Raw genomic sequence first — 54,450 nt, 5'->3', positions numbered from 1 at the left:
GTTGTGTTTGCCGAGATCGATACCGATTAATGCTGACTCGCTCATGATGATGGCCTCCGAAAACAAAACACCCTGCGAAAGCGTAGCCCTCGCAGGGTGTTGGGGGTGACCATCTCATTAACCCGCCTCGCGGCGGGTTTTTTTATGAGACTAAAGCATTAAGGTCTTAGTTAACCTTAGCGTTCAACTCACCCTTCAGGTAACGCTGATACATCCCTTCCAGCGAGATCGGCTTGATCTTCGAAGCGTTGCCAGCAGTACCAAACGCTTCATAACGTGCGATACACACGTCACGCATTGCAGTCACGGTCGCACCGAAGAACTTGCGCGGGTCGAATTCGCTCGGGTTGGTGGCCATCAGGCGACGCATCGCACCGGTGGACGCCAGGCGCAGGTCGGTGTCGATGTTGACCTTGCGCACGCCGTGCTTGATGCCTTCGACGATTTCTTCAACCGGTACGCCGTAGGTTTCTTTGATGTCGCCACCGTACTGGTTGATGATCGCCAGCCAGTCTTGCGGCACCGAAGACGAACCGTGCATCACCAGGTGAGTGTTTGGGATGCGTTTGTGGATTTCCTTGATGCGGTCGATGGCCAGCACGTCACCGGTAGGTGGCTTGGTGAACTTGTAGGCGCCGTGGCTGGTGCCGATGGCGATGGCCAGGGCGTCGACCTGGGTGCGCTTGACGAAGTCAGCGGCTTCTTCCGGGTCGGTCAGCATCTGGCTGTGATCCAGGACGCCTTCGGCGCCGATGCCGTCTTCTTCACCGGCCATGCCGGTTTCCAGCGAACCCAGGCAGCCCAGCTCGCCTTCTACCGATACGCCGCAGGCGTGGGCCAGGGCTACAGTTTGTTGAGTGACGCGGACGTTGTAGTCGTAGTCGGTCGGGGTCTTGCCGTCTTCGCCCAGGGAACCGTCCATCATTACCGAGCTGAAGCCCAGTTGGATGGAGCGCTGGCAGACGTCAGGGCTGGTGCCGTGGTCCTGGTGCATGCACACCGGGATGTGCGGGAATTCTTCGATTGCCGCCAGGATCAGGTGACGCAGGAACGGTGCGCCGGCGTATTTGCGAGCACCGGCCGAAGCCTGGACGATCACCGGGGAGTCAGTCTTGTCAGCGGCTTCCATGATGGCGCGCATCTGCTCAAGGTTGTTGACGTTGAAGGCTGGAACGCCGTAGCCGAACTCGGCTGCGTGGTCCAGCATCTGGCGCATGCTGATAAGTGCCATTGTGTGTGTCTCTCCCGGTTGAGGGTCGTTAATCGTGCCAGCCTGCCGGAGCGGCGGCGGCTATTCAAGTTATTGCAGATCGGGGGTTGGCCCGGGCTGCGAATTCGGTATTACAAAAATCCTGAGAGCTCTCGATTCCCTGTAGGAGCGAAGCTTGCTCGCGAAAGCGGTTTAATCGCCAACACATGTGTTGCATGTGCGGGCCTCTTCGCGAGCAAGCTTCGCTCCTACAGGTTTGGCGCAAGCCTTCGATTACTCGGCTTTACAACCGCGGCCGATCAAATCATTGGTGGCGACCCAGTACACCAGGCCTTCCTCACCTTTTATGTGAAACGCCAGCATGTCGTTGCTGTACAGCGAACCTTCGGCGCCCGGTTCAAGTTTCAAACGGTAGACCTGATCGGCACCACCGAGACGCACGTCGACGTGCTGGCGGCTGGCGTCGGTGTAGCGCCAAATCACTTTGGCCTGGCTGTTGCAGGTCCAGGTGGTCCAGCTGTCCGTCGATTCGGCAGGCTTGAACGGGTTCAAACTGCTGCAACCTGCCAGCAGAGCCAGCGCCATAATGGCGATAAAACCTTTCATCCATGTTCCTCGACTGACGGCGCACGCCGCCAGCCCTGAGTAAAGGGTCAGACCCGTCAAGGGCAACCATGTTCCTTGGCCGGGGTCTGGGTCTCGTATTTTTCCAGGCCATCGGGCCCGGAACGCTTGTTGATCACCGGGTTGGTTTCGGCCTGCCAGTCGGCCTGGTAGCAGCCTTTGTCCTGTTCAGGCGTCTCGGGCACCGGCGGGGCTTTCGGGTTACTCCCACAAGCCGCCAGCATAGCCGCAGCGGTCAACAGCGCCAGGGTCTTGACCATCTGAACACTCCTTTGCCTGGTCAAATGGGCGGCCTCAGGCCTTGGCCCGGCTTTCCAGGACTTCAACGGCTGGCAGAACCTTGCCTTCGACGAACTCGAGAAACGCACCGCCGCCGGTAGAAATGTAGGAGATCTGATCGGCAACGCCATATTTATCGATGGCCGCCAGGGTGTCGCCGCCGCCCGCGATGGAGAACGCCGGGCTTTCTGCGATGGCCTGGGCCAGGACTTTGGTGCCGTTGCCGAACTGATCGAATTCGAATACACCCACCGGGCCGTTCCACAGGATGGTCTTGGACGACTTCAGCAGCTCGGCGAAATTCGCCGCGGTCTGTGGGCCGATGTCCAGGATCATGTCGTCTGCGGCCACGTCGGCAATCAGCTTGACGGTAGCGGTGGCGCTTTCAGCGAATTCCTTGGCAACGACGACGTCGACCGGCAGTGGCACGCTGACTTTGGCAGCGATTTCGCGCGCGGTGTCGAGCAGGTCCGGCTCGTACAGGGACTTGCCGACCGGGTGGCCGGCAGCCGCCAGGAAGGTGTTGGCAATGCCGCCGCCGACGATCAGCTGGTTGCAGATCTGGCTCAGGCTGTTGAGTACGTCGAGTTTGGTCGAGACCTTGGAGCCGGCCACGATAGCAGCCATTGGTTGAGCCGGGGCGCCGAGGGCTTTGCCCAGTGCATCCAGTTCAGCGGCCAGCAACGGACCAGCGGCGGCGACTTTGGCGAACTTGGCCACGCCGTGGGTCGAACCCTCGGCACGGTGAGCGGTGCCGAAGGCATCCATCACGAACACGTCGCACAGGGCGGCGTATTGCTGGGCCAGTTCGTCAGCGTTCTTTTTCTCGCCTTTGTTGAAGCGCACGTTTTCGAACAGCACGACGTCGCCGGCCTTGACGTCTACGCCGCCCAGGTAATCGGCCACCAGCGGCACTTCGCGGCCCAAGGCTTTGCTCAGGTAGTCAGCGACTGGCTTGAGGCTGTTCTCGGCCGAGAACTCGCCTTCGGTCGGACGGCCAAGGTGCGAGCAGACCATCACCGCCGCGCCTTTTTCCAGGGCCAGCTTGATGGTCGGCAGCGAGGCCAGGATTCGCGCATCGCTGGTGACTACACCGTCCTTGACTGGGACGTTGAGGTCTTCGCGGATCAGTACGCGCTTACCTTGCAGATCGAGGTCGGTCATCTTCAACACGGTCATGGGTCGCAATTCCTGGATAGCTGTTTTAGAGAGCAGGTTTTGGTTGTGGTGCAGCTGTTTGCAAATAGTGTTCTGCAACATCCAGCATTCGATTGGCAAAACCCCATTCGTTGTCGAACCAGGCCAGGATGTTCACCAGCCGCGGGCCGGAAACACGGGTCTGACTGGCATCGACGATGGCCGAATGTGGGTCATGATTGAAATCACAGCTTGCGTGAGGTAGCTCGGTGTAGGCCAGAAGGCCTTTGAGCGGACCGCTGGTAGCGGCCTCGCGCAGAATCCGGTTGACCTCGGTGGCGTCGGTATCGCTCACGGTCTGCATCGTAATATCGAGGCAAGACACGTTCACCGTCGGCACCCGCACGGCTTTGGCCTGAATTCTCCCGGCAAGTTCCGGCAACAGGCGTTCGATGCCACGCGCCAGACCAGTGGACACCGGGATCACCGACTGGAACGCCGATCGGGTGCGGCGCAGGTCTTCGTGATGATAGGCGTCGATCACCGGTTGGTCGTTCATCGCCGAGTGGATGGTGGTGATCGATACGTATTCCAGACCAATGGCCTGATCCAGCAGGCGCAACAGCGGCACGCCGCAGTTGGTGGTACAGGATGCGTTGGACACCAGCAACTCGTCGCCGGTCAGGCAATCCTGGTTCACGCCATAGACGATGGTGGCGTCGACATCCGCCTCGCTGGCCATCGGCTGGGAAAACAGCACTCGCGGCGCGCCGGCGTCGAGGAAACGCTGGCCATCTTCACGGGTGTGGTAAGCGCCGGAGCACTCCAGCACCAGATCGACGCCCAGGGACGCCCAATCGATGCCTTCAGGGGTGGCGCTGCGCAGGACTTTCACGCATTCGCCATTAATATGCAGACAATCTCCCTCGATTCTCACTTCACCGGGAAAACGCCCGTGGGTGGAGTCGAAGCGTGTCAGGTATTCGATGCTGGCCATGTCGGCCAGATCGTTGATCGCGACAATTTCAAACCCGGCCTTTGCCCCTCGCTCGAACAACGCACGCAAGACGCAACGACCAATCCGGCCGTAGCCGTTGAGTGCAACTTTGTAGGGACGCGGTTGAGGCATGGGGTTCTCGATGACGCTTGGGAATTTAGCCGCCAGGTCTGCCGCCTTCGCGGGCAAGCCTCGCTCCTACAAGGATCGCGTTGTGTGCGGGATTGGGATTACCCCGATCCCGCATTACAAAGAAAATCTGTAGGAGCGAGGCTTGCCCGCGAAGACGTCAGCCCCGATATCGCAACTTCTGGATCAGTCTTCCAGCAACTCTTCAGCCTGACCCAGGATGTTTTCCAGGGTAAAGCCGAACTCTTCGAACAAGGCTGGCGCAGGCGCCGACTCGCCGTAGGTGGTCATGCCGATCACGCGGCCTTCCAGGCCCACGTACTTGTACCAGTAGTCCGCATGGGCGGCTTCGATGGCGATACGCGCACTGACCTGCAACGGCAGAACCGCTTGCTTGTAGCCGGCGTCCTGGGCATCGAACACGCTGGTGCAAGGCATCGAAACAACTCGCACCTTGCGGCCTTGCTCGGTCAGCTTGTCGTAGGCTTGAACCGCCAGGCCGACTTCCGAACCGGTGGAGATCAGGATCAGCTCAGGCTCGCCTGCGCAGTCCTTCAACACGTAACCGCCACGCGCGATCTCTTCGATCTGAATCGCATTGCGGGTCTGGTGCTGCAGGTTCTGACGGGAGAAGATCAAGGCCGAAGGACCGTCGTTACGCTCCAGGGCGAGCTTCCAGGCCACAGCCGACTCTACGGCATCGGCTGGACGCCAGGTGTCGAGGTTCGGCGTACTGCGCAGGCTGGTCAATTGCTCGATCGGCTGGTGAGTCGGGCCGTCTTCGCCCAGGCCGATGGAGTCGTGGGTGTAGACGAACACCACGCGCTGCTTCATCAGCGAGGCCATGCGTACCGCGTTGCGGGCGTATTCCATGAACATCAGGAAGGTCGCGCCGTAAGGTACCAGACCGCCGTGCAGCGTCACGCCGTTCATGATCGCGCTCATGCCGAACTCGCGAACGCCGTAGTACATGTAGTTGCCGCTGGCATCTTCAGCCGTGACACCTTTGCAGCCTTTCCACAGGGTCAGGTTGGAACCGGCCAGGTCAGCCGAACCACCCAGCAATTCCGGCAACAGCGGGCCGTAGGCATTCAATGCGTTCTGGCTGGCTTTGCGGCTGGCGATGGTTTCGCCCTTGGCCGCCACTTCGGCGATGTAGGCATCGGCCTTCTCGGCGAAGTCAGCCGGCAGCTCACCGCTCAGACGGCGAACCAGCTCGTTGGCCAGCTCAGGGAAGGCTGCGGAGTAGGCCGCGAAACGCTGGTCCCATTCGGCTTCGGTCGCGCGACCGGCTTCCTTGGCGTCCCATTCGGCGTAGATGTCGGCCGGGATTTCGAAAGGACCGTGGTTCCAGTTCAGCGCCGTGCGGGTCAGGGCGATTTCCGCGTCACCCAGGGGGGCGCCGTGGCAGTCTTCCTTGCCTTGCTTGTTCGGCGAACCGAAACCGATGGTGGTCTTGCAGCAGATCAGGGTCGGTTGCTCGCTCTTGCGCGCGGTCTCGATCGCGGTCTTGATTTCTTCCGGGTCGTGACCGTCGACATTGCGGATCACCTGCCAGTTGTAGGCTTCGAAACGCTTGGGCGTGTCGTCGGTGAACCAGCCTTCGACTTCGCCGTCGATGGAAATGCCGTTGTCATCGTAGAACGCGATCAATTTACCCAGGCCCAGCGTACCGGCCAGGGAGCTGACTTCGTGGGAGATGCCTTCCATCATGCAGCCATCACCGAGGAACACGTAGGTGTGGTGATCGACAACGTTGTGGCCTGGACGGTTGAACTGGGCCGCCAGGACTTTTTCTGCCAGGGCGAAACCCACGGCATTGGCCAGACCCTGGCCCAGTGGACCGGTGGTGGTTTCCACGCCAGGGGTATAACCGAATTCCGGGTGACCCGGGGTGCGGCTGTGCAGTTGACGGAACTGCTTGAGGTCATCGATCGACAGGTCGTAGCCGGTCAGGTGCAGCAACGAGTAGATCAACATCGAGCCGTGACCGTTGGACATGATGAAGCGGTCACGGTCGGCGAACGATGGATTGCTCGGATTGTGCTTGAGGTAGTCACGCCAAAGTACTTCGGCGATATCCGCCATACCCATAGGGGCACCGGGATGGCCGCTGTTGGCTTTTTGCACGGCATCCATGCTGAGGGCACGAATGGCGTTGGCACGCTCACGACGGCTGGGCATCGCTGTTCTCCTGCGGGTTCTGAATCGAGAGTGAATAAAACGAAACGGAAAAAAGGCGAGCATTTTCCCTCACCGACACGCCCCGGGGCAATGACAGAAAGTCATCTGAGGGCGTTTTTCCGGTGGATAAATTCTCATTCGCCTGGTGAAACCTTTCCGCTGACGATTTGTAGAGTGATCCTTTCCCCGAGAAGTGCCATCTATCGAGCAATATCAAAACTTTTTGATATTGCCCTTGCGATGCTTTCTGAGCGTCACTAGACTGCTGCCCCTATGAATTTACGCGCGCGCTCCATACGACATGATCATTGCGATGAGCTGTCGGCCCTGTGCAAGGCCGGTGGCGATCCTCTGCGCCTGACGGTATTGCGCGCGCTGGCCAACGACTCGTTTGGCGTGTTGGAACTGGCGCAGATCTTCGGCATTGGCCAGTCGGGCATGAGTCATCACCTCAAGGTATTGGCCCAGGCCGATCTGGTGGCGACCCGCCGTGAGGGCAACGCGATTTTCTACCGTCGCGCCCTGCCCCACACCGACCTGCCGGGAGGCAAGCTGCATGCCGCGCTGCTGGAAGAAGTGGATAACCTGACCTTGCCTGCCGACGTGCAGTCACGCATCGCTCAGGTCCATGGACAACGAGCCGCCGCCAGTCAGGACTTTTTCTCACGGGTAGCGGAGAAGTTTCGCGCCCAGCAAGACTTGATCGCCGGTCTGTCGCAATACCGTGAAAGCGTGGTGGCTTTGCTCGACAAGCTGAGTTTCAACCAAGGCGCCACAGCCATTGAAGTCGGCCCCGGCGACGGCGCCTTTCTGCCGGAACTGGCGCGCCGCTTCACCCAGGTCACGGCGCTGGACAACAGCCCGGCCATGCTCGAACTGGCGCGCCAGGTCTGTGAGCGCGAGTCACTGCTTAATGTCAGCCTGCAACTGGCCGATGCATTGAATGGTGTGAGCCTCAAGGCCGACTGCGTTGTGCTGAACATGGTGCTGCACCACTTTGCCGCGCCGGCCGATGCGCTCAAGCACATGGCCGGCCTGCTGCACCCAGGCGGCAGCCTGTTAGTAACAGAGTTATGTAGCCACAACCAGAGTTGGGCCAAGGAGGCCTGCGGTGATCTCTGGTTGGGGTTTGAACAGGACGATCTCGCCCGTTGGGCCACCGCCGCGGGACTCGTTCCCGGGGAAAGCCTCTATGTAGGCTTACGTAATGGTTTCCAGATTCAGGTCCGCCACTTTCAGCGACCGACTGGCGACACTCACCATCGGTAAATTCAGGAAAAAATCGAGATGAGCGAATACTCCCTCTTCACCTCCGAGTCCGTGTCTGAAGGGCATCCGGACAAAATCGCCGACCAGATTTCCGATGCAGTGCTGGACGCCATCATTGCTGAAGACAAGTTCGCCCGCGTGGCGTGCGAAACCCTGGTGAAAACCGGCGTTGCAATCATTGCCGGTGAAGTCACCACCTCGGCCTGGGTTGACCTGGAGCAGATCGTTCGTGACGTCATCATCGACATCGGCTACAACAGCTCCGACGTCGGGTTCGACGGTGCAACCTGCGGCGTGATGAACATCATCGGCAAGCAGTCTCCCGACATCAATCAGGGCGTCGACCGTGCCAAGCCTGAAGATCAGGGTGCCGGTGACCAGGGCCTGATGTTCGGCTACGCCAGCAACGAAACCGACGTGCTGATGCCAGCACCGATCACCTTCTCGCATCAACTGGTGCAGCGCCAGGCCGAGGCCCGTAAATCCGGCCTGCTGCCGTGGCTGCGTCCGGACGCCAAGTCCCAGGTCACCTGCCGTTACGAAAACGGCAAAGTCGTGGGCATCGACGCGGTTGTCCTGTCGACCCAGCACAACCCTGAAGTGTCGTACAAAGACCTGCGCGAAGGCGTGATGGAGCTTATCGTCAAGCACGTACTGCCTGCCGACCTGCTGCACAAGGACACCCAGTTCCACATCAACCCGACCGGCCAATTCATCATCGGCGGCCCGGTAGGCGACTGCGGCCTGACCGGTCGCAAGATCATCGTCGACACCTACGGCGGCATGGCTCGCCACGGTGGCGGTGCGTTCTCCGGTAAAGATCCATCGAAGGTCGACCGTTCGGCCGCCTACGCCGGTCGTTACGTGGCCAAGAACATCGTCGCAGCCGGCCTGGCCGAGCGCTGCGAGATTCAGGTCTCCTACGCCATCGGTGTTGCCCAGCCAACGTCGATTTCGTTGAACACCTTCGGCACCGGCAAGATCAGCGATGAGAAAATCATCAACCTGGTCCGCGAAGTCTTCGACCTGCGTCCATACGCAATCACCACCATGCTCGACCTGCTGCACCCGATGTACCAGGAAACCGCTGCGTACGGCCACTTCGGTCGCACCCCGGATACCAAGACCGTGGGTGACGATACGTTCACCACCTTCACCTGGGAAAAAACCGATCGCGTCGACGCCCTGCGTTCGGCTGCCGGTCTGTAAGACTTCCCTGGCAGTACAAAAAGCCCCGCCCGGTTCGCCGTGCGGGGCTTTTTATTGTCTTTCGCTTTACACCGTGTCGCCGACGAAGAGGCCACCCTAATCACCACAGAAACACCAGGCAAAACACCCACCCTGCTCGCCAGACAATACTGACTAACCTTCGAGCACCCCCAACGAGCAAAGACGCTCACGATGCCCCTCGACCTGCGTGCATTAGTCGGTTTTGTACTGAGTTTTCTCTGCCTGACCACCCACGCCACCCAGTGCCCGGACTGGCCGCCTGCCCGCGCGCTCGACGAAATCAGCGCACTGCAAAAACAAATCGACCTCTGGGACGACAGCTATCATCGCGACGGCCGCTCATTGGTCGCCGACGAACTCTACGACCAAGCCCGTTTGCGGCTGAGCGAATGGCAAGAATGCTTCGCCACCGGTCCCTCCCCCGAACCGTTGCGCACGGCAGGTGGCACCGTTGCTCACCCCATCGCGCACACCGGCCTGGGTAAACTCCAAGACAGTCACGCCGTCGACACCTGGCTCAAAGGTCGAAACGATGTCTGGATTCAGCCCAAGGTCGACGGTGTGGCGGTGACGCTGGTCTACCGCAAAGGCCTGCTGGTTCAGGCGATCAGTCGCGGCGACGGGGTCACTGGCCAGGACTGGACCACCCCGGCGCGACTGATTGCCGGCATCCCCCAGCAACTGTCACAGCCGCTGGACCTGGTGGTGCAAGGCGAACTCTATTGGCGTGTGACTGACCATGTACAAGCCCAGTCCGGCAGCCTCAATGCCCGCGGCACCGTCGCCGGCCTGATGGCCCGCAAGGCACTGAGTGCCGAGCATGCTGGGCAGATCGGCCTGTTCGTCTGGGACTGGCCCCAAGGCCCTGCCAGCTTGCCCGCGCGCGTGGCGGCGCTGGATGAATTGGGATTCTCGAGCACTGCACCCTACAGTCAGCCGATCAAGACATTCGCCGATGCCGAACGCTGGCGCGATCACTGGTATCACTCCCCCCTGCCCTTTGCCAGCGATGGCATCGTGATGCGCCAGGAGCAACGTCCACCCGCCGAACGCTGGCAGGCCAAAGCACCCTATTGGATCGTCGCCTGGAAATACCCTTTTGCCCAGGCGCTGGCCGAGGTGCGCAGGGTCGACTTCAAGATCGGCCGGACCGGGCGCATCACGCCGGTGCTGGAACTGACGCCGCTGAGGCTTGATGACCGGCAGATCAAGCGAGTCAGTGTGAGCTCTCTGCAACGCTGGGAAGCAATGGACATCCGGCCCGGTGATCAGGTCGCCATCAGCCTGGCGGGCCTGACCATTCCCAGGCTCGATGGTGTCGTCCTGCGCAGCACCGAACGCACTGAATTGAACGTGCCGCTGGCAACAGATTTTCATCCGCTCAGTTGTTGGCAGCCGACACCAGGATGCGAAAGTCAATTTCTTGCACGCCTGGCCTGGCTTGGTGGCAGTCAGGGGCTGGCCTTGCCCCATGTCGGTCCTGGCACTTGGGAGAAACTTTTCGAAACAGGCCACCTGAACGGGCTGCTGGATTGGTTGACCCTCGATGCCCAAGAGCTTGCTAACATTGATGGCTTCGGCGAGCGTAGCAGTGCTCGTCTTTTCAATAGTTTCAACGTCGCCCGGCAACGCCCGTTCGCCCGCTGGCTCAAGGCCCTGGGCATGCCGCCGACCGGCCAGGCACGCCTCGGCGCTTCATGGCAGGAACTGGCGCAACGCAACACCGGACAATGGCAGGCCGAAACAGGTATCGGCCCGGAACGCGCGGCGCAATTGAGCGCATTTTTCCGCGACCCGCAGGTCCTGGCCTTGAGTGAAACATTACGTGTGGCGGGGATTGACGGTTTCTAGCGGCCGTTGATGCCTGCCCCGCTGGAACCCAATGATGTCGACGGGCTCAAACAACCCATCGCCACATCGACCCGATTGCCTTCACATGGAGCTTTTATGAAATTTCTTTCACCCCTCGCCCTGTTGACCCTTTGCAGTGTGATGGCCGCTCCCCTGATGGCCGTCGAAGAAGCTCCGGGCCTGAGCGGATGCGCCGCCAAGAAGCAGGGCATCATCAACCAGATCGAACTGGCCAAGTCCCGCGGCAACGCCGATCAACAGGCTGGCCTGGAAACGGCTCTGAGCGAAGTCACCGCCCATTGCACCGATGCGTCACTGAAAAAAGAGCGGGAAAACAAGGTGCTCGATGCCAAGCACGAAGTCAGCAAGCGTCAGACCGACCTCGACAAGGCGATGAAAAAGGGCGATGCCGAGAGAATCAACAAGCGCAAAGACAAACTCGCCGAGTCCCGCAAGGAGTTGCAGGAAGCGCTCGACGAACTGGATAAGTGACCCCTTGTAGGAGCGAGCGATGCGGTCATAAGCACCCTCAGATCAATGATCCCGAAACTCTTTATGGCAAGCACTGCAGGCATCTTCGACTTTCTGCACCGCCGGCCCCAGGTTACTGGCCTTGTAGGGCTGAACCTTGCTGGCAATCACCAGGTCACTGGTGGCGGCTTCAAGGCTGCGGGCCAATTCCTGGAAGCGTGCCTGCTGCTGCCAGACATCATCCTTTGCGCTGGTGTGATCTTCTTCGCGCACCTGCGGGAAATGTTTCCACGGCTCACGGGACAGCGCATCAAGTTTCACGGCACCGTCAGCGAATCGCCCGCCGTCGAACGGAATACGGCCACGCAACATGCCGCCAAGGTCTTCACTGGTCTTGAGCATTTGCTTGAAGATCGCCTTGCGCTGGCCCAGCGGCGAGTTGGGGTCCACTGCGCCACAAGCGGACAAGGCCAGGCAGGCCAGCAATACAATGGAAAGTCTTTTAAAAGTCATGGTGGCTTCAGGTCACTGGAAACGGCGGCCAGTATCCTCGCGTCACCCGCAAACACCAATAGCCCTATTATCGATACGGTTTGCATGAGCGCATGGGGCACTCAGGCAACCGGCAAAGGAATTATTTCATGAACAGCCGTTACAAGGCATGGCGTCACAGCCTGGCCTGGACCCTTCCAATGGTTGCCGTGCTTGCGGGCTGCACCGGCGGCGAACCCGAAAAACCGAAAACCCACGCCCTGGCGACCTACTCCAGCGCCACATGGGAAGCGCTTCCCGTGGTGTCCGACAACGATCTGGTGGCCGGCTTCGGTTCGTGGCGCAGCGCATGCACCCGGCTCAAGGCCGACCCGATCTGGGGTTCGACCTGCGCCGCTGCGGCCAGCGTGCCACAAACCGCCCATGAGATTCGCGGGTTCCTCAAGCAGAACCTCGACGTCTATGGCCTGCGCGCGGCCAACGACAACCCCAACGGCTTGATCACCGGCTACTACGAACCGGTCTACCCGGGCAGCCTGACCCAGACCGAAATGGCGAATATCCCGGTGTACGGCGTACCCGAAGACATGATCATCGTCTCCCTGGACAGCCTCTACCCGGAGCTGAAAGGTAAACGCCTGCGCGGCCGGCTCGAAGGTCGCGTGCTCAAGCCCTACGACGATGCGGCAACGATCGAGACCAAAGGCGTCAAGGCACCGGTCGTTGCCTGGCTGACTGATCCAATGAACCTGCAATTCCTGCAAATCCAGGGTTCGGGACGCATCCAGCTCGACAGTGGCCGGCAGTTGCGCATTGCGTATGCCGACCAGAATGGTCATCCCTATCGGCCCATCGGTCGTTGGCTCGTAGAACAGGGCGAGCTGAAGAAAGAAGACGTGACCATGGGCGCCATCAGCAGCTGGGCCAAGGCCAACCCGACGCGCATTCCCGAACTGCTCGCCAGTAATCCAAGCTACGTGTTCTTCACCCGCAACCCGGACAGCAACGAAGGACCTCGCGGCTCGCTGAACGTACCGCTGACCGCCGGCTACAGCGCGGCAGTGGATCGTAAAGTGATCCCCTTGGGCAGTCTGTTGTGGTTATCGACCACCAAACCGGACGGTTCGGCACTGGTTCGTCCGGTAGCGGCTCAGGACACCGGCGGCGCGATCGCGGGTGAAGTCCGGGCGGATCTGTTCTGGGGCACTGGCGAAGCGGCCGGGCAGTTGGCCGGTGACATGAAGCAGCAGGGGCAGATCTGGATGCTTTGGCCCAAAGGCGCGGCGTTGCCGCAAGTGCCGCAGGTGGCGGATGCGGCCAAAGCCAGTCCTTGAGTTCTGCTGTGGCTGATAGATAGCTTTCGCGAGCAAGCCCGCTCCCACATTTGATCTATGGCGCACCCAAACAGTGTGTTCACCGAATAAATGTGGGAGCGGGCTTGCTCGCGAAGGGGCCGGCACAATCACCAACGTATTTTCAGACAGACACCACAAAAAAGCTGACGATCAACCCCATCCCCACAAACCACACCAACGATCTCAGAGTCGCCCAGTCCGCCAGGTAGCAAATGATGTACAGCAGCCGGCTGGTGATGAACAACACCGCCAGCACATTGATCGTCACCAGCTCGGCATTGCCGGCCAGGTGTGCCACGATCACGGCCGCGGCGAATGCCGGGGTGACTTCAAAACTGTTCAGTTGCGCCGCATGCGCGCGCCTGCCCAATCCGTCCAGCGAATCGAGGAAATCCCGGGGATCATGGTTGTCTTTCAACCCGAACCCGCCACTGATCTTGGCCACGCCCGTGCACAGATAAGGCAGGAAAATAGCGATCAAAATGCACCATAGAGCAACCGTCATAAAGCAATCCCTTCTTCAAGTTTGATGCGTCGATGCTTGCGTCGACAGTGAGCCAGTCAAAATTTCATCACCAGCATGCCGATCAACACCAGCCCACAGGCTAGGAGCCGCGGTCTGCCGAAAGGTTCTTTCAGGTAACGCATGCCGAACAACACCACCAGAATCACACTGATCTCGCGCAATGCCGCCGCTTCGGCAATCGAGCCCAGTTGCATCGCCCACAGCACCAAAGCGTAGCTGAACAACACGCAGAACCCGACCGCCAACCCCAGTCGCCATTGTTGCCGCCAGAACAACATGAACGCCGGCCGCTTGCGCACCCATGCCAGCAATGGAAATGGCCAGGCGCTGAGTAACGTAACCCAGACCAGGTAGTCCAGCGGATGGGACCAGCGCCGCAAAGCCTGGCCATCGATGAAGGTGTAGCAGCCGATGCACAGGCCGATCAATGCCACCACCGGCAGCATCGACCACGGCAGCCGTGCACCGCCACCGCCCTGCCAAAGCAGGCAAAGCATGCCGAGCGGAATCAGCAGGATTCCGAAAATCTGCTGGTTCGTCAGCACCTCGCCGGCAAATATCAGCGTCAGCGCCAGCACCACCAATGGCGACAAGCCACGCATCAACGGATAAACAAGCCCGAGGTCGCCCACCCGATAAGCCTGGATCAGCAAATAGCGATAGAGCAGTTCGAACGCCGCCGATGCCAGGATCCACGGCCAGATGTCCAGGGGCGGCCATTCCACGAACGGCAGCATCAGCGCGACGAAGAGCATTGCCACACTGTCCATGCAGGCCACCACCAGCAGGCGTTCCGCACTGAATTTGATCAGGGTATTCCACGTCGCGTGCAACAGCGCCGCCACCAACACCAAAGCCGTCGCAAGCACGGCACACTCCTTTTGTTGTCCCCGCCCCCCCTGTAGGAGCTGGCTTGTCCGATCGCCGCATCGCAGCGAAAAACGCCAGGACACCGCGTTTAAGCAGAAAAACACGCGTTATCGTTGACGTCCATCGCGAGCAAGCTTGCTCCTACAGGGTTCGGGCGGAGTGATTCGCCATATGTCCACAGCTGTTTATACTGCAAGCGACCACGCCGCACTCAGTTGCGCACAGACTAATTCCAATAATTCCTGCCACCGCCCGCTCTCGTCGAGAACGGTCATCGGCATGCGTATGCCTGATCAAAGCGTCAAGACCTATTTTGCAGGACATCACCGGCGTCAGCCCCCATGGGGTGACGATCATGCTGCTGTTGTTTGGGGTCGGTCTGACGGCGGGCGGCACTTTTCTTCATCCATCTGCAACGTCGGGGTGCGGCTGCGGTCAATGTGTCCGGCTGAATCGTTGCGTCGCCAATGACATTGCTTTCGCGGGCAAGCCTCGCTCCTACAGTTGATCTTCAGCGAATACAAGATTTGTAAACGACCGAGATCATAGGTGGGAGCGAGACCGGCTTGCCGGCGAAGAAGCTCACACGGTGCAACTGCCAAAAAAACCAATCCACCTCCCATCCAAGGACCCCGGATGCTTGAACTCGTCGCTGCGTTTATCTGCCTCACCTCGCTCCTCACCTACGTGAATTTCCGCTTCATCGGCCTGCCCCCGACCATCGGGGTCATGGTCACTGCGCTGATGTTCTCCCTGTTGCTGCAAGGCCTGAGCCTTATCGGCTATCCGGGTCTGGAAGAACGAGTGCAACAGTTGATCGGCCAGATCGACTTCGGCGATCTGTTGATGAACTGGATGCTGTCCTTCCTGCTGTTCGCCGGTGCCCTGCACGTCAACTTGAATGACCTGCGCAGCTACCGCTGGCCGATCGGCCTGCTGGCGACTTTCGGTGTGTTGATTGCCACCGCCGTGATCGGCAGCCTGGCTTACTACATTTTTGCCCTGTTTGGCTGGCACGTAAGCTTTCTCTATTGCCTGTTGTTCGGTGCGTTGATCTCCCCCACCGATCCGATCGCGGTACTCGGTGTGCTACGGACCGCCAATGCGTCCAAACCACTGAAAACCACCATCGTCGGCGAGTCGCTGTTCAACGATGGCACGGCAGTGGTGGTGTTCACCGTGCTGTTGGGCATCGCGCAACTGGGCGAAACCCCGACCATCGGCGCCACAGCCATGCTGTTCGCCCACGAGGCGATTGGCGGCGTGCTGTTTGGTGGGCTGATCGGCTATCTGGTGTACCTGATGATCAAGAGCATCGAGCAGCACCAGATCGAGGTCATGCTGACCCTGGCGCTGGTGATCGGTGGCTCGGCCATGGCTTCGGAGCTGCACGTTTCGGCGCCGATCGCGATGGTGGTCGCCGGGCTGATCATCGGTAACCTGGGCCGCAACCTGGCGATGAACGACATGACCCGCAAATACCTGGACGGTTTCTGGGAACTGCTCGACGACATGCTCAACGCCCTGCTGTTCGCCCTGATCGGCATGGAGCTGCTGCTGTTGCCGTTCAACTGGCTGCATGTGCTGGCCGCGAGTCTGCTGGCATTGGCGATTCTGCTGTCGCGCCTGCTGACCGTGGCGCCGGCCATCGTATTGCTGCGACGCTGGCGCACCGTGCCGCGCGGAACAATCCGGATCCTGACCTGGGGTGGTTTGCGCGGGGGTGTTTCGGTGGCGCTGGCCCTGGCCCTGCCGCTGGGTCCCGAGCGCGATTTGCTGCTGAGCATTACCTACATCGTGGTGCTGTCGTCGATCCTGTTGCAGGGCTTGAGCATCGGCAAGCTGGTCAAACATGTCACCCGTGACGAGCCTGCGCCAACGGCACAGGCCGGGCATCACTGATTATTTTCTGGTCTTGCGCGGATCAGGCTCCTGGCCTTGATCCGCAGGTTCCTTCGGCGGCCCGCTCTCGCTGCGAATCTGCGCGTGGCTGATCAGCGCGAAGATAAAGCTGCCGCCGATGATATTGCCCACCAGCGTCGGCCCGGCGAATATCAGCCAGAAATCCTTCCACGGCAACTCGCCGGCAAACACCAGATACGACACCTCGGCCGAACCGACCACGATGTGGGTGAAGTCCCCCAGCGCCATCAGGTAGGTGATGAGGATGATGATCCACATCTTGGCACTCTCCATGGACGGGATCATCCAGACCATGGTCGCGATCATCCACCCCGAAACAATGCCCTTGGCGAACATCTGGCTGGCGTCGTTCTCCATGATCTTGCGACCGATATCGAGGAAGGCCAGATCGGTCTTGCTGTCGAAAATCGGCAGGTGCAGCATCACATACGCCACCAGTATCGTGCCGCAGAGGTTGCCCACCAGCACCACCGACCACAGACGCAGCAATCGCCCGAAATTGTTCAATGTGGGCTTGGTCATGACCGGCAGCACAGCGGTCAGGGTGTTCTCGGTGAACAATTGCTGACGGGCGAGAATCACTGCCAGGAAGCCTGCGCAGTAACCGAAACTGGCAATCACCTTGAAGCCTTCGCCATCCGGCAGGCGGGAGTTGAGCAAGCCCATGGCCATCAGCGACAGACCCATGGTCAAGCCGGCGGCCAGGGCCGACCACCACAGGGCGGCGACGCTGCGCTCGAGCTCCAGGTCGCCCTGGGTTCGGATGATTTCGTGCAGTACCGCGGCGCGGGGTGGCTGGCTCTTGTCGACTTCCTTCTTCTCTTGCGCCGAGAGGTTCGGGGTCTTGCCGTCTTTTTGCGTGTCCATAGGGCTCCGGAACCGGTGGCGTGTCATGTAGGTACGACATGCTGGGTTCGGAGCTGTTCACTGTTCGCGCAAACAAGCCGGATTCTGTAGGAGCCGGCTTGCTGGCGATGATAGCAACTGGGTTTTGCGGTGACGCTGATGACGCTTTCGCGGGCAAGCCTCGCTCCTACGGACTCGCATTACTCATCGTTAAACTGATCTTTGACGTACTTGATCTCGGTCTGGCCGTGGGGCGCGGGCAAGCCGTCTTCACCCAGATTGACGAAGACGATCTTGTCCACCGTCAGGATGCTTTTGCGGGTGATCTTGTTCCGCACTTCGCACTGCAGGGTGATCGAGGTGCGACCGAATTCGGTGGCGGTAATGCCCAGTTCGATGATGTCGCCCTGGCGCGAGGCGCTGACGAAGTTGATTTCGGAAATGTACTTGGTGACCACGCGCTGATTGCCCAGCTGAACGATGGCGTAGATCGCCGCTTCTTCGTCGAGCCAGCGCAACAGGCTGCCGCCGAACAGCGTGCCGTTGGGGTTGAGGTCTTCGGGTTTTACCCATTTGCGGGTGTGGAAATTCATATTCACTCCTGACCGTCTTGCCGATTGATGCCAGCCATCATCGCAGAGCCCGGGCCAGGGCTCTATTGAGCATCGCCTATGGCCTCGATTACCGTTCAGACATTGACCAACAGAAAGGCTTTGGAAGATCAGCATAGCCCGCTATAATCGCCCCCGTTTCAAAACGGTAACTTTCACTCGCTACCGTTTTCCCGCCACCTGTCCGAGGGGCGCTGCAGCAGGCTAGACCTGTCAGGCTCGGATGGGGCGTTGCCTGGCCTTCACTGGCTGGACACTAAACGCACAACGGCGCCCATTCGCATACATTACGAATGGAGGCTCATCATGAGCGCTGTTATCACGCCTGCAGATTTTAACGATTACAAAGTCGCCGACATGTCCCTGGCTGCCTGGGGCCGTCGCGAAACCATCATCGCCGAATCCGAAATGCCAGCCCTGATGGGTCTGCGCCGCAAGTACGCCGGTGAGCAGCCGCTCAAAGGCGCGAAGATCCTCGGCTGCATCCACATGACCATTCAGACTGCCGTGCTGATCGAAACCCTGGTTGCCCTGGGTGCCGAAGTGCGTTGGTCGTCCTGCAACATTTTCTCGACTCAGGACCAGGCCGCTGCCGCTATCGCTGCGGCCGGCATCGCGGTTTTCGCCTGGAAAGGCGAGACAGAAGCAGAGTACGAGTGGTGCCTGGAGCAAACCATCCTCAAGGATGGCGCGCCTTGGGATGCCAACATGATCCTCGACGACGGCGGCGACCTGACCGAGCTGCTGCACAAGAAGTACCCGGCGATCCTGGACCGCGTCCACGGCGTGACCGAAGAAACCACCACTGGCGTCCACCGCCTGCTGGACATGCTGGCCAAGGGCGAGCTGAAAATCCCGGCCATCAACGTCAACGACTCGGTGACCAAGAGCAAGAACGACAACAAGTACGGCTGCCGTCACAGCCTGAACGACGCGATCAAGCGAGGCACCGACCACCTGTTGTCCGGCAAGCAAGCGCTGGTCATTGGTTACGGTGACGTGGGCAAGGGTTCGGCCCAGTCCCTGCGTCAGGAAGGCATGATCGTTAAAGTCTCCGAAGTCGACCCGATCTGCGCCATGCAGGCCTGCATGGACGGTTACGAGCTGGTTTCGCCGTTCATCGACGGGATCAACAACGGCACCGAAGCCAGCATCGACAAAGCACTGCTGGGCAAGATCGACCTGATCGTGACCACCACCGGCAACGTCAATGTTTGCGATGCAAACATGCTCAAGGCCCTGAAGAAGCGCGCCGTTGTCTGCAACATCGGTCACTTCGACAACGAAATCGACACCGCTTTCATGCGCAAGAACTGGGCATGGGAAGAAGTGAAGCCTCAGGTTCACAAGATCCACCGTACCGGTCCTGGCGCATTCGATGCCCAGAACGACGACTACCTGATCCTGCTGGCCGAAGGCCGCCTGGTTAACCTGGGCAACGCCACTGGCCACCCGAGCCGCATCATGGACGGTTCGTTCGCCAACCAGGTGCTGGCGCAGATCTTCCTGTTCGGCCAGAAGTACGCCGACCTGTCGCCAGCCCAGAAAGCCGAGCGCCTGACGGTTGAAGTACTGCCGAAGAAACTCGACGAAGAAGTGGCCCTGGAAATGGTCCGCGGTTTCGGCGGCGTGGTTACTCAACTGACCAAGACCCAGGCCGACTACATCGGCGTGACCGTCGAAGGCCCGTTCAAGCCGCACGCTTACCGCTACTGATCGGACCTGCTGCCTGCTCTCCCTTGTGGGAGCGGGCTTGCTCGCGAAGGCGATTTATCATTCAACATTAATGTTGACTGACCCACCGCTTTCGCGAGCAAGCCCGCTCCCACATTGGGATGCGCAAGCCTGCAAGGCTTATGTGCTTCCAAGGATATGACCATGTCCCAAGACCGTCGCTACAGCTTCGAATTCTTCCCTACGAAGACCGATGCTGGGCATGAAAAGCTGCTCGCCACTGCTCGCCAGCTGGCTACGTACAACCCCGATTTCTTCTCCTGCACCTATGGCGCTGGCGGTTCGACCCGTGATCGAACGCTCAACACCGTGCTGCAGCTCGAAAGCGAAGTCAAAGTGCCTGCCGCACCGCATCTGTCCTGCGTTGGCGACAGCAAGGACGACCTGCGCGGCCTGCTCAAGCAATACAAGGCAGCCGGCATCACCCGTATCGTTGCCCTGCGCGGTGACCTGCCTTCGGGCATGGGCATGGCCAGCGGTGAAATGCGCCACGCCAATGACCTGGTTGAATTCATTCGTGAAGAGACCGGCGATCATTTCCACATCGAAGTCGCCGCCTACCCGGAAATGCACCCGCAAGCGCGCAATTTCGAAGACGATCTGAACAACTTCGTGCGCAAGGCCAATGCCGGCGCCGACAGTGCGATCACCCAGTACTTCTTCAACGCCGACAGCTACTTCTACTTCGTCGAGCGTGTACGGGCGATGGGTGTGAACATTCCGATCGTGCCGGGGATCATGCCGATCACCAACTACAGCAAGCTGGCGCGGTTCTCCGATGCCTGCGGTGCGGAAATCCCGCGCTGGATCCGCAAGCAACTGGAAGCCTATGGTGACGACACCGCAAGCATTCAGCGTTTCGGCGAACAGGTTATCACTGAAATGTGTGAACGTTTATTGCAGGGCGGGGCACCGGGGCTGCATTTCTATACCCTTAACCAGGCCGAGGCGAGCCTGGCCGTGTGGAACAATCTGAAGCTACCGCGCTGATAGTATCCACGCCACACCCAAAGGCCCTCTTCTGAGGGTCTTTTACATTCAACAGCCCATGGAATGTTGTTCCCCATGACTGAGCCATCCCCACCACGCCCGCAACTGGTTTATCTGGCTTTCGGCGCCGAGACTTATCACCAGGAAGCGCTGTTCAGCATTGCCAGTGCCCTGGCCTGGCTGCGTGAGACGCCCCACGCAGCGCTCGACATCCAGGTGTTCAGCGACAATCCCCTGCCCTACGCGAGACTGCCGGTGCGCGTGCGCATGCTCGACGCGGCGACTCGCCAACGCTGGAACGAACCCCACGGTTATCACTTTCGAGCCAAGCATGTTGCATTGCGCAAGGTACTCGAGGAGTCGCCAGTCGCCTTGCTGATCGACACCGACACCTTCTTTCATCGTTCACCGCTCGAATTGTTCGATCGCGTGCAGCCCGGCACCCTGCTGTGCAACGATTTCTACACCCGATACGGCACCAATAAAGAAAATGTGCTCTACAGCGCACTATCGACCACGCTCAGGGACAGAGGCCTGGCAGACGATCAGATGATGCTGCTCAACTCCGGCGTGATCGGTTTGCATCAGCAGGATGCTCAAGTGCTTGACCACTCCATTGCCCTGATCGACGAATTGTTTCCCATGGCTCGCGGGGCTTATACCCTTGAGGAGTTCTGCCTGTCGGTCGCGGCGTATCGCAGGCTGCAGGTCAGAAAGTGTCCGGACCTGATCCATCACTACTGGAGCCGCAAGCAACTGTTCAGGGCCAAAGTCAAAGCCTGGGTTGCCAAACACGCCAGGAACCCGACCAGCCAGGCGGCACTGGATGACACTCGCCGGGTGACGATGCACCTGCCGCGACCGCCCCGGACCCAGCGGTTGCTCTACAAGCTCATCACCCTGGCATTGCCCGCACACCTGCGTCAGTTCATCCGCGAAATCCTCTATGGCTGCTATGAACACCCCAACGAGTTCGACCAGGCTTGTGGACCGGTATGGTGGGAAAAAGCGTTGCAGAACCAGGAAGAACGCCTCGGCAAGCCGGTCACTCAGCACTTGCTCGAACGCTGGTTCGACAGGGAACTGGTACGGCTGATCCTGGGCAGCCGATGCCAAGCCATCCACGACCACTTGCTCAATTCGGCTTACAAATAGAGGCCTTGCGCACAATTCCCTGAAGGTCAGCGTTAAACATGCATGCCAGAGCTTCTCATTACGCCTTGAGCGTACTAACCTCAGGCCATGCCCCTTTTCTCCCAGTTGCTGACAGTCATGCTTTGTACTTGCCTGAGCTTTACCGCCCGGGGCGAGAAACTGCGCATTGTCACCGAACCCTGGGCGCCTTACGTGTACGAGGAAAACGGCAAAGCCCTGGGCCTGGACTACGAAACCACGGCGATTGTCTTCAAGCGCCTGGGGATAGAAGTCGACTGGCAGTTCCTGCCGTGGAAACGCTGCCTGTCGATGCTCGAGCAAGGTCAGGCGGACGGCGCGCTGGATATCTTCCACAGCGATGAACGCGACGCGACCCTCCTGTACCCCAGCGAACCCCTCTCGGAAGTCGAGTTCGTGATGTTCTATGCCAACGAACGGCCCTATCCGTTCCGGACCCTGGAAGCATTGCGCGGCCTGACCATCGGCACCTCGCCGGGTTATCTGTACAGCAAGGATTTTCGCGAATCGTCGCTATTCACCCGGGAACCGGCAGCCAGTCATGGGGCCAACTTCGGCAAACTGGTGCGCGGGCGGATCGACCTGCTGATTACTGACCGCCGGGTCGGCCAGCATTTGCTCGACGAGTTGAACATTCGCGACAAGATCACCGAAAACCCGCTCGTCATCAGCCAGCAAAGCCAGTTCCTGGCGCTGCGTCGCAACGCGGGCATGGACTTGCTGGTACAGCGCTTCAGCGCCGAGCTCAAGCGCTTCAAGCGCGAGCCCGCCTACGCAGAATTGAGCGCCCGATACGGTGCCGACCCGGCGAACGGTGCGAAGGCCGCCAAGGCTGCGGCCATGACCCGCAAAACCGTTGAGCAGCAGGAAAGCGGCGCGCAGTGATTGCTCTGTTATACTCCGGCCTTCCCGCCAGGCTCACGCCCGGACGCTCGGACTCGTTCAAGGCATCTCGACCCCGCTACAGCGCAGCTTTCAGCCCGCGCGAGCGCTCCAGATGAGCCTTCGAGGCCCAGCAGGACCGGACGGGATTGCGTCCCCTTAAACGCCATTCGCGCCAGGCAAGACTCCCATTGGGCCAAGCCCTAACTAAAACAGGATTACTCATGTCCTTTGCTTCCCTCGGTCTCTCCGAGGCTTTAGTCCGCGCCATCGAGGCAGCGGGCTATACCGAGCCTACTCCGGTGCAACAGCGGGCCATTCCCGCCGTGTTGCAAGGTCGCGACCTGATGGTCGCGGCACAGACAGGTACGGGTAAAACCGGCGGCTTCGCCCTTCCGATCCTGGAGCGGTTGTTCCCCAATGGTCATCCGGACAAGTCCCAGCGTCACGGTCCGCGTCAACCACGGGTACTGGTCCTGACCCCTACCCGCGAGCTCGCGGCTCAAGTGCATGAAAGTTTCAAGGTCTATGCCCGCGACCTGAAGTTCGTCAGTGCCTGCATCTTCGGCGGCGTTGGCATGAACCCGCAGGTTCAGGCCATGTCCCGCGGTGTCGACGTGCTGGTGGCCTGCCCCGGCCGTCTGCTCGACCTCGCCGGCCAAGGCAGCGTCGACCTGTCCCACGTGGAAATCCTCGTGCTGGACGAAGCCGACCGCATGCTCGACATGGGTTTTGTCCATGACGTGAAAAAGGTCCTGGCCCGTCTGCCGAGCAAACGTCAGAACCTGCTGTTCTCGGCGACCTTCTCCAAAGACATCACCGACCTCGCCGGCAAGCTGCTGCACAACCCGGAACGCATCGAAGTCACGCCGCCAAACACCACGGTCGAGCGTATCGAACAGCGCGTGTTCCGTCTGCCAGCCAATCACAAGCGTTCATTGCTGGCGCACCTGATCACCGCAGGCGCCTGGGAACAGGTGCTGGTGTTCACTCGCACCAAGCATGGCGCCAACCGCCTGGCCGAATACCTGGACAAACACGGTCTTACCGCCGTCGCCATCCACGGCAACAAGAGCCAGAACGCCCGCACCAAAGCCCTGGCCGACTTCAAGGCCGGTGAAGTGCGCATCCTGGTCGCCACCGACATCGCCGCTCGCGGCCTCGACATCGATCAGTTGCCACACGTGGTCAACTTCGAACTGCCGAACGTTGACGAAGACTATGTGCACCGTATCGGCCGTACTGGCCGCGCCGGTCGTTCGGGCGAGGCGATCTCGCTGGTGGCGCCGGACGAAGAAAAACTGCTGAAAAGCATTGAGCGCATGACCCGGCAGAAAATTGCCGACGGCGACCTGATGGGCTTCGATTCCAGCGCTGTGGAAGCCGAGAAGCCTGAAGTGCGCGAGCGTCCGGACGTGCGTAACCCACGCAATCCACGTGGCCCTCGCGGCGACGGGCCGAACGGCACTGGTGGCGGCGGCGGTCGTAAAGACAAAGGCAAGGACAAGGGCGGCAAGGAAAAACCTGCCGCCGCTGGCCGTGGCGAGCGTCCGGCCCGTGAACACAAGCCGCGCGAAGGCACCCCGGCTCGCGAACAACAGCGCCCGGCTCCTCGCGCCGCTGCTGATCGTGCTCCCGATGAGTTCCTGGACGACGATATCGATAACTTCGGTAACCGCGTCGACTACGTACCTCAAGCCAAACCGGCTCAAGGTCGCGGCCGCCGTCCGGGTGCTCCGGCGCAAGGCACGGCAACCACTGGCACCGGCGCTCCGCGCAGCGGCAAGCCACAAGGTCGCCAGAGCGGTCCGCGCAGCAGCGACGGCGCCACCACCGGCACTCCACCGGCCAAGCGCAGCGGCCCGCGCAATGGTGCTCCTCGTGACGGCCAGGCCCGTCGCGAAGAGTCCCGCAACCGCCGTCCGGCCCGTAGCGACGACCAGCCGCGCTCGGAACCGGCCGTGCAGAACCCGCGCGGTCCGGCACCGAAGATCATTCACAAGGAGTCGAAAACCGACCGTTTCCCGACTCCTGAGCAGCTTGATCAACTGCCAGGCCGTCCGCGTGGTGAGAAACCAGCGTTGCTGACCCGCAATCGCTGATTTAGCGCTGCAATAAAAAATGCCCCGGATCGCAAGACCGGGGCATTTTTTATGCGTCAACATAACCCTGTAGGAGCGAGGCTTGCCCGCGATGGATGCACCTCGGTTTCTGTTATGTCGCTGATGACGCCTTCGCGGGCAAGCCTCGCTCCTACGGGGGGTGGCGTCCACGAAGATTGTGTTCGGCAATAAAAAACGCCCCCAATCGCGAGATCGGGGGCGTTTTTGTGTCAGGCGCGAATGTTATTTCGCTTTCACACCTTCAAACGAAACGTACAGCTCGACCGCATCGGACTGTGGGCCCAAATCTTTCTGCTTGCCGAAATCCGAACGCTTGATGCTGGTGGTGCCTTCGAAGCCGGCACGGTAGCCGCCCCATGGATCCTTGCCTTCACCCAGGAAAGTGGCCTTGACCACGATCGGCTTGGTCACACCGGCCAGGGTCAGGTTGCCACTCACGTCAGCCGTGTCTTTGCCCGCGGCGTTTTTGCCGGTGGATTTGACGCCGGTGGAAACAAACGTGGCTTTGCCGAACTTGCTCGCGTTCAGGAAATCACCGCTGGCGATGTGCTTGTCGCGCTCGGCATGATTGGTGAACACGCTGGCGGTATTCACGTTGAACTCGATCTTGCTGTCTTCCGGCTTGGTAGCGTCGAAGCTGAACTTGCCGTCGATATCCTTGAAGGTACCGGTGATGTAGCTGTAGCCCAGGTGGCTGATCTTGAAGTCGACGAAAGCGTGCTGGCCTTCCTTGTCGACGACATAGTCAGCAGCCATTGCATTGCCGGCGGACAGCAGGGCAGAACCGATTGCCAGAGCGGCGAGCGTCTTTTTCAACATGCTTTCTATTCCTTTGGAGTCGAGATTGAACATCAGGCTTTGCGCCCCAGCATTCGCGTCAGGGTCGCATCACGATCGATAAAGTGGTGCTTCAATGCTGCCAACGCATGGAGAGCGGAAAAAATTACCAGCACCCACGCCAGGTAGAAATGAATCACACCGGCGGTATCTGCCTGGTCCGGTAGTCCGGACACCAGCGCAGGCACTTCAAACAGGCCAAACACCGGAATCCCGACACCGTCCGCGGTGGAAATCAGGTAACCGGCAATCATCACGGCAAACAGACTGAGGTAGAGGAACCCATGGCCAAAGCTGGCGCCGATGCGCGTCATCCGGCTGTAGCTTTTCAGCGCCGGTGGCGGCGGGCTGATAAAGCGCCAGAGCACCCTCAGGACCATGGCGGCCAACAGCACCAGGCCAATGCTCTTGTGCAGGTCCGGCGCGTCTTTGCGCCAGCTGCTGTAGTAGTCGAGACCGACCATCCACAAGCCCGACGCAAACAGACCGAAGACAACCAGCGCCACAGCCCAGTGCATGAAGATGCTGACCCAACCGTAGCGCGAAGAGGAATTACGTAGCTGCATTGCCCAAATCCTGTGAGAACTGCGACCAAGACTATCGAGTTATCTATCGATTTAAAGCGGAAAATTTCGCTTTGAAATATCGAGAAATACGATAAAGAGTTTGAAATAGAGGAGTTAAGGAAAGATTAAAGAAACATTTGTGGCGGGATGTTAGTGGCCAGCAGGAGTTTTGATAGTGACTGAACAGACGCTTTCGCGGGCAAGCCCGCTCCCACAGTGGGCGCAGACATTCTCAAACTTAATGTACGACGCCGATCCCTGTGGGAGCGGGCTTGCTCCGGGCGGCGATCCGACGAAAGCGATAGTGCAGCCAATAAAAAAGCGCGGCATGAAAGCCGCGCTTCAGCTCACCCCAAAAGGCTTAGTGCGCCTTGGTCATGGTCACTGCCGGTGTCGTCGCAGCAGGCTTGGCCGCTGGCTTCTTCGCCGCTTCAGCTTTCTTGGCTGGATCTTTTGCCGGAGCCTTTTTAGCCTCGGTTTTCGCTGCAGGTTTCTTCACCGGCGCCTTGGCCGGAGCTTTTTTGGCGGGCTCCGCTTTCACAGGCACCACAGGCTTCGGCGCTTCAACCGGTGCTGGCGCAGGAGTCGGAGCTGGCGCCGGTGCGGCCGGTGCTACTGGTTCAGGCGCCTTGACCGGTGCTGGCTTGTCATCCGAGCCTCCAAACAGGTTGCTGAAGAAGTTGCCCTTCTTCGCCGCCACCGCGCCGGCCGCCACAGCGGCCGCCGCCGGAACAACCTTCGCTGGTTCAAACGACTTGCCAGCCGCCAGGTCTTCCACTTGACTGGCCGCCCGCTGCCCCGTGCGCAAGGCTCCTTCCAGAGTGCCCGGGTACAAGGTGTCCGTGTGTTCGCCAGCGAACGCTACACGCTGAACCGGACGCTCCCACAGGCGCCAGTACTTGCTGATCTGCCCCGGACCGAAAGCCAGGTAAGCGCCGCCCATCGACGGGTCGGTGCTGTAGCGGCGGATTTCATAACCGGTGAACGAACCGCGCGCCTGTGGATAAAAAGCGTGCAAGCGGATCAATACCTGATCGGCCATCTGTTTGTCGCCGAAGGCCTGCATCACCCGCGCGTTGTCGCCGGACAGGTTGATCACCACATTGGCACCACCCTTCAGCGCCGGCTCGACCCACAACATGCCCAGACCGGTGTTGCTGTAGATTTCGCCGGACATGCGCGCCTTGCTTTCCCACACCGGCGTCTTGAACTTGAGCAGGATCTGGTCATGCCAGCCGTAGTTGGTGCCTTTGATTGCGGCCATGTGCTGGGCATCCAGCGCCGGGGTCATCTGGATCTTGTTCAGCGCGCGCAACGGCACGGCCACGACCACGTAGTCAGCCTGATAACCGACGCTGCCGACTTTGACGGTCACGCCGTCCTTGTCCTGGATAATGGCCGAGACCGGAGCGCTGGTCTTGATGGTCTTCAGTTGCTTGACGAAAGCCTGGGCCAATACCGGGCTGCCACCGAGCAGGCGCGAGGCGCGCAGGTCACGGTCGGAGACGCCACGGTACACCCGGCTCTGCTGGGCGAAGTACAGCAGCGACAGGCGCGAAGGTTCGTCATAGCGGGTACGGATCTGCTGGTTCACCAGCTGACGGGCAGTGGCTGGCAACGACAAACGGTCGAGCCAGTTGGAGACGTTGATCTGGTCCAGGGCATGCAGCGTACTGTTCGCTGCCGGGTTCTGCGGATCTTCGATCGAACGCGCCAGATCGTCCAGGGTCTTCTCGTAGCGCTTGAGCGCTTCGGCGGTGGCGGGTTCCTTGGTAGCCAGATCGGCCGCGGTGTAATACACGCCGTCGATCAGGTAACCCGGCGTGCGCACGAACTCGGGGGCCGGCGTGATGCCCAGCTTGAAGGTCGAGACGTACTTGTTCAACACCGGCTGAGTCTTGTCGTTGCCGATCCATTCGCTGGTGGCCATGCCGGAGCGGCCGCCCAGACTCGGCTTGGCTTCCAGCAGAGTGACCTGCCAGCCCTTGTTCTGCAGCTCATAAGCAGCCGTGAGGCCCGACAGGCCACCGCCGATCACGATCGCCGTTTTATCCTTGGCCAGCGCGGACACGCTGAACAGCCCCAACATCACCAGCGCACAGGCGCGCAGCCAACCAGCAGACATTCAGCGAACTCCGGAAATACATGAGGAAATAGCGGTTTTACGAGTCAGACGACCCCAAGAACCGCGAAGAATACGTTAGCCATCAAAACGCCGCCAGCGACGTCTATCGTCCTATACAAAGTAGCTCAAACGGCGCAATGGGTTGTCCCGAGGACGCGCATTGCATAGGCTTGCCCGATTGTTTGCCCGCGCATGTCGCGAGCCGCCTCGAGGAGACTGAACATGGGCTTGAATAATCAGTGGATGCAACGCGATCTCGCGGTGTTGTGGCATCCCTGCACCCAGATGAAAGACCACGAACAGCTGCCGCTGATCCCGATCAAGCGCGGTGAAGGCGTGTGGCTGGAAGACTTCGAGGGCAAACGCTACCTCGACGCTGTCAGCTCCTGGTGGGTCAATGTGTTTGGCCACGCCAACCCGCGGATCAACCAGCGCATCAAGGATCAGGTCGATCAGCTGGAACACGTGATCCTCGCCGGTTTCAGCCATCAGCCCGTGATCGAGCTGTCCGAGCGTCTGGTGAAGATGACGCCGGACGGCCTGACGCGGTGCTTCTATGCCGATAACGGTTCGTCCTGCATCGAAGTTGCGCTGAAAATGAGCTTTCACTATTGGCTCAACCGCGGCGCGCCTGCCAAGAAGCGCTTTGTCACCCTGACCAACAGCTACCACGGCGAAACCATGGCGGCGATGTCGGTGGGCGATGTGCCGCTGTTCACCGAAACCTACAAGGCCTTGCTGCTGGACACCATCAAGGTGCCGAGCCCGGATTGCTACCTGCGCCCGGAAGGCATGGGCTGGGAAGAGCACTCGCGCAATATGTTCGCCGCCATGGAACAGACCCTGGCCGAGAACCACGACACCGTGGCTGCGGTGATCGTCGAGCCGCTGATCCAGGGCGCCGGTGGCATGCGCATGTACCATCCGGTGTACCTCAAATTGCTGCGCGAAGCCTGCGATCGCTATGGCGTGCACCTGATTCATGACGAAATCGCCGTCGGCTTCGGTCGCACCGGGACGATGTTCGCCTGCGAACAGGCCGGCATTCGCCCGGACTTCCTCTGCCTGTCCAAGGCCCTGACCGGCGGTTACCTGCCGCTGGCGGCTTGCGTGACGACGGAAGATGTCTACAGCGCGTTCTACGACGACTACCCGACCCTGCGCGCCTTTCTGCACTCGCACAGCTACACGGGTAATCCGCTGGCCTGCGCGGCAGCCCTGGCGACGCTGGATATCTTCGAAGAAGACAACGTCATCGAGAACAACAAGGCTCTCGCTCAACGCATGGCCTCCTCCACCGCCCATCTGGTGGATCACCCGAACGTTGCCGAAGTGCGTCAGACCGGCATGGTACTGGCCATCGAGATGGTCAAGGACAAGGCCACCAAGGAAGCCTATCCGTGGCAGGAGCGACGTGGTTTGAAGGTGTTCCAGCACGCGCTGGAGCGAGGTGCTTTACTTCGACCGTTGGGCAGCGTGGTGTATTTCCTGCCGCCGTATGTGATCACTCCGGACCAGATCGACTTTCTGGCTGAAGTGGCCAGCGAAGGCATCGACATCGCGACTCGTGACAACATCAGTGTTTCGGTGCCGAAAGACTTCCACCCGGGCTTCCGTGATCCGGGCTAGGTTATTTGGGATTCTGTGGTGTCCGGGCCGCCGCCTTCGCGAGCAAGCCCGCTCCCACAGTTGATCGCACTCCAATGTGGGAGCGGCGGTGCGACGATTCGACTTGCTCGCGAATGAAGTCGACACCGATTCAGATGATTAACACTTTCCAGAGAACCAGCATGAGACTGTCCCGCTTCTTTATCGACGCCCCCCTGAGCACTGGCGAGCACGAACTGCCCGAAGCCCAGGCCCATTACATCAGCCGCGTGCTGCGCATGGCCGAGGGCGATGCGTTGCAACTGTTCGATGGCTCGGGCCACGAGTTTCGCGCCACCCTGGTAGACGTCGGCAAGAAGCGCGTCGTGGTGCAGATCGATGAAAGCTTCACCGGGCAAGTCGAGTCACCGCTGCAGATCCATCTCGGGCAGGGTCTGTCCCGTGGCGAGCGGATGGACTGGGCGATCCAGAAAGCCACCGAACTGGGCGTGACTGAAATCACTCCGATCTTCAGCGACCGCTGCGAAGTCCGGCTGAAGGACGAGCGCGCCGACAAACGCCTGATGCACTGGCGCCAGGTTGCGATCAGCGCTTGCGAGCAATGCGGGCGTTCACGGGTGCCGGTGATTCATCCGCCGCTGCTGTTGGCTGATTGGTTGAAACAGACCGAGGCCGAGCTGAAGCTGGTGCTGCACCCGGTGGCTGAACCGATGGTGAGCCATGCCAAACCTGAGACGTTGGCGTTTCTGATCGGGCCGGAAGGCGGGTTGTCCGACGCTGAAGTCGAGCAGGCCAAGGCTGGCGGTTTTCACGCAGCCCGCCTCGGCCCTCGCGTGTTGCGCACCGAAACCGCGCCCGTCGTGGCACTGGCGGTGGCACAACAACTGTGGGGCGACTTCTAGGGCCTCTTCGCGAGCAAGCCCGCTCCCACATTTGATCTCTGAACGACACAGATCAAGTGTGGGAGCGGGCTTGCTCGCGAAGGCCGGCGACGCGATCTACAAGACACAAAACAGAATCTGATCGTTCAGAAACTATTGCACCGGATCACTCACCGGCTTGGCAATGATCGCCTTGAGTTCGCTGGTCATTGGGAATTCCAGGTTCAGGCCTTTGGGCGGAATCGGCTGCTGGAACCAGCGGTTGTAGATGCCATTGATCTCGCCCGAACTGTACAGATCGGCGAGTGTCGAGTTCACCAACTCAAGAAACTGCGGATCACCCTTGCGCACCATGCAGCTGTAGATTTCCCGCGACTGCTCCTCGCCCACCACAACCCAGTTATGCGGATCCCGGGCCTTGGCACGCTCACCGTAAAGCAGCGCGTCATCCATATAGAACGCCGCTGCCCGACCCGACTGCAACATCTGGAAGGCTTCGCCGTGGTCTTTGGCACTGATCACGAACATATCGATCTTGTGATCGATGTTGTAGCTCTTCAGAAACCGCTCGTTGGTGGTGCCGGCGGTGGTTACGACGTTCTTGCCGCGCAGGTCGGCGAAGCGCTTGATGCCGCTGTCCTTCGCCGTGAGCAACTGACCCTTCACGTAGATGAACCCGTAGGAAAACGCCACTTGCTGCATGCGCTCGGCGGTCACGCCGGTGGAGCCGCACTCAAGGTCGACTGTGCCGTTCTGCACCAGCGGAATGCGCGTTTGCGAGGTCACCAGGTTGTACTTCACCTGCAGATCCGGCAGCTCAAGCTTTTGCTTGATGCGCTCGACAATCTTGCTCGCCAGGTCCACCGAATAGCCCATCGGCTGCCCCGTGTGATCACCCACGTAGGAGAACGGCACCGACGCGTCGCGATAGCCCAGCGTGATGCTCTTGGCATTGGCGACCTTGTTCAGTGTGCCGGTCAGTGGCGCTTCGTTGGCCTGGACCTGACTGGCGAGCAGCAGGCCGAGGGTGCAGCCGATCAACGTGATTTTTTGCATTGTTATTCTCCGTTGTGGGTAAGGCGATTAGCGGCGGGCGGCGATCACGGTGATTTCCACCAAAACCTCTGGACGGGCCAGTTGCGCCTGCAAAGTAGTGCGGGTCGGCGCGTTGCCCGGTGACAGCCACTGCGACCAGACCTCGTTCATGGCGGCGAAATCGCGGCCAATGTCGTTCAGGTAAATGGTCGCGTTGAGCAGATGATCCTTGTCGCTGCCAGCTTCGGCCAACAACGCATCGATCTTCGCCAGCACCTCGGCGGTTTGGCCGGTGACGTCGGGGCTGTCACCCGGAACCTGTCCCGAGAGAAACACCAGATCACCAAAGGTCACCGCGCCAGAGAGGCGGCTGTTGCTGTTGATACGGTCGATGCTCATCGGTTTTTCCTTTTCAAGTCAGGCGACGCGGGGGGCGAGGCCCTGCATTTCGATTGAAGGTGGGCGCCGGGCGATCAACTCGCTGAGCAACCGGGCGCTGCCACAGGCCAGGGTAAAACCCAAGGCGCCATGACCGAGGTTGAGCCACAGGTTGCGGTACGCCGTGGCCCCGATCAACGGCACGCCGCTGGGGGTGGCCGGGCGCATGCCGGCCCATTCGATGGCGGCGGTGTAATCGCCGGCATTGGGCAAGGTTTCCTGCGCCTGGCGTTTGATCAGCGCCAGGCGTTTGGGGTCGAGCGCCGGGTCGAAACCGACAATGTCGACCATCGCCGCCACGCGCAGTTGCTCACCGATGCGGGCGTAAACGATCTTGCGGTTGTAATCGGTAATGCTCAGCTCCGGCGCGCGATGTTCGGCGCGGATGGGCAAGGTCAGGCTGTAGCCCTTGAGCGGATACAGCGGCAGGTTCATGCCCGGCAGCGCCAGCGCCGGACTGCGATGACCGGCGGCAATCACCAGCTGCTCGACCGGCAGCACCTGCGAACCCATTTCTACGGCCTGCACCGCGCCGTCCGCGTGACGAATGCCGGTGACCTTGCGCCCGAGTAAAAACTCGCAACGCCCCGACGCCTGGAGTCGAGCCAGCAGTTGCTGGCAGAAAGCATGGCAATCGGCGACTTCTTCGTCGGGGGTATAAATCGCACCCACAAACGGAGCCTCGGCGAGTGCAGGCTCCAGCTGCGCACATTCGGCCCGCGACAACACGTGCTGTTGTCGCGGATCGGCCAGACCATGGCGAGCATGCTCAAAACTCGCGGTTTCACGAAACGTCACCAGTTTGCCGTTGCGTCGCCAGTCGAAGCCGTCGAGGTGGTCTTCGTCGCGCCAGCCTTGCAGCGTGGACTGGCTCAGCAGCGCCAGGCGCAGCAGGTGCGCACCGTTGCGCTGATTCACCGAACGACGGCAGGCCGCCAGGAAAGATGCCATCCAGCGCCATTGCGCCGGGTCCAGGCGCGGGCGCAGCTTCAACGGCGAGTCACCGCGCAGCATCCAGCCAATCGCCTGAAGCGGTACGCCGGCATCGGCCAGTGGCGCGACGTAACGGTAGGACAACTGGCCGCCGTTGGCGAAACTGGTCTCGCTGCCCAGCGAATCCCGGCCCTCGATCAGCGTCACGTCGATGCCGTCACGAACCAGTGCGTAAGCCGTCGTCAGCCCGATGACGCCACCACCGATGATGCAAACCCGCTGAGCCATGTCTGTCCTTAACCGTTGTTGAAACAGGCCTCAGGATAGGACCAGGTGACAACCGTTGAACAATGTCTAAAGATGTCTGCCCCATAAACAAAGGTTATGGACTTGCCATGCGACTGCGACACATCGAGATTTTCCAGGCCATTCGCCAGACCGGTTCGGTCAGTGGCGCCGCGCAGTTGCTGCACGTATCGCAACCGGCGGTGAGCAAAGTGCTGCAACACGCCGAGCAGCAACTGGGCTTTGCGTTGTTCCTGCGGGTGCGCGGTAAATTGCAGGCTACGCCCGAAGCGCTGGAGCTCGAGCGCGAGGTCGACAAGGTCACCGAAAGCCTGCAAGGCGTGCGACGTCTGGCCCAGAGCCTGCGGCGCGAGCCGGGTCGCAGCGTACGGATCGGCGCGATCCCGGCCCTGGCCCTGTCGCTGCTGCCGCCGGCCATCAATGAGTGGACGCAACGCTACCCGGACATTGTGTGCGAGCTGTCCAGCGCACACAGTCGTGAGCTGATGCAGAATTTGTTGATGCGCGAAGTGGATGTCGCGCTGACTTTGCAGCCGCCGGATCATCCGGGGTTGAAGGCGCAGGTGTTGGCCTGCGGGGTTTTGGTGGCGCTGGCGCCGTTGGGTTATTGGGCCGACGACGCCTTGGGCCAACCGTTGCCGTTGAGCGAACTGGCCGGTGCGCCGCTGATCGGCCTGTCCAGCGCCGACCCGCTGGCGGTCAGGCTCGACAGCTACCTTGAGGCGGTCGATCCGCCGCCACGGGTTCGCATCGCCGTGCAGACCTATTCGCTGGCGCGGGCGATGGTTGAATCCGGTGCAGGACTGGCGGTGATCGATCCGTTTACCGCGCTCGGCGCGTCCCCCGTCGCCACGGCGATTCGACCTCTGGCGCCAGCACTGCCTATCACCCTGTACGCGGTCACCCGCGCCGACGAACCGCCGCCCCATACCCTGAGCGACTTGTTGCAGGTATTCAGCCGACGGGCGCAGGCGCAACTGGATCACCTGTGTCCCTGAGGGAGCGAACCTGCTCGCGATCCCCTGTAGGAGCGAGCGGTGCGGCGATCCGACTTGCCCGCGAAGAACGATGACGCGGTGTACCTGATATACCGCGGGGCCTTGTTCGCGGGCAAGTCGGATCGCCGCACCGCTCGCTCCTACAGGTTTTGAGTTGCAGTGCGATCTACAAGACATAAAACAGGATCGCCACAAAGTGCAGCAAACTCCCGGCGATCACGAACAGGTGCCAGATCCCGTGGGCATGGCGCAAACGACTGTCCAGCGCAAAAAAAACAATGCCCACGGTGTACAGCACGCCGCCAGATGCCAGCCAGGCGAAACCCGTACTGCCCAGCGCCGCCAGTAACGGTTTGACCGCCACCAGTACGATCCAGCCCATCACCGCATAGATGACGATCGACAGAATCCGCGCTTCCGAACGCGGTTTGATTTCTTGCAGGATGCCGATCAGCGCCAGCCCCCAGACAATCCCGAACAGCGTCCAGCCCCACGGCCCGCGCAATGTCACCAGACAAAAAGGCGTGTAGCTGCCAGCAATCAGCAGATAGATCGAATAGTGATCGACCTTCTGCATGATCTCTTTCTTGCGCCCGCGCACGCTGTGGTAAACGGTCGACGCGCTGTAGAGCACGAGCAAGGTGAATCCATAGATCGCCACGCTGACGATCTTCCACGGGTTGCCGTCCATACCGGCGATCACCAGCATCCACACCACCCCGACAACCGCTGCCACCGCCCCGACCAGATGCGTCCAGGCGTTCAATCTTTCCCCGTGATACATGTGTTGCTCACCTCGAAATTCATTGCAACATAGCGCAAGGCTCAAGCCTTGAGACTAAAAGCGCGATGTTTCAGAACGCAATCCCCCCTGTAGGAGCCGGCTTGCTGGCGATAGGCCCTCAAGACTTGCGGTGTTCTTCAGGACGCCTTCGCTGCGATGCGGCGACCCGACAAGCCAGCTCCTACAAAAGGCCTGCGTACCCCCTGGTAATTGGGCACAATCGAGCCATTCGAACAAGAGCCACGCCCATGCTGATCGATGAAGAGTTGACCCTGAAAAAACTCGAGGTATTCCTGGCCTTCATGCGCACCGGCAACCTGGCCCGGGCTGCCGCCGAATTGCAGACCAGCAACGTCAGCGTGCACCGGGCGATCCATTCCCTGGAAAGCGCCCTGCGCTGCCCGCTGTTCAAGCACGAAGGCCGCAATCTCACACCGCTGGAAAGCGCTTATGTGTTGGAAGAACGGGCGCAGAAGCTGATTCAGGACGTGGTCGAAACCGTGCGCCTGACCCGCGAAGCCGCCGGGTTCTCCGCCGAGCGCTTCAAGCTCGGCTCGCTGTATTCGCTGACGGTGAAAACGGTGCCGCAGCTGATCATGGGCCTGAAGATCCGTCGCAGCGAGCTCAACATCGACCTGATTCTCGGCTCGAACTTCGACCTGTTGTACAAACTCAAGAACATGGAGGTCGACGCGATCCTGGTGTCGCTGGACGAGAGCATCAACGATCCGGACTGCGAGCAGATCCCGCTGTTTTCCGACGATATCTTCCTCGCCACCCCGGCGGATTCGAAGTTCGCCCAACGGACCGAAGTGGATCTGGCCGAAGTGCGCGACGAGACGTTCATTACCCTGACCCAAGGCTTCGCCACGCATCAGGATGGGAAACGGGTCTTCCAGCAGGCGGGGTTCGAACCCAAGGTGGCGATGCAGGTCAACGACATCTTCACCTTGCTGAGCATGGTCAGTTCGGGGGTGGGTTATGCGTTGCTGCCGGGGCGGATTGCGGCGGTGTATGAGAACCGGGTGAAGTTGATTCCGTTGCAGGCAAAGTATCGGTTGCAGCAGCACATCGGGGTGGTGTTTCTGAAGGCCAAGGAGAGGGATCCGAATTTGCTGGCGTTGCTGGCGGAGTGTCGGATGTATGCCAATCGGCAGGCTTGAGACCGCGTCGCTCCCTTCGCGAGCAAGCCCGCTCCCACAGGGGAATGCATTCCAATGTGGGAGCGGGCTTGCCCGCGAAGGCGTCGGTACAGTCAAAGATGATCTACCGGCTTAACCGACAATCCCGCGAACAATGAAGTACAGCAACGAAGGCCCGAGCAAGCACCCAAGCCCGGTATGAAAGGTCGCGGTCAACGCGCCATAGGGCACCAACCGCCGATCCGTCGCCGCCAGCCCGGCCGTCACGCCACTGACGGTACCCGCCAAGCCACCGAACACCATCGCCGAGCGCGGGTTATCCAGCCCCATCCAGCGCGCCGCCATCGGTGTGCCGACCATCACCAGAATCGCCTTGATCAACCCGGTCGCAATGGACAGCGCCATCACATCGGAGCTGGCCCCAATCGCCGCGCCCGTCACCGGCCCGACGATGTAGGTGACTGCACCCGCGCCGATGGTGGTCATGCTGACCGCATCGCGATAGCCGAACGCCCAGGCAATGCTCGCCCCGACAATGAACGGCAGAATCGTGCCGAGCAGCAGGGCGATGACGCCGATCAACCCGGCTTTTTTCGCTTCGGTGGCCTGCACTTCAAAGGCCGTGGCGACGATTGCAAAGTCACGCAGCATGGCACCGCCCATCAAACCGATACCGGAAAACAGGGTCAAATCCGCCAGACCTTTTTGCCCGCCCGTCATGGTGCCGCCGACCCAGGCCAGCACCAGGCCGATCACGATGGCAATCGCCGAACCATGGATGCGTCCGAACGTCAGACGTTTGGACAATATCACCGACACCCACATGATCACGCCAACAAAGGCGAACGCTGTCACCAGACCGTTATGTTCCAGACCTTTTTCGATGAGATCCCACATATCAGCGGCCTCCAACGGGTGCGCCAACCGGCGTTATTTCTGCCGGTTCATCGGGCAAGGGTTCGCCTTTATGAGTCCGGCTGATCAACGCAATGGTGCAACCGCAGATCACCACCGAACCGATCGCCGCGAGTACCGCCACCGGGCCGCCGTGCAGCGCGGTGACGACGTTCTGTTGCGCCGCCATCGCGACCACCACCGGAATGTACATGGCGCCCCAGAAACCGACGCCCAGCTCGCAATCTTTGGTCATGCCGCCGCGCTTGTGCATCCACAACCGCGCGCAGATCAGCAGGATCATCGCGATCCCGACGCCGCCGACGTTGGACTTCACACCCAGCAACACGCCAAGCATGTCACCCATGATCACCCCTGCCAGCGTACAGATCGCCAACAGCGCCACACCGTAAATAATCATTGTTGTAGTCCTCAAAGTGCATCGTCGAATGTTGTTTTTGTTGTTCGAAGGCCTGAGACGGTGATCTAGGGTTGGCTTCCCTCCTCACGCAACAGCGCCTGCAAGGTATCGAGCCGTGCACCGTCGAAGGCAATCACCGTGCCCTGCTCGAACACCCGGCGCGCCAGCCCGGTCAGCACCGCACCGGGCGGCAGTTCGATCTGTAGCCGTACGCCGCGCTCGTAGGCGCTTTGCACTGTGCCGCGCCAATCCACCACGCGGCACATGTTGAAAGCCAGGTCGTCGCGCAAGGCTTCAGTGTCGATGACGGGCCGGGCGCGACTGCCGCTCAGGTAGCCCAGGGTCGGTGTTTTCAACTGCACCTTGGCGAAGGCTTCGGCCAGGGTTTTCGCAGGTGCTTCCAGCAGTGGGCAATGGGACGGCACGCTGACAGCCAGACGTTTGGCCAGGCCCGCACCGCGACCTTTCGCCAACTCGGCCACCGCTCTCATCGCGCCATCGCTGCCGGCAATCACCACCTGGTTATCGGCGTTGTTATTGGCCAGGTAAACCGGTGTTGCGTCGCTGTGAACCTGCACAAGCAACTCTTCCACCGTGGCCAGGTCCAGACCGATGATCGCGGTCATGCCATAGCCCTGCGGATAAGCCTGTTGCATCAACTCACCGCGCAGGCTCACCAGATGCAGCGCATCGCTGAAGCTCAAGGCACCGGCAACCACTGCCGCCGGGTAAGCACCGATGGACAATCCCGCCACGTAATCCGCCGTCATTAACAACTGGCGTGAAGCCGCGACGCCAGCGATCAGCAGGCAGAGCTGAACCGCTCTTGTCGACTTCAGCGCTTCGGCAGAATCCAGAAGAAAAGCGTCTTCCCCGAGGACTTCACTTGCTTCGATCACTGTTTCCACAGGCAAACGATGCAGCATGCCCGGCTGCTGCGCGCCCTGGCCGGGGAACACCAGCAAGCTGCTCACGCTGCTTGCTCCTGCGGGTTCCAGGGATTGGTGACCAGGCAGGCTTCACTGGCGTTTTTCAGCAGGACCCGTTGCGAGGGACCGGCCCATTCGCGCAGGGCGACAGCGCCGTTTGGCGTTTGCAGTTGCATGTCCACCCGGCACACCGCGGCATCGAGAAGCTTCACCAGTGCCTGCGCCTGAGTGCGCTCCAACGATTGCGGTGTACGCAGGATAAGATCGAGGTCGCTGTGCTCGTGCAAGGCGGTAAACCCGCTGGCCAATTCAAACCCGGCACTGCCGCTGACACCCCACACCCACTCACAGGAATCGAGCATCGACCGCAGTTGATTGAGGGCGCGCACTGCCGGCAAATCCCGATCATTCGAGACATGGCAAAGCGCTTCCGGCTGTACCCGACGCTGAATCGCATCGACCGACATTACCGTTGCATAACGCTGCTCACGCAAGCGTCCACGCACGCCGACCGCGACTTGATCCGCCGCGCTCAACGCACGCCGAACCACCACCGGTTGCCCCGCACCGAGCGACTCGATCACCCACGAAGGTGCATCCGCAGGCAACTGCTCCGGGGTCAGCCCCCAGAGCAGGTCGTGGGCCAGTAGCGTGTTCACCACTGTTCTCTCAACAGTTGGCGAACCTGACTCGACGCCGCGCGATTGCTCGCGCCCAAGCGGCTGCTCAGGTCTCGGCCACTGGTGGCGACATCGCCAATCGCCTGGGTCAGGCATTCAGTTACCCGCGTCAGATCCGCCGCCGTCGGTTGCTCGATCTGTTCCACCGACAAGGTTTCCCAAAGCAAACCCAGGCTGGCATAGCTGTCGATGTCATAGGCCATTGGCGGCACACTGGCGGCCAGGGCTTCGAGTTCTTCGACACTGCGCAAAGTCACCCGCGCCGCCGACGCCTTGCCCATCGCATGCACCATCACGCCCGGATCGCGCAGGGCGATCAGCCGATTGGCCTGATACCCATGAGCGAGAAACGCCCCGGACATGGCCTTTCCCACCAGCAAACCGATCACGGCATGGCCGGCCAGGCGCGCACGGGCATAACTGTCTGCCGCACCGGCCAATGCCTGATGAATACCCAGCGCTTCTTCGCGTCGACCGTAAGCCTGACTGGGCACATCGACGATGGCGATCAACGCGCGTTTGTGCGGTTGATCCAGATCGGCTGCGATGACTTCATCCACCGCCTTGGCCAGGCCCCAACCTTCCAGTAAACCGACCTCGCCATTGCGGGCGCGGACGAAGCGGTTGTCGGGATCAGCCACCACCGCGATAAAGCGAACGGGCCGGTCACCCAATACACCGTCGGCAACCTTCAATGAAGCGGGCAAACCATCAACCGGTTTCGCGCCCGCACTCAAGGCGTTGAACCAGTTCAAACCTCTCAGGGAATACGAACTCATGAGCGCTCTCCTTGATACAGATCGCGAACCGTCGCCGGCTCGATTTGCGGCTCGGCGTCCAGACGGGCCAGCCGTTGCAGGAACAGTTCGGCCTGACGGCTGCGTTGTTGCGCAGGCAAACCCTGTTGCAGCAATTCACTGACCTGCTGCTGAACCTGCGCCACATCGTCAGCGACATAACGGTCCACCAGACCACTGGCGAAACGTTGCTCGCCACCGGTCAGACTCCAGATGAAGGGACGGTCGCGAGAGTCATATTCCTCAAGCCCGGCTTCCTGTTCGATCACTTGCGGACCGTTCAGGCCAAGCCGCGCTTCCTGAGTCACCAGCAAATAACTGCACAACCCGGCGGCAATCGACATTCCGCCAAAACATCCAACGCTGCCCGCCACCACGCCAACCACAGGCTGGTACTGGCGCAGATCGACAATCGCCGCATGAATATCGGCGATTGCCGCCAGCCCAAGATTGGCCTCCTGCAAACGCACGCCACCGGTTTCCAGCAGCAACACGGCGCGAGTGGGAATGCCGTTGCGGTTGTCTTCGGCGGCCAGTTCCAGCGCGCCGGCAATCTTCGCCCCGCCGACCTCACCGAGGCTGCCGCCCTGAAATGCACCTTCGATGGCAGCGATCACCACCGGCAAACCGCCGATGCTGCCCTTGGCGATCACCACACCGTCATCGGCTTGCGGCACCACGCCCTGGCGCGACAGCCACGGCGACATGACGCGCTGAAACGGGTCGAGTAATTCGCGGAAGGTGCCAGCGTCGAGCAAGGCTTTCGCCCGTTGCCGGGCACCGAGTTCGACGAAGCTATGCTTGTGCAACAACGCGGCGCTGTCAGTCATGGCCGATCTCCTCAAAGCCTTGCTCCAGACGCAAGCGCACTACGCCCGGCGTCGCGCCGAAATCGTGGATATCGATCGCCATCGCCGGCGGTGTCTGGCCGTCGAACATCCGCGCGAACAGATGCTGCCAGCGTTGTTCCGCGCCATTGACCGAGGTCTGCACCTTGATCGTCAGCGTGCCGGCCTGACCCGGTTCGATCAGCACTTCCAGGTCGCCCGAACCGACACAGCCCACCAGCGTCCGGCTCCGGGGCGGCTGCCCGGCGGGGAATTCAAAAGATAAGGTTTCCATCAAAAAGCTCCCTGGATGAGGCCATCGCCAGATTCGATGCGGTCGATGAGCAAGCAGGCTGCAAGCAAGTCGGCAGCACCGCCGGGCGAGGCATTCAACGCGATGAGGTGTTGGTCCAGCTCATGCAGGCGGCGGCGTCCGGCGAGGCTGGCACTGCCGCCTGCGTCGAGCACGGCTTGAGCGCCGAGTTGCATGGCTTGCAGCCCTTGCTCGCCCGCGCGGTACAGCACGCAGGTGTCGGCCAGGCTGGTCATGATCGCCACCAAGGCATCGAGTCGGGCGTTCTGCTCGCCATGGCCGGCGGCGCGGCTGCGTTTGAGCTGTGGCAGCGCCCGTTGCGTCACTGCCGGGAACCCCAGTTGTGCTTCTTCACGAGCGCCGCGGGCGCCATAACGCTGGGCGACTTGAGCGCCGTGGCTGAAAGGGCGCGGCGCGTAGCGGTCATCGAGTAACGCCAGGCGTGCGGCGCGCAAGGTGACGCTGCTTGCGGCACTGGATTCAGGTTCAAGCGCTGCGGCCGTGACTAACAAACCCAAAGCCCAGATGGCGCCCCGATGGGTATTCACGCCGTTGGTGGTGGCGAGCATCTCTTGTTCACCTTCGCGACCAATCCGCCCGATGGCCTCGCGCAGCGGCAATCCGACTTCGCCAGACTCGATAGCCACTTGCGCCATTTCCTTGAACGCCGGCCACAGCGACAGCGCCGAGGCGTGCATCAGCCCGAGGCGCAGATCGGTATGAGCGCCGTTGCCACGACGGTCGACCAGCGCCGGTTTCGGCGACAGGTCGGCTTCGTCGATCAGCGCGTCCACCGCCAGGTCCGCCAGCCGTTCGGCCAGTGATAGAGGTTTGGGTTGCAGGTTGAATGCGTGCATTACCAGCTCCTGAATTTGGCGGGCGGGTTGTACAGGCCACCGGACCACTCCACCAGATCAGCCACGCTTTTGGCGGCGAGCAATTCGCGGGTGGCGTCGGTGCGGCGGATGCCGAGGTCTTCGGGCAAGGCGATCAAGCCTTCGCGGCGCATGCGCGCGGTGTCTTTCGGATTGTGGCGCAAGCCGATGACGGTCACCCCGGCGACCGCGGCGATCATGGCCTGGCGCTCTTCCAGCGAGCGCGCCTTGTACAGATAGGCAATGCCTTCTTCAGTCAGCAGGTGGGTGACGTCGTCGCCGTAGATCATGATCGGCGCCAGCGGCATGCCGCTTTTCTTCGCCACCTCCACCGCGTCGAGGGTTTCGACGAAGGTCGGTTTGCCGCCCTCCTGGAAGGTCTCGACCATTTGCACCACCAGTTTTTTGCCGCGTTCGAGCAGCGCTTCGGGCGCATCGTCGTGGCGCATGTCGAGCCAGGCTGGTGTACCGTGGCGGCGACCGCGTGGGTCGTGGCCCATGTTCGGCGCACCGCCGAAACCGGCCAGGCGGCCGCGGGTCACGGTGGAGGAATGGCCGTCGCCGTCGACTTGCAGGGTCGCGCCGATGAACAGGTCTACCGCATATTGCCCCGCCAGTTGGCAGAACATGCGGTTGGAGCGCAGGGAGCCATCGCGTCCGGTGAAGAACACGTCCGGTCGGGCGGCGATGTAGTTTTCCATGCCCAGTTCGGTGCCGAAACAATGCACGCTTTCGACCCAACCGCTTTCGATGGCCGGGATCAGGGTCGGGTGAGGATTGAGAGTCCAGTTGCGGCAGATCTTGCCCTTCAGGCCGAGGGATTCGCCGTAGGTCGGCAGGATCAGTTCGATGGCGGCGGTGTTGAAACCGATGCCGTGGTTGAGGGACTGGACGTTGTGCTTTTCGTAGATCCCGCGGATCGCCATCATCGCCATCAGCACGTGAACGGGCTTGATGTGCCGAGGGTCGCGGGTGAACAGCGGTTCGATGTAGAAGGGCTTGTCCGCCACCACCACGAAGTCCACCCAGGATGCCGGGATATCGACGCGAGGCAGTTCGCTGACGTCGTCCACCAGTTGATTGACCTGGACGATGACGATGCCGTCGCTGAAGGCGGCGGGTTCGATCAATGCCGGGGTGTCTTCGGTGCTCGGGCCGGTGTAAATATTGCCGGCGCGGTCGGCCATGAAACCGGCCGAGAGCACGACGTTGGGAATCAGGTCCACCACCAGCCGCGCATAAAGCTCGATGTAAGTGTGGATCGCACCGATTTCCAGCAGGCCGTCTTCGAGCAACTGGCTGATGCGCAAACTCTGGGTGCCGGCGAAGGAGAAGTCGAGCTTGCGGGCGATGCCGCGTTCGAACAGGTCCAGGTGCTCGGAGCGACCGACGCTGGGCATGATCATGTGCAGGTCGTGCAGCTTGGCCGGGTCAGCCTTGGCCAGGGAGCGCGACAGGAAATCTGCCTGCTTCTGGTTGTTGCCCTCCAGCACCACGCGGTCGCCGGGCAGGATCAAGGCCTCCAGCGCGGCAACGATTTTGTCGGTGGGCAACACCACACCGTCGGCGAGACCCCGTACCAGCTCGAGACGCCGCTGCTTTTCGCTGCGCCGCCGCGTCCATCGCGAGTCGGGGGATATTGTTGTTGTCATGACCACTCCACGGGTTCGCTGTCGTGGGAGTCACCTTAGGAGTGTTGGGTGGGGGCATCAATCAAGCAGAGTGGTGGATCGTTACGGTCAGGGTAATGGTTGGCGGGAGGAATTCGTTGCCCGTGCCGACGCCTTCGCGAGCAAGCCCGCTCCCACATTGGAATGCGTACCCCTGTGGGAGCGGGCTTGCTCGCGAAGGGGCCAGAACAATCCCCGCAGTTTCCAATGACGGAGCATTACAGTCCGGTCATCTGCTGCTGCACGCGAATCTGAAGCTGCGCGGTGCTTTCCAATAGCTGCGCCAACAACGCCGGATCTTCATCCATATACCCTTCGTACTCCGCCAGGTTTCGTCGCTCATGGCACAGCGCGAACAGCCGAACCTGTACTTTGCCAATATCAGCCGTATGAACGAGACACTGGAACACCAGATATCGCTTGTCTGACCGGTAGCCACACAAGCGAAGAGCCGTCAGTGCAAGGGCGTGGGCAGCGTTGTAAGCCAGGTCGAAACGACTTGCGAAAGACAGCGAAGACGTCTGCGCGTCTTTCAATCGATCCACAGCCGAACGCATCAAACCTTCGCATTCCTTGCGATCCGGCGGCTCGGCTTTCAGTCCACCACTACGTAACAGGTTTTCGAGATTCTCGTTGCTGCCCATCCTTGGACTCCAAAGGGTTGTCCCCCATCAGATCGATCTTGTCCTGCTGCGCTACCCGCACGACAAAACTGTTTTCAGCCGCCAGTTTTGCAGACCAGTCATCGGGGGTGTAGAGCGTCGGGTTGAGGACGCGGCCCAGTTGCTCCTCCAGGGGCATGAGCCGCTCCATCACTTCACTGTAGTGCAGGCCGTCGCCGATCAGCATGAGATCAATGTCACTGGATGCGTTTGCCTGATCCTTGGCGATGGAACCGTACACAAATGCCCAGGTGATCTGTTCGGCAAAGGGTTGCAGCGCTTGGCGCAGGGGCTCGGCAATGCCAAAAGTCTTGCGGGCGATGCCCAACAATTCGGCATAGATCGGGCAGTCGGGATTGGCTTGATAGTGGGTCTGGTTACCCTGACGTATCAGGGTCAACACGCCTGCCCGCTGCAATCGGTCCAACTCACGCATGAGGCTGCCTTTGCCCACTTGAGCCCAGCGAGCAATCTCGTTGGCGTAAAAACTTTGGTCGGGTTTGCCGAACAACAAGCCCAGCACTTTTTGCTGAGTGGTCGTGAACAAGGCTTCGCTGAGGGAAAGGTTTTTCACAATGACAACCAAAGAGTCCCAAAAAGGGAACGATAGGTCCCTTTTTGGGAATCTTCAACCTTCGCCAACCGATTGGGTTTTGTGTTTAAACATTTATCCGCAGGTACGGAGAGAGGCTACACAGCCTGGCGTTACTGCCTACAGCAATGCCGGAACCCGCTGACTGGTGCCGTTTTGCGCTGGTCTTTATCGTTTGGGGGTCGCTGCAAATTCAGTGACCGGGTTTGGAACCCCGAGGTGTAAAAGGCGAAAAAGCGCCATTCATAACGTATGCTTGCGCACCTTTATTGTGTGCATTCCGTTATGGCGGCTGTGCGCGGGAGACCTTCGGGTCTACCGGGTTTTCTCCATTTACCTCGGGTTCCAACCTGCGTACAGCTGCCACCCCTAATTCGTTTGGAACCGAATGGAGCAGCTGAGACTCATCTAATGGAGGTTCAGTATGTTCAAAGTAACTCCCAATCCCCCGGAAACCGATCCCGATTCCCAAGCTGCCTTCGAAGCCGAGAAGCTCAAGAAAGCCGCCGACCGCGCCTTCTCTCATTACTTCCCGCCCTCTCACGAAAAACCGGCCAAGCACCGAAAATTCCAGCTCTTCACCGTCTCCCCCGATATCGACACCGAAGCCCTTCTGGCCAACGCCTCCGAAGACCTGCTGTCCATCAGTGCCATTGCGGCCGATCTGGCGGACGATGTGGAAGGCTCTCGCCGCTCGGTGGCCTTGGCGCTCAGCCGCATGGCGGATGGCGGATGGGGTGCAGTTGTTGGTGGAGCGGGTCATGGATCATCATGAGGCGCTTGTTCAAGCCAAGGTTTAGCAGTTAGGTCTTCGGTGAATTGAAGACCGCCTTCGCGGGCAAGCCTCGCTCCTACAGGGTATATGTCGATTGCAATCGGAACGACGCTGAATCTGTAGGAGCGAGGCTTGCCCGCGAAGAGGCCCTTCAGACTAGCCCGGAATCAACCAACAACGCCTCCAGCGCCAACAAATCCGGCACCTTCGCCACCTGCTCCCCCACCTGCACCGCCGCCTGCTCCAGCGAACACAACGGCACATCCACATAGCTCAATTGACTGTCGAGCTTGCAGGAGCGCGGGATCCCCTGCACCAGCAGCGCAATGAACTTCAGCTCAGGCCGCCCGCCAAGGGCATTGAGGATGACAATCCGCGCCCGCTCACCGATAACGATTGTGTTGCCACACGCCGACTCGAAACTGAGCAATGGAATCTGCCGGTTACGCCACGCTACCCGCCCGAGATACCAGGGCGGCGTATCGAGATCGAACGTGCCCGACTGATAGTCGATCAGCTCCGCCACAGCAACGTTGGGCAAAATCAGGTTACGGTCGGCCAGGCGCAACAGCAGTCCGGTGAGGTTGCTGGTGCGATGCTCAAGCATGGGTCTTGCTCCACAGGGCGATGCTTTCGAGCAGCACCGATTCCTGGTAAGGCTTGCCGAGGTAGTCGTTGACACCGATGGCCATGGCGCGGTCGCGGTGTTTCTGGCCGGTGCGCGAGGTGATCATGATGATCGGCAGGTGCTGCAAGCGTTCGTCCGCGCGCACCCGGGTCGCCACTTCGAAGCCGTCCATGCGCGGCATTTCGATATCCAGCAGCATCAGGTCCGGCAGGTGTTCTTCGAGCAGCGACATGGCGTCGACACCGTCCTTGGCGGTTAGCACGTTCATGCCGTGGCGTTCGAGCAAACGGCTGGTGACCTTGCGCACGGTGACCGAATCGTCGACCACCAGCACCAGCAAAGGTTTGTGCGGCTCGGGTTCCGCGTCTTGGGCCAATGGCCGTTGCGGCACAGGTGCCTGCATGGCTCGGATCGGTGCCAGCAGATCGACAATCAGCACCACCCGGCCATCACCCAGGATCGTCGCCCCGGACAAACCCTGTACCGCGGCGAACTGCGGGCCGAGGCTTTTCACCACGATCTCGCGAGTGCCGGCCATGGCATCGACCTGCACGGCAATATGTCGCTCGTTGCATTGCACCAGCAAGACCGGCAGCGGCAGGCTCTGGCCCAGCAGTTTCGGGCGAGTGCTGGCCTTGAGCAATTCACCCAGATAGCACAATTCATAGTGCTGCCCGGCGTATTTGTAGGTCGGCGGATCGAGCCGGTAATGCCCTTCGAGTTCGTTGGGCAACACGCGCACGATACCGTCGATGGTATTGAGCGGGATCGCGTATTGATCCTCTCCGCACTGCACCATCAGCGCGCGGTTGACCGATACGGTGAACGGCAGGCGAATCCGGAAGTGCACGCCCTGCCCAGGCACAGAGTCGATGCTCATCGTGCCGCCGAGTTGCCGGACCTCTTCGTGAACCACGTCCATGCCGACGCCCCGCCCGGAAATCTGGGTAATTTTCTCGGCGGTGGAGAACCCCGGTTGCAGGATGAATTGCAGCACGTCGCGGTCGCTGATGTCGCTGTCCGGCGACAGCAGTCCACGCTTGATCGCCTTGCGCCGGACCGCGCCCAGCGGCACGCCGGCACCATCGTCGCGGATGTCGAAAATGATGTCGCCGCCCTCTCGCGACAGGTCGAGGGTGATCCGCCCCTGAGCCGGTTTACCGGCCGCGATACGCACCTCGGCGGACTCCAGCCCATGGTCCACGGCATTGCGCAGCATGTGCTCCAGCGGCGGCGCCATGCGTTCGAGCACGTTGCGGTCCATCTCGCCTTCAGCGTTGCCGACGATGAATTCCACGTCTTTGCCCAGCTCGCTGGAGACCTGACGGACGATGCGTTTCAAGCGCGGCAGCATGCGCTCGAACGGCACCATGCGCGTGCGCATCAGGCCTTCCTGCAGTTCGGTGTTGATGCGCCCCTGCTGTTGCAGCAAGTTGTCCGCGTCCTGGTTGCGCCGGTCGAGGGTTTCCTTGAGGTCGAGCAGGTCGGAGGCGGATTCGAACAGCGCCCGCGACAGTTGCTGCAACTGCGAATGACGGTCCATTTCCAGCGGATCGAACTCTTCGTAGCCCAGGCGTTCGCCGTCGACCTGCTGACGGCTGAGAATCCGCCCCTGGGTTTCGGTATCGAGGCGGCGCAACTGGTCGCGCATGCGTTCGATGGTGGTTTCCATCTCGCTCAGGGCCACGCGCGCATCGTTGACCTGTTGCTCGATCCGACCACGCAAGATCGAGGTTTCGCCGGCCAGGTTGACCAGGTCGTCGAGCAGTTCAGCCGAGACCTTGACCATGTCGGCGCCGGCATCAGGTAGCAGCGTGGGTGGCTCGGTTTTTTGCGTTGCGAGTGTTACAACCGGCGCCACAGATACCACTGGGTGACTGAAATTCCTGATTGCGTCGATCAGTTGATCGGCCTCTGGCAAAGGGTCCCCGGCGCGGGTTGCGTCGAGCATTTGCGCCAAGCGGTCATGGCTGCTTTGCAACAGCGCGAACAACGCGGGGGTGGGTTGCAGCACGCCAGCGGACAGGCCTTCGTAGAGAAATTCCAGCTCATGGGCCAGGTCGCCGATCGGGACGATCTCCACCATCCGCGCGCCACCCTTGAGGGTGTGCAGATCGCGCAACAGGGTTTCCACTTCCTGGCGATTGGTCGGTTCGGCCTGCCAGCGCACCAATGCCGCGCCAGAGTTTTCAATGATGTCGAAACCTTCCTCGAGGAAGATGTCCTGCAACTCGGGATCATGGGCGGCCGAGTCGCTGGCCGGCGCAGGCTCAACCAACTCAAGGGTACTGACATTGTCCCGACGGAATTGGCGTATGGCTTCGATCAGTTCGCTCGGATCGCCCAATGGCTGTTGATCTTGCAATTGTTCAAGCAGCTCTGCGAGTCGGTCATGGCTGTGTTGCAGCAGCTGCGCCAACGCTTCGCCGTGACTGAAACGGCGATTGACCAGGCCTTCGTAAAGGCTTTCCAACTCATGGGCCAGGTCACCGACGGGCTCGACTTCGGCCATCCGCGCGCCGCCCTTGAGGGTGTGCAGGTCACGCTGCAAGGACATCAGCGGCGCGGCGTTATCCGGGTCGCCCAGCCAGCGTTGCAGGGCCTGGCCGGCGCTTTCGAGGATATCCAGCGCTTCCTCGAGGAAGATCGCGACGATTTCATCGTCCAGCTCGACGTGGCCCCCTGTAGGAGCTGCGGTGCGGCGATCCGGCAAGCCAGCTCCTACAGGGGTCTGCGCCAGTTCCGCCGTAGCGCTGCCGAGCTCGCGAATGCTCAGGGTTCGGCTGCCGTCGCTACGGATCAGGCCCATGGCCGAGGGATCGAGGCCCTCATCGAGCAACCCACGCAGGGCCTGGATCCGCTCCGGTTGCGGGCTGACTTCCTGGCCGGCGGCCAGTTCGTCGAGCATGTTGATCAGTGCTTCGTGGGCACTTTGTGCCTCGTGAAAAAACCGCTCACTGACCGCCAGGCTGCTTTCCTCTACCGCACCATAGAGGTCGAGCAAGGCTTCGCAGAGCTCATCCACCGGATGCAGATCGGCCAGGTGCGCGCCTTCGCCCAGGGTGGTCAATTCGTCCAGCAGTGCGCTGAGTTCCTGGCGCTCGCCGGGATGTTGCTGCCAACGCCGCAACAGGCTTTCGGCATCCAGCAGAATGTCCATGCCCTGGGCGAGAAAGTTGTTGATCAAATGTGGATCGCGCTTGACGCGCAGCCTGGTATCGGGCGCGCTCAATAGACTGTGCAGACGCTCGGCCAGTAACGCCTGGGTGCGCTCGATCAGCGAGCGGGCACCGGGAATCCCGGCCAGTGGGTCGCGCTTGAGTTGACGCAGGCCGAGACGGAACAGTCCTTCAGCCTCCAGCAACAGTTCGACTTCATCCAGATCCAGCGCAAGCAGGTGTGCCTTGTATTCCCTGGTCAGTTGATCCAGCGACGCTGCCAGCTCGGCAATCGGCAAAACGCCCGCCATGGAGGCGCTGCCCTTGAGGGTGTGCAAGGCCCGCTGCAACTCATCGCTGGCCTGCAACGGCACCTGCTCGGTGGCCCGATCGAGGAAGCGGTTGAGACTGCCCAAATGGGTTTCGGCTTCGTTGCGGAAAATCTCCAGCAACAACGGATCAAGGGCCGCAACATCCTGCGTGAGCTCATCCGCCAGCGGCTCATCGCCCTTGGCCAGTGCATGGGCACAGACTTCCCGCAGCTCATCGTCCACCCGCTCTTCGCCCACCGGCGGCAACAGGCTGCCGGGGGTGGTCAAGGCGGGCGGGGTGACGGCAGATACGGGACTGGCCAGCACATCGGCCAGGGTTTGCACGATGGCCGGATCGTCCGCTGCCTGATGATCGCGCATGACCTGTGCTTGCGTCGGGCCGGGCACCTCTTCAAGCACCGGCACCTGTTGCTCGCCGGGGAAAAATCCAAGGGAGGCCAGGCTCTTTTGCGCGACGTCGAGCAGATGTTCGCCCGGCGCCTGGGGGTCGTCGCCAAGGCGTTCCAGGTAGTACTCGATGCTGGTGACAACGTCGGCCAGGCTGTCGAGTTCCTGCCAGCCGGGGTGACCCGGATCCAGCAACAGATGCTCGTGGACAAACCGGTTGCAGGTTTCGATCAGGCTCGCCGCGCGGCTCAACGCAATCATCGCCAGCGCGCCGCGCACCTGGGTCAGCAAGGCCGGCAATGGCTGCAGGTGCTGGCGATCCCAGTCGGCGTCGATGTAGTCGACGATCATGTCCTTGGCCTGTTGCAGGCAAATGCGTGCTTCCTTGATCACGATCTGGTGGATCTGTGTCAGGTCGGTGGTCGGCAGACGGTTTTCTTCCTGGCTTTGCGGTTCGACGGTGCCGACCATGCCGGCCAGGGTCGCTTCGACATAGAGCAAGGCGCCGGCGACGTCCATGAGGATCGCGTCATTGGGCTCACGCTGGCCTTGGGCAAGGCTCAGTACCACCGCCAACTGATCGATGATGACCTTGCGTGGCTGGCCGAAACCGAGCACCGCCAGGGTGTCGGCGATTTGCCGCAGAGGCGCCAGCAAGCTGTCGAGGTCCGAGGTGTGCTGTCGGTCGCTGCGCACGAACAGGTCCAGGCCCTCCTTGACCCGCACCAGTTCTTCGCACAGCGCCGCCAGCACCGAGCGCATGGCGTCGCGGTCGGGGCCGGCCAGCCGTACCCGTTCTTCATCCACCAGCGCACTGTCAGGCAGCGCATCGTCCAGTCCGTAGCGATCTTTCATGGTCAGCATCTGCCCGGTGGAGTGTTCGGCCTTGGCAATGTAAAACAGCAAACGCTTGAGTAATACCGGCGGCGCCGGCTGATTGATGCCGGGCATGCCCTGTTCGAGCAAGCGTTTGAGCTCCTGATCGGCCTCCTTGAACAGGCTACGCAAGGCCGGGCTGTTGGCGATCACGCCGCCGCGCATGCCTTCGACCAGCGCCGAGGCGACTTGCCACAACGGGCTCAGGGGTGCAGTGCCGCACAGCCCTTCCAGGCGCGAAAACACCTTGGTCAGGTATCCGAGATTAGTCTCCTCACCCTTCTCGCGCAGTAATCCGGCCAGGGCCATCTGCAACATCTGCCGCAGCTTGCGTAGCACATCAGGTAAATCCGCCGGTTCCAGCAGCGCCAGAGACTCTTCATCCAGTGGCAGCAGGTCCGGCAGTTGCGGAGTGAACAGGCTGGTTTCGGACAGCGGGCTGTCGCCACGGGCGCTGCGCAGATCGTTGATCAGCGGCAACATCACCAACGGCAGGTCACGACGGGCGCCTTGCACGCGGTCGAGGTAGATCGGCAGTTGCCCGAGGGCCTGCAGCAACAGATGGATTGCCTCATCGCGAAGGCTGACGCGCTGGTGCAGCAGGGCGGTGGTCAACTGTTCCATTTCTTCGGCGAACAGCGCCGCGCCATAGAACTCGACCATCTGCAAGCTGCCGTGGACCTGATGGATGCACGTCAGGCATTCGCTCAGGGCGTGCGTCGCCTGCGGGTCATCCAGCAAGGTCACGATCGCCTGATGAGCCACCTTCAACGTTTCGGCAATCTCGCCCTTGACCCACTCGAGGGCCACATAGTCGTGCCGATCACCCATAACCACTCCAATCCCCTGCCCAATCAAGAAGCATACGCTCTTGCGCGCTTCACACTTTATCCGCAGCCTGTGCCCGGGTCGCCGGCAAGGTGAAGCCGGACACCGAACGCCGCAGCTGACTGGCCATTTTCGCCAGGTTGCCGATGCTCTCGGCAGTGGCCGTGGAGCCAGACGAGGTCTGCGTGGTGATCTGCTGGATCACGTTCATCGTCAGGGAAATCTGCCCGGCCGAAGACGTCTGTTGCTGCGCAGCGTTGGAAATACTCTGGATCAGCGCCGCCAGGGTCTTCGACACCCCTTCGATTTCTTCCAGGGCCACCCCGGCATCCTGCGCCAGACGCGCGCCGCGCACCACTTCGGTGGTGGTCTGCTCCATGGAAATCACCGCTTCGTTAGTGTCGGTCTGGATCGCCCGCACCAGGGTTTCGATCTGTCGCGTCGCGGCGGATGAACGCTCGGCCAGTCTTTGTACTTCGTCCGCCACCACTGCAAAACCGCGGCCGGCGTCACCGGCCAGGGACGCCTGGATCGCCGCATTCAGGGCGAGAATGTTGGTCTGGTCGGCAATGTCATCGATCAGGCTGACTATATCGCCGATTTCCTGGGAAGACTCACCCAATCGCTTGATGCGCTTGGCGGTGTCCTGAATCTGCTCGCGAATATTGTCCATGCCGTGGATCGTGTTATGCACCACCTCGTTGCCCTTGTTGGCGATCTCCACCGAACGCTCGGCCACCGCCGAGGATTCGGCCGCGTTGGCCGACACCTGATCGATGGATTCGGCCATATCGTTGATCGCCGTGGACGCTTCGGCAATCTGCTGGGCCTGATGCTCCGAGGCCTGGGCCAGGTGCATGGCGGTGGCCTGGGTTTCCTGCACGGCGGCGGCAACCTGGCCGGCCGTGAGGTTGATCGTCGCCACCAGATCCCGCAGCTGATCGACGGAGTAGTTGATCGAATCGGCGATGGTGCCAGTAAAGTCTTCGGTCACCGTAGCGGTCACGGTCAGGTCGCCGTCGGCCAGGTCCTCGATCTCGTCCAGCAGCCGCATGATTGCGTTCTGATTGCGCTCATTCTTCTCGGCAGTCTCACGCAACTGACGATTGGTTTCGCGCACCATCACCAGCCCGATGAGGATGATCGACATCAGTGCCGCGAGGCCCAGTACATAGCCGCCAATGGTGTCGGTATTGCGCCCGCCGGCGAGGTTTTCGAACCCGGTGGCCAGGTGCGAGGCTTCGTCGAGCAGGGTTTGCGACAAGGTAAAAATGTTGCTGGCCGATTCCCGGACCTTGAACAGCTCCGGCGAGGTTTCGAGGATTTCGTCCACCGATCCCGAGACGAATTCGAACAGCTCGGAAATCTCGATCAACCGGGCGCGGGCATCGCGGTCTTCGACCTGGCTCACCTTCAGCGCCGGATTACCCTGCAGCATGCCGGTGAGCACCTGGCCGAATCGCGCAGCGTCACGACCAAACGCGTCGGCGGCCTGTTGTGAGTTTTCGTCTCCGGACAGCACGGTGTTCACCGCGCCGAGGATACGTTCAGCCAGCAGCGTCTGACGCTGGGCCATCGCCACCTGGGCGGCCGGAGCACCGCGTTGCAGGAGGATTTCGACGACCTTTTCGTATTCGACTTGCAGCTGCGGCACGGTTTCGGCCAGGGTGGCGGCGACTTGATGCAGGGACAGTACGGTCTGTTCGCTGGAGAGGATCGTGTCGGTGTTTTTCAGCAGACGCTCCCAATCCAGCTGCACGGCACGCATTTCCGGGCGCACGGTAGACGGCGCCGGCGGCAGGCCGGTGGAGGGGTCGCCTTTTTTCAAATAGCTCCAACGCCGGGCAAAATCATTGCGCGCGTCGCTGAGGAGTTTGAACGCCGCCGCCTTACCCGCGGCGGCTTCGGTGGCGTTCTTGGCGATGCGCTGGGACAGCACGCGCAGCTCGCCGGCGTGGCCGATGTACTGCTTGTCGTACGTGGCCTGGGTATTGAGGTAAGCGAAGTGGGCGAACAGCAGCATGATGAAGACGATCAGCGCGATGAACAGCGCGATGATCTGCGAGCGGCTGCGCGAGCCTTCCGGCTTGCCTGTTTTTGCTTTTATCATCGGTTCTCGCCTGTCCTGCCCAATCCAACCCCCCCCTGTAGGAGCGAGGCTTGCCCGCGAAGAACGATAACGCGGTGTGCCTGCAAAACCGTGCCGCCTGCTTCGCGGGCAAGCCTCGCTCCTACAGGACTGCGGCG

Annotated in this window: 48 protein-coding genes, 1 pseudogene and 1 riboswitch (1 of these 50 cut by a window edge); of the genes and pseudogenes, 16 read left to right on the top strand and 33 right to left on the bottom strand. The window is 60.9% G+C overall.

Annotation, left to right across the window (positions count from 1 at the left end; genetic code table 11):
- Positions 1–166: 166 nt before the first annotated feature.
- The 6 genes from fba to tkt all read right to left on the bottom strand — a co-directional run bounded on the left by fba (position 167) and on the right by tkt (position 6,560).
- Positions 167–1,231, bottom strand: a complete 1,065-nt coding sequence (gene fba / locus F8N80_RS18770) for a class II fructose-bisphosphate aldolase (protein ID WP_150748754.1) — start codon at positions 1,229–1,231, stop codon at positions 167–169.
- 252 nt (positions 1,232–1,483) lie between these two features.
- Entirely contained in the window at positions 1,484–1,816 is a 333-nt protein-coding gene (locus F8N80_RS18765; RefSeq protein WP_150748753.1) for an MliC family protein, read from the bottom strand.
- 56 nt (positions 1,817–1,872) lie between these two features.
- Positions 1,873–2,094 (bottom strand): hypothetical protein, encoded by a 222-nt coding sequence (locus F8N80_RS18760; RefSeq protein ID WP_150748752.1) that lies wholly within the window; start codon positions 2,092–2,094, stop codon positions 1,873–1,875.
- Positions 2,095–2,128: 34 nt separating this feature from the next.
- Positions 2,129–3,292 carry a phosphoglycerate kinase gene (locus F8N80_RS18755; protein ID WP_150748751.1) on the bottom strand — a complete coding sequence of 388 codons (1,164 nt, stop codon included), beginning with the start codon at positions 3,290–3,292 and terminating at the stop codon, positions 2,129–2,131.
- Positions 3,293–3,317: 25 nt separating this feature from the next.
- Positions 3,318–4,379 carry an erythrose-4-phosphate dehydrogenase gene (epd, locus tag F8N80_RS18750; protein ID WP_150748750.1) on the bottom strand — a complete coding sequence of 354 codons (1,062 nt, stop codon included), beginning with the start codon at positions 4,377–4,379 and terminating at the stop codon, positions 3,318–3,320.
- A gap of 183 nt (positions 4,380–4,562) precedes the next feature.
- Positions 4,563–6,560 (bottom strand): transketolase, encoded by a 1,998-nt coding sequence (tkt, locus tag F8N80_RS18745; protein ID WP_150784430.1) that lies wholly within the window; start codon positions 6,558–6,560, stop codon positions 4,563–4,565.
- 273 nt (positions 6,561–6,833) lie between these two features.
- On the opposite strand from tkt, the gene F8N80_RS18740 reads away from it, so the two are divergent.
- The 4 genes from F8N80_RS18740 (at position 6,834) to F8N80_RS18725 (ending at position 11,402) form a co-directional block, all read left to right on the top strand.
- A complete protein-coding gene (locus F8N80_RS18740) occupies positions 6,834–7,829 on the top strand; it encodes an ArsR/SmtB family transcription factor (RefSeq protein WP_150748748.1) in 996 nt (331 codons plus the stop codon).
- Positions 7,830–7,847: 18 nt separating this feature from the next.
- Positions 7,848–9,038, top strand: a complete 1,191-nt coding sequence (metK, locus tag F8N80_RS18735) for a methionine adenosyltransferase (protein ID WP_150748747.1) — start codon at positions 7,848–7,850, stop codon at positions 9,036–9,038.
- Positions 9,039–9,230: 192 nt separating this feature from the next.
- Entirely contained in the window at positions 9,231–10,910 is a 1,680-nt protein-coding gene (gene ligB / locus F8N80_RS18730) for an NAD-dependent DNA ligase LigB (protein WP_150784429.1), read from the top strand.
- 96 nt (positions 10,911–11,006) lie between these two features.
- Complete coding sequence (locus F8N80_RS18725; protein WP_150748746.1) at positions 11,007–11,402, top strand: DUF1090 domain-containing protein; 396 nt, start codon at positions 11,007–11,009, stop codon at positions 11,400–11,402.
- Between the two features lie 42 nt (positions 11,403–11,444).
- On the opposite strand, the gene F8N80_RS18720 is transcribed toward F8N80_RS18725, so the two are convergent.
- Complete coding sequence (locus F8N80_RS18720) at positions 11,445–11,894, bottom strand: c-type cytochrome (RefSeq protein WP_150748745.1); 450 nt, start codon at positions 11,892–11,894, stop codon at positions 11,445–11,447.
- Between the two features lie 128 nt (positions 11,895–12,022).
- Between F8N80_RS18720 and mltA the strand changes: the two genes are divergently transcribed.
- Positions 12,023–13,207, top strand: a complete 1,185-nt coding sequence (gene mltA, locus F8N80_RS18715) for a murein transglycosylase A (protein ID WP_150748744.1) — start codon at positions 12,023–12,025, stop codon at positions 13,205–13,207.
- A 142-nt stretch (positions 13,208–13,349) separates the two neighbouring features.
- Here mltA and F8N80_RS18710 read toward each other — a convergent pair whose 3' ends face one another.
- The gene (locus F8N80_RS18710) at positions 13,350–13,733 is read right to left on the bottom strand and encodes an MAPEG family protein (RefSeq protein WP_150748743.1); all 384 of its coding nucleotides are present in this window, start codon (positions 13,731–13,733) and stop codon (positions 13,350–13,352) included.
- A 56-nt stretch (positions 13,734–13,789) separates the two neighbouring features.
- Entirely contained in the window at positions 13,790–14,623 is an 834-nt protein-coding gene (locus tag F8N80_RS18705; protein WP_150784428.1) for an EamA family transporter, read from the bottom strand.
- Positions 14,624–15,260: 637 nt separating this feature from the next.
- On the opposite strand from F8N80_RS18705, the gene F8N80_RS18700 reads away from it, so the two are divergent.
- Positions 15,261–16,526 (top strand): cation:proton antiporter, encoded by a 1,266-nt coding sequence (locus F8N80_RS18700; RefSeq protein ID WP_150784427.1) that lies wholly within the window; start codon positions 15,261–15,263, stop codon positions 16,524–16,526.
- Here the strand turns inward: F8N80_RS18700 and F8N80_RS18695 are convergent, their stop codons facing one another.
- Both F8N80_RS18695 and F8N80_RS18690 read right to left on the bottom strand, forming a co-directional pair.
- Positions 16,527–17,414 carry a formate/nitrite transporter family protein gene (locus tag F8N80_RS18695; protein WP_150748740.1) on the bottom strand — a complete coding sequence of 296 codons (888 nt, stop codon included), beginning with the start codon at positions 17,412–17,414 and terminating at the stop codon, positions 16,527–16,529.
- 179 nt (positions 17,415–17,593) lie between these two features.
- Positions 17,594–17,986, bottom strand: coding sequence for an acyl-CoA thioesterase (locus F8N80_RS18690; protein ID WP_150748739.1), 393 nt, complete (start codon positions 17,984–17,986; stop codon positions 17,594–17,596).
- A 198-nt stretch (positions 17,987–18,184) separates the two neighbouring features.
- A riboswitch (S-adenosyl-L-homocysteine riboswitch) is annotated at positions 18,185–18,287 on the top strand.
- Between the two features lie 23 nt (positions 18,288–18,310).
- On the opposite strand from F8N80_RS18690, the gene F8N80_RS18685 reads away from it, so the two are divergent.
- The 5 genes from F8N80_RS18685 to F8N80_RS18665 all read left to right on the top strand — a co-directional run bounded on the left by F8N80_RS18685 (position 18,311) and on the right by F8N80_RS18665 (position 24,885).
- Positions 18,311–19,720, top strand: coding sequence for an adenosylhomocysteinase (locus F8N80_RS18685; protein ID WP_150784426.1), 1,410 nt, complete (start codon positions 18,311–18,313; stop codon positions 19,718–19,720).
- 162 nt (positions 19,721–19,882) lie between these two features.
- Positions 19,883–20,728: a methylenetetrahydrofolate reductase [NAD(P)H] gene (metF, locus tag F8N80_RS18680; RefSeq protein ID WP_150748737.1), complete on the top strand. Its 846-nt coding sequence runs from the start codon at positions 19,883–19,885 to the stop codon at positions 20,726–20,728.
- A gap of 75 nt (positions 20,729–20,803) precedes the next feature.
- Entirely contained in the window at positions 20,804–21,883 is a 1,080-nt protein-coding gene (locus tag F8N80_RS18675) for a hypothetical protein (protein ID WP_150784425.1), read from the top strand.
- An 87-nt stretch (positions 21,884–21,970) separates the two neighbouring features.
- A complete protein-coding gene (locus F8N80_RS18670) occupies positions 21,971–22,786 on the top strand; it encodes a substrate-binding periplasmic protein (protein WP_150748735.1) in 816 nt (271 codons plus the stop codon).
- Between the two features lie 221 nt (positions 22,787–23,007).
- On the top strand, positions 23,008–24,885 hold the full coding sequence (locus F8N80_RS18665) for a DEAD/DEAH box helicase (protein ID WP_150784424.1): 1,878 nt from the start codon (positions 23,008–23,010) through the stop codon (positions 24,883–24,885).
- Positions 24,886–25,128: 243 nt separating this feature from the next.
- Here the strand turns inward: F8N80_RS18665 and F8N80_RS18660 are convergent, their stop codons facing one another.
- From F8N80_RS18660 to F8N80_RS18650, 3 genes are all read right to left on the bottom strand, one after another.
- Positions 25,129–25,725 carry a YceI family protein gene (locus F8N80_RS18660; protein ID WP_150746695.1) on the bottom strand — a complete coding sequence of 199 codons (597 nt, stop codon included), beginning with the start codon at positions 25,723–25,725 and terminating at the stop codon, positions 25,129–25,131.
- Between the two features lie 32 nt (positions 25,726–25,757).
- A complete protein-coding gene (locus F8N80_RS18655; protein WP_150746694.1) occupies positions 25,758–26,309 on the bottom strand; it encodes a cytochrome b in 552 nt (183 codons plus the stop codon).
- Positions 26,310–26,670: 361 nt separating this feature from the next.
- Positions 26,671–28,434, bottom strand: a complete 1,764-nt coding sequence (locus tag F8N80_RS18650) for a flavin monoamine oxidase family protein (protein WP_150784423.1) — start codon at positions 28,432–28,434, stop codon at positions 26,671–26,673.
- A gap of 222 nt (positions 28,435–28,656) precedes the next feature.
- Between F8N80_RS18650 and F8N80_RS18645 the strand changes: the two genes are divergently transcribed.
- Together F8N80_RS18645 and F8N80_RS18640 are read left to right on the top strand one after the other, a co-directional pair.
- Entirely contained in the window at positions 28,657–30,063 is a 1,407-nt protein-coding gene (locus F8N80_RS18645; RefSeq protein WP_150746692.1) for an adenosylmethionine--8-amino-7-oxononanoate transaminase, read from the top strand.
- Positions 30,064–30,224: 161 nt separating this feature from the next.
- Positions 30,225–30,944, top strand: a complete 720-nt coding sequence (locus F8N80_RS18640; RefSeq protein ID WP_150746691.1) for a 16S rRNA (uracil(1498)-N(3))-methyltransferase — start codon at positions 30,225–30,227, stop codon at positions 30,942–30,944.
- A gap of 132 nt (positions 30,945–31,076) precedes the next feature.
- Here the strand turns inward: F8N80_RS18640 and F8N80_RS18635 are convergent, their stop codons facing one another.
- Genes F8N80_RS18635 through F8N80_RS18625 form a run of 3 tightly spaced genes read right to left on the bottom strand, consistent with a single transcriptional unit; the run spans position 31,077 to position 33,617 of the window.
- Positions 31,077–31,979, bottom strand: coding sequence for a transporter substrate-binding domain-containing protein (locus tag F8N80_RS18635; RefSeq protein WP_150746690.1), 903 nt, complete (start codon positions 31,977–31,979; stop codon positions 31,077–31,079).
- 27 nt (positions 31,980–32,006) lie between these two features.
- Entirely contained in the window at positions 32,007–32,357 is a 351-nt protein-coding gene (locus tag F8N80_RS18630; protein WP_150784422.1) for a RidA family protein, read from the bottom strand.
- Positions 32,358–32,375: 18 nt separating this feature from the next.
- Entirely contained in the window at positions 32,376–33,617 is a 1,242-nt protein-coding gene (locus F8N80_RS18625; protein WP_150784421.1) for a D-amino acid dehydrogenase, read from the bottom strand.
- Positions 33,618–33,724: 107 nt separating this feature from the next.
- Here F8N80_RS18625 and F8N80_RS18620 point away from each other — a divergent pair, with 107 nt between their 5' ends.
- Positions 33,725–34,633 (top strand): LysR family transcriptional regulator, encoded by a 909-nt coding sequence (locus tag F8N80_RS18620; protein WP_150784420.1) that lies wholly within the window; start codon positions 33,725–33,727, stop codon positions 34,631–34,633.
- Between the two features lie 166 nt (positions 34,634–34,799).
- Here F8N80_RS18620 and trhA read toward each other — a convergent pair whose 3' ends face one another.
- On the bottom strand, positions 34,800–35,417 hold the full coding sequence (trhA, locus tag F8N80_RS18615) for a PAQR family membrane homeostasis protein TrhA (RefSeq protein ID WP_150746686.1): 618 nt from the start codon (positions 35,415–35,417) through the stop codon (positions 34,800–34,802).
- Positions 35,418–35,665: 248 nt separating this feature from the next.
- Here trhA and F8N80_RS18610 point away from each other — a divergent pair, with 248 nt between their 5' ends.
- Complete coding sequence (locus F8N80_RS18610) at positions 35,666–36,580, top strand: LysR family transcriptional regulator (protein ID WP_150746685.1); 915 nt, start codon at positions 35,666–35,668, stop codon at positions 36,578–36,580.
- A gap of 111 nt (positions 36,581–36,691) precedes the next feature.
- Here F8N80_RS18610 and madM read toward each other — a convergent pair whose 3' ends face one another.
- From madM to F8N80_RS18555, 11 genes are all read right to left on the bottom strand, one after another.
- Positions 36,692–37,456, bottom strand: coding sequence for a malonate transporter subunit MadM (madM, locus tag F8N80_RS18605; protein WP_064680230.1), 765 nt, complete (start codon positions 37,454–37,456; stop codon positions 36,692–36,694).
- Between the two features lies 1 nt (position 37,457).
- Positions 37,458–37,874, bottom strand: coding sequence for a malonate transporter subunit MadL (gene madL, locus F8N80_RS18600; protein ID WP_150746684.1), 417 nt, complete (start codon positions 37,872–37,874; stop codon positions 37,458–37,460).
- Between the two features lie 65 nt (positions 37,875–37,939).
- Entirely contained in the window at positions 37,940–38,848 is a 909-nt protein-coding gene (gene mdcH / locus F8N80_RS18595) for a malonate decarboxylase subunit epsilon (RefSeq protein ID WP_150784419.1), read from the bottom strand.
- Complete coding sequence (locus F8N80_RS18590) at positions 38,845–39,465, bottom strand: malonate decarboxylase holo-ACP synthase (RefSeq protein ID WP_150784418.1); 621 nt, start codon at positions 39,463–39,465, stop codon at positions 38,845–38,847. Before F8N80_RS18590 ends, mdcH begins: the two co-directional genes overlap by 4 nt.
- Positions 39,459–40,262, bottom strand: coding sequence for a biotin-independent malonate decarboxylase subunit gamma (gene mdcE / locus F8N80_RS18585; protein WP_150746681.1), 804 nt, complete (start codon positions 40,260–40,262; stop codon positions 39,459–39,461). Before mdcE ends, F8N80_RS18590 begins: the two co-directional genes overlap by 7 nt.
- Entirely contained in the window at positions 40,259–41,110 is an 852-nt protein-coding gene (locus F8N80_RS18580) for a biotin-independent malonate decarboxylase subunit beta (RefSeq protein ID WP_150746680.1), read from the bottom strand. The genes mdcE and F8N80_RS18580 overlap by 4 nt, the downstream gene beginning before the upstream one ends.
- The gene (locus F8N80_RS18575; RefSeq protein ID WP_150784417.1) at positions 41,103–41,402 is read right to left on the bottom strand and encodes a malonate decarboxylase subunit delta; all 300 of its coding nucleotides are present in this window, start codon (positions 41,400–41,402) and stop codon (positions 41,103–41,105) included. The genes F8N80_RS18580 and F8N80_RS18575 overlap by 8 nt, the downstream gene beginning before the upstream one ends.
- Positions 41,402–42,277 carry a triphosphoribosyl-dephospho-CoA synthase gene (locus F8N80_RS18570; protein ID WP_150784416.1) on the bottom strand — a complete coding sequence of 292 codons (876 nt, stop codon included), beginning with the start codon at positions 42,275–42,277 and terminating at the stop codon, positions 41,402–41,404. Before F8N80_RS18570 ends, F8N80_RS18575 begins: the two co-directional genes overlap by 1 nt.
- Positions 42,277–43,947 carry a malonate decarboxylase subunit alpha gene (gene mdcA, locus F8N80_RS18565; protein ID WP_046053657.1) on the bottom strand — a complete coding sequence of 557 codons (1,671 nt, stop codon included), beginning with the start codon at positions 43,945–43,947 and terminating at the stop codon, positions 42,277–42,279. Before mdcA ends, F8N80_RS18570 begins: the two co-directional genes overlap by 1 nt.
- Before the next feature lie 236 nt (positions 43,948–44,183).
- A complete protein-coding gene (locus tag F8N80_RS18560; RefSeq protein WP_150746676.1) occupies positions 44,184–44,609 on the bottom strand; it encodes a hypothetical protein in 426 nt (141 codons plus the stop codon).
- Positions 44,572–45,201: a nucleotidyltransferase domain-containing protein gene (locus F8N80_RS18555; RefSeq protein WP_150746675.1), complete on the bottom strand. Its 630-nt coding sequence runs from the start codon at positions 45,199–45,201 to the stop codon at positions 44,572–44,574. The genes F8N80_RS18560 and F8N80_RS18555 overlap by 38 nt, the downstream gene beginning before the upstream one ends.
- A 442-nt stretch (positions 45,202–45,643) precedes the next feature.
- On the opposite strand from F8N80_RS18555, the pseudogene F8N80_RS18550 reads away from it, so the two are divergent.
- Positions 45,644–46,019 (top strand): annotated as a pseudogene (locus tag F8N80_RS18550) (DUF6124 family protein).
- Positions 46,020–46,145: 126 nt separating this feature from the next.
- On the opposite strand, the gene F8N80_RS18545 reads toward F8N80_RS18550, so the two are convergent.
- The 4 genes from F8N80_RS18545 to F8N80_RS18530 all read right to left on the bottom strand — a co-directional run.
- A complete protein-coding gene (locus F8N80_RS18545) occupies positions 46,146–46,601 on the bottom strand; it encodes a chemotaxis protein CheW (protein ID WP_150784415.1) in 456 nt (151 codons plus the stop codon).
- Positions 46,594–52,206 (bottom strand): Hpt domain-containing protein, encoded by a 5,613-nt coding sequence (locus F8N80_RS18540; protein WP_150784414.1) that lies wholly within the window; start codon positions 52,204–52,206, stop codon positions 46,594–46,596. The genes F8N80_RS18545 and F8N80_RS18540 overlap by 8 nt, the downstream gene beginning before the upstream one ends.
- 49 nt (positions 52,207–52,255) lie before the next feature.
- A complete protein-coding gene (locus tag F8N80_RS18535) occupies positions 52,256–54,313 on the bottom strand; it encodes a methyl-accepting chemotaxis protein (RefSeq protein ID WP_150746672.1) in 2,058 nt (685 codons plus the stop codon).
- Positions 54,314–54,434: 121 nt separating this feature from the next.
- Positions 54,435–54,450, bottom strand: the final stretch of a protein-coding gene (locus tag F8N80_RS18530; RefSeq protein ID WP_150784413.1) for a chemotaxis protein CheW. It continues 524 nt past the right edge of the window; the window shows 16 of its 540 coding nt (coding positions 525–540); the start codon falls outside the window, past its right edge; its stop codon occupies positions 54,435–54,437.

This window comes from Pseudomonas fluorescens (genome assembly GCF_902497995.1).
GTDB lineage: Bacteria > Pseudomonadota > Gammaproteobacteria > Pseudomonadales > Pseudomonadaceae > Aquipseudomonas > Aquipseudomonas fluorescens_BK.
The sequence above is the reverse complement of the archived record's forward strand: the minus strand, read 5'-3'. Positions and strand labels throughout refer to the sequence as shown.

Coding starts and splice junctions, on each gene's coding strand:
- fba (WP_150748754.1), bottom strand. CDS start 1,231: ATGGCACTTATCAGCATGCGCCAGATGCTGGACCACGCAGCCGAGTTC.
- F8N80_RS18765 (WP_150748753.1), bottom strand. CDS start 1,816: ATGAAAGGTTTTATCGCCATTATGGCGCTGGCTCTGCTGGCAGGTTGC.
- F8N80_RS18760 (WP_150748752.1), bottom strand. CDS start 2,094: ATGGTCAAGACCCTGGCGCTGTTGACCGCTGCGGCTATGCTGGCGGCT.
- F8N80_RS18755 (WP_150748751.1), bottom strand. CDS start 3,292: ATGACCGTGTTGAAGATGACCGACCTCGATCTGCAAGGTAAGCGCGTA.
- epd (WP_150748750.1), bottom strand. CDS start 4,379: ATGCCTCAACCGCGTCCCTACAAAGTTGCACTCAACGGCTACGGCCGG.
- tkt (WP_150784430.1), bottom strand. CDS start 6,560: ATGCCCAGCCGTCGTGAGCGTGCCAACGCCATTCGTGCCCTCAGCATG.
- F8N80_RS18740 (WP_150748748.1), top strand. CDS start 6,834: ATGAATTTACGCGCGCGCTCCATACGACATGATCATTGCGATGAGCTG.
- metK (WP_150748747.1), top strand. CDS start 7,848: ATGAGCGAATACTCCCTCTTCACCTCCGAGTCCGTGTCTGAAGGGCAT.
- ligB (WP_150784429.1), top strand. CDS start 9,231: ATGCCCCTCGACCTGCGTGCATTAGTCGGTTTTGTACTGAGTTTTCTC.
- F8N80_RS18725 (WP_150748746.1), top strand. CDS start 11,007: ATGAAATTTCTTTCACCCCTCGCCCTGTTGACCCTTTGCAGTGTGATG.
- F8N80_RS18720 (WP_150748745.1), bottom strand. CDS start 11,894: ATGACTTTTAAAAGACTTTCCATTGTATTGCTGGCCTGCCTGGCCTTG.
- mltA (WP_150748744.1), top strand. CDS start 12,023: ATGAACAGCCGTTACAAGGCATGGCGTCACAGCCTGGCCTGGACCCTT.
- F8N80_RS18710 (WP_150748743.1), bottom strand. CDS start 13,733: ATGACGGTTGCTCTATGGTGCATTTTGATCGCTATTTTCCTGCCTTAT.
- F8N80_RS18700 (WP_150784427.1), top strand. CDS start 15,261: ATGCTTGAACTCGTCGCTGCGTTTATCTGCCTCACCTCGCTCCTCACC.
- F8N80_RS18695 (WP_150748740.1), bottom strand. CDS start 17,414: ATGGACACGCAAAAAGACGGCAAGACCCCGAACCTCTCGGCGCAAGAG.
- F8N80_RS18690 (WP_150748739.1), bottom strand. CDS start 17,986: ATGAATTTCCACACCCGCAAATGGGTAAAACCCGAAGACCTCAACCCC.
- F8N80_RS18685 (WP_150784426.1), top strand. CDS start 18,311: ATGAGCGCTGTTATCACGCCTGCAGATTTTAACGATTACAAAGTCGCC.
- metF (WP_150748737.1), top strand. CDS start 19,883: ATGTCCCAAGACCGTCGCTACAGCTTCGAATTCTTCCCTACGAAGACC.
- F8N80_RS18675 (WP_150784425.1), top strand. CDS start 20,804: ATGACTGAGCCATCCCCACCACGCCCGCAACTGGTTTATCTGGCTTTC.
- F8N80_RS18670 (WP_150748735.1), top strand. CDS start 21,971: ATGCCCCTTTTCTCCCAGTTGCTGACAGTCATGCTTTGTACTTGCCTG.
- F8N80_RS18665 (WP_150784424.1), top strand. CDS start 23,008: ATGTCCTTTGCTTCCCTCGGTCTCTCCGAGGCTTTAGTCCGCGCCATC.
- F8N80_RS18660 (WP_150746695.1), bottom strand. CDS start 25,725: ATGTTGAAAAAGACGCTCGCCGCTCTGGCAATCGGTTCTGCCCTGCTG.
- F8N80_RS18655 (WP_150746694.1), bottom strand. CDS start 26,309: ATGCAGCTACGTAATTCCTCTTCGCGCTACGGTTGGGTCAGCATCTTC.
- F8N80_RS18650 (WP_150784423.1), bottom strand. CDS start 28,434: ATGTCTGCTGGTTGGCTGCGCGCCTGTGCGCTGGTGATGTTGGGGCTG.
- F8N80_RS18645 (WP_150746692.1), top strand. CDS start 28,657: ATGGGCTTGAATAATCAGTGGATGCAACGCGATCTCGCGGTGTTGTGG.
- F8N80_RS18640 (WP_150746691.1), top strand. CDS start 30,225: ATGAGACTGTCCCGCTTCTTTATCGACGCCCCCCTGAGCACTGGCGAG.
- F8N80_RS18635 (WP_150746690.1), bottom strand. CDS start 31,979: ATGCAAAAAATCACGTTGATCGGCTGCACCCTCGGCCTGCTGCTCGCC.
- F8N80_RS18630 (WP_150784422.1), bottom strand. CDS start 32,357: ATGAGCATCGACCGTATCAACAGCAACAGCCGCCTCTCTGGCGCGGTG.
- F8N80_RS18625 (WP_150784421.1), bottom strand. CDS start 33,617: ATGGCTCAGCGGGTTTGCATCATCGGTGGTGGCGTCATCGGGCTGACG.
- F8N80_RS18620 (WP_150784420.1), top strand. CDS start 33,725: ATGCGACTGCGACACATCGAGATTTTCCAGGCCATTCGCCAGACCGGT.
- trhA (WP_150746686.1), bottom strand. CDS start 35,417: ATGTATCACGGGGAAAGATTGAACGCCTGGACGCATCTGGTCGGGGCG.
- F8N80_RS18610 (WP_150746685.1), top strand. CDS start 35,666: ATGCTGATCGATGAAGAGTTGACCCTGAAAAAACTCGAGGTATTCCTG.
- madM (WP_064680230.1), bottom strand. CDS start 37,456: ATGTGGGATCTCATCGAAAAAGGTCTGGAACATAACGGTCTGGTGACA.
- madL (WP_150746684.1), bottom strand. CDS start 37,874: ATGATTATTTACGGTGTGGCGCTGTTGGCGATCTGTACGCTGGCAGGG.
- mdcE (WP_150746681.1), bottom strand. CDS start 40,262: ATGAGTTCGTATTCCCTGAGAGGTTTGAACTGGTTCAACGCCTTGAGT.
- F8N80_RS18580 (WP_150746680.1), bottom strand. CDS start 41,110: ATGACTGACAGCGCCGCGTTGTTGCACAAGCATAGCTTCGTCGAACTC.
- F8N80_RS18575 (WP_150784417.1), bottom strand. CDS start 41,402: ATGGAAACCTTATCTTTTGAATTCCCCGCCGGGCAGCCGCCCCGGAGC.
- F8N80_RS18570 (WP_150784416.1), bottom strand. CDS start 42,277: ATGCACGCATTCAACCTGCAACCCAAACCTCTATCACTGGCCGAACGG.
- mdcA (WP_046053657.1), bottom strand. CDS start 43,947: ATGACAACAACAATATCCCCCGACTCGCGATGGACGCGGCGGCGCAGC.
- F8N80_RS18560 (WP_150746676.1), bottom strand. CDS start 44,609: ATGGGCAGCAACGAGAATCTCGAAAACCTGTTACGTAGTGGTGGACTG.
- F8N80_RS18545 (WP_150784415.1), bottom strand. CDS start 46,601: ATGCTTGAGCATCGCACCAGCAACCTCACCGGACTGCTGTTGCGCCTG.
- F8N80_RS18540 (WP_150784414.1), bottom strand. CDS start 52,206: ATGGGTGATCGGCACGACTATGTGGCCCTCGAGTGGGTCAAGGGCGAG.
- F8N80_RS18535 (WP_150746672.1), bottom strand. CDS start 54,313: ATGATAAAAGCAAAAACAGGCAAGCCGGAAGGCTCGCGCAGCCGCTCG.